This window comes from Anaerovirgula multivorans (assembly GCF_900188145.1).
Lineage (GTDB): Bacteria > Bacillota > Clostridia > Peptostreptococcales > Natronincolaceae > Anaerovirgula > Anaerovirgula multivorans.
This window is the reverse complement of record NZ_FZOJ01000003.1, coordinates 115,343-173,013: the sequence shown is the minus strand read 5'-3', so window position 1 is coordinate 173,013 and position 57,671 is coordinate 115,343. Positions and strand designations below refer to the sequence as shown.

60 protein-coding genes and 2 pseudogenes (2 of these 62 running past the window's edge) are annotated in these 57,671 nt (G+C 34.7%); 57 read left to right on the top strand and 5 right to left on the bottom strand.

Annotated elements, in window-relative coordinates; genetic code table 11:
• The 5 genes from CHB72_RS04535 to CHB72_RS04515 all read left to right on the top strand — a co-directional run.
• Positions 1–261: the 3' end of an ABC transporter substrate-binding protein gene (locus tag CHB72_RS04535; RefSeq protein WP_089281672.1), read on the top strand. It extends 1,350 nt beyond the left edge of the window; the window shows 261 of its 1,611 coding nt (coding positions 1,351–1,611); the start codon falls outside the window, past its left edge; the stop codon is at positions 259–261.
• A 120-nt stretch (positions 262–381) separates the two neighbouring features.
• The gene (locus tag CHB72_RS04530) at positions 382–1,248 is read left to right on the top strand and encodes an ABC transporter permease (RefSeq protein ID WP_330396978.1); all 867 of its coding nucleotides are present in this window, start codon (positions 382–384) and stop codon (positions 1,246–1,248) included.
• Positions 1,249–2,106 carry an ABC transporter permease gene (locus tag CHB72_RS04525; RefSeq protein ID WP_089281671.1) on the top strand — a complete coding sequence of 286 codons (858 nt, stop codon included), beginning with the start codon at positions 1,249–1,251 and terminating at the stop codon, positions 2,104–2,106.
• On the top strand, positions 2,081–3,808 hold the full coding sequence (locus CHB72_RS04520) for an ABC transporter ATP-binding protein (RefSeq protein WP_089281670.1): 1,728 nt from the start codon (positions 2,081–2,083) through the stop codon (positions 3,806–3,808). Before CHB72_RS04525 ends, CHB72_RS04520 begins: the two co-directional genes overlap by 26 nt.
• 125 nt (positions 3,809–3,933) lie before the next feature.
• Positions 3,934–4,629: a 4Fe-4S double cluster binding domain-containing protein gene (locus tag CHB72_RS04515; RefSeq protein WP_089281669.1), complete on the top strand. Its 696-nt coding sequence runs from the start codon at positions 3,934–3,936 to the stop codon at positions 4,627–4,629.
• Positions 4,630–4,646: 17 nt separating this feature from the next.
• Here the strand turns inward: CHB72_RS04515 and CHB72_RS04510 are convergent, their stop codons facing one another.
• Positions 4,647–4,835, bottom strand: a complete 189-nt coding sequence (locus CHB72_RS04510) for a hypothetical protein (RefSeq protein WP_089281668.1) — start codon at positions 4,833–4,835, stop codon at positions 4,647–4,649.
• Between the two features lie 155 nt (positions 4,836–4,990).
• On the opposite strand from CHB72_RS04510, the gene CHB72_RS04505 reads away from it, so the two are divergent.
• From CHB72_RS04505 to CHB72_RS04360, 34 genes and pseudogenes are all read left to right on the top strand, one after another.
• Positions 4,991–6,082: a polysaccharide deacetylase family protein gene (locus tag CHB72_RS04505; protein ID WP_176431196.1), complete on the top strand. Its 1,092-nt coding sequence runs from the start codon at positions 4,991–4,993 to the stop codon at positions 6,080–6,082.
• Between the two features lie 43 nt (positions 6,083–6,125).
• Positions 6,126–6,977, top strand: a complete 852-nt coding sequence (locus CHB72_RS04500) for an ABC transporter permease (RefSeq protein WP_089281666.1) — start codon at positions 6,126–6,128, stop codon at positions 6,975–6,977.
• A complete protein-coding gene (locus tag CHB72_RS04495; protein WP_089281665.1) occupies positions 6,934–7,329 on the top strand; it encodes an ABC transporter permease in 396 nt (131 codons plus the stop codon). The genes CHB72_RS04500 and CHB72_RS04495 overlap by 44 nt, the downstream gene beginning before the upstream one ends.
• A gap of 91 nt (positions 7,330–7,420) precedes the next feature.
• On the top strand, positions 7,421–7,900 hold the full coding sequence (gene msrA, locus CHB72_RS04490; RefSeq protein WP_089281664.1) for a peptide-methionine (S)-S-oxide reductase MsrA: 480 nt from the start codon (positions 7,421–7,423) through the stop codon (positions 7,898–7,900).
• Between the two features lie 1,305 nt (positions 7,901–9,205).
• The gene (locus CHB72_RS04485; protein ID WP_089281663.1) at positions 9,206–10,015 is read left to right on the top strand and encodes a MerR family transcriptional regulator; all 810 of its coding nucleotides are present in this window, start codon (positions 9,206–9,208) and stop codon (positions 10,013–10,015) included.
• 65 nt (positions 10,016–10,080) lie between these two features.
• Complete coding sequence (locus CHB72_RS04480) at positions 10,081–11,421, top strand: MATE family efflux transporter (RefSeq protein ID WP_089281662.1); 1,341 nt, start codon at positions 10,081–10,083, stop codon at positions 11,419–11,421.
• Positions 11,422–12,033: 612 nt separating this feature from the next.
• Positions 12,034–12,177: a hypothetical protein gene (locus CHB72_RS26285; RefSeq protein ID WP_176431195.1), complete on the top strand. Its 144-nt coding sequence runs from the start codon at positions 12,034–12,036 to the stop codon at positions 12,175–12,177.
• A gap of 29 nt (positions 12,178–12,206) precedes the next feature.
• Complete coding sequence (locus tag CHB72_RS04475; RefSeq protein WP_089281661.1) at positions 12,207–12,404, top strand: hypothetical protein; 198 nt, start codon at positions 12,207–12,209, stop codon at positions 12,402–12,404.
• 120 nt (positions 12,405–12,524) lie between these two features.
• On the top strand, positions 12,525–13,070 hold the full coding sequence (locus CHB72_RS04470) for a MerR family transcriptional regulator (protein ID WP_089281660.1): 546 nt from the start codon (positions 12,525–12,527) through the stop codon (positions 13,068–13,070).
• A gap of 505 nt (positions 13,071–13,575) precedes the next feature.
• On the top strand, positions 13,576–15,123 hold the full coding sequence (locus tag CHB72_RS04465) for a glycosyltransferase (protein ID WP_089281659.1): 1,548 nt from the start codon (positions 13,576–13,578) through the stop codon (positions 15,121–15,123).
• Positions 15,120–16,367: a hypothetical protein gene (locus CHB72_RS04460; protein WP_089281658.1), complete on the top strand. Its 1,248-nt coding sequence runs from the start codon at positions 15,120–15,122 to the stop codon at positions 16,365–16,367. Before CHB72_RS04465 ends, CHB72_RS04460 begins: the two co-directional genes overlap by 4 nt.
• Positions 16,368–16,544: 177 nt before the next feature.
• Positions 16,545–16,841 (top strand): hypothetical protein, encoded by a 297-nt coding sequence (locus CHB72_RS04455; protein WP_089281657.1) that lies wholly within the window; start codon positions 16,545–16,547, stop codon positions 16,839–16,841.
• Between the two features lie 195 nt (positions 16,842–17,036).
• Positions 17,037–18,275, top strand: coding sequence for an MFS transporter (locus tag CHB72_RS04450; protein WP_089281656.1), 1,239 nt, complete (start codon positions 17,037–17,039; stop codon positions 18,273–18,275).
• Positions 18,276–18,730: 455 nt separating this feature from the next.
• Positions 18,731–19,057: pseudogene (locus CHB72_RS28210) on the top strand (transposase); the annotation flags it as partial.
• A 53-nt stretch (positions 19,058–19,110) separates the two neighbouring features.
• A complete protein-coding gene (locus CHB72_RS04440; RefSeq protein WP_089281655.1) occupies positions 19,111–19,398 on the top strand; it encodes a DUF3795 domain-containing protein in 288 nt (95 codons plus the stop codon).
• 287 nt (positions 19,399–19,685) lie between these two features.
• A pseudogene (locus CHB72_RS28080) lies at positions 19,686–19,844 on the top strand (undecaprenyl diphosphate synthase family protein); the annotation flags it as partial.
• Between the two features lie 145 nt (positions 19,845–19,989).
• The gene (locus CHB72_RS04430) at positions 19,990–20,604 is read left to right on the top strand and encodes a class I SAM-dependent methyltransferase (protein WP_089281654.1); all 615 of its coding nucleotides are present in this window, start codon (positions 19,990–19,992) and stop codon (positions 20,602–20,604) included.
• 185 nt (positions 20,605–20,789) lie between these two features.
• A complete protein-coding gene (locus CHB72_RS04425) occupies positions 20,790–21,455 on the top strand; it encodes a hypothetical protein (RefSeq protein WP_089281653.1) in 666 nt (221 codons plus the stop codon).
• Positions 21,456–21,903: 448 nt separating this feature from the next.
• Entirely contained in the window at positions 21,904–22,368 is a 465-nt protein-coding gene (locus tag CHB72_RS04420) for a GNAT family N-acetyltransferase (protein WP_089281652.1), read from the top strand.
• 314 nt (positions 22,369–22,682) lie between these two features.
• Positions 22,683–23,015 carry a HepT-like ribonuclease domain-containing protein gene (locus CHB72_RS04415; protein ID WP_242975030.1) on the top strand — a complete coding sequence of 111 codons (333 nt, stop codon included), beginning with the start codon at positions 22,683–22,685 and terminating at the stop codon, positions 23,013–23,015.
• A gap of 59 nt (positions 23,016–23,074) precedes the next feature.
• Positions 23,075–23,254, top strand: a complete 180-nt coding sequence (locus CHB72_RS04410) for a hypothetical protein (RefSeq protein ID WP_089281650.1) — start codon at positions 23,075–23,077, stop codon at positions 23,252–23,254.
• A complete protein-coding gene (locus CHB72_RS04405; RefSeq protein WP_089281649.1) occupies positions 23,251–23,553 on the top strand; it encodes a type II toxin-antitoxin system RelE/ParE family toxin in 303 nt (100 codons plus the stop codon). The genes CHB72_RS04410 and CHB72_RS04405 overlap by 4 nt, the downstream gene beginning before the upstream one ends.
• Before the next feature lie 89 nt (positions 23,554–23,642).
• Positions 23,643–23,777: a short-chain dehydrogenase gene (locus CHB72_RS28205; protein WP_141131318.1), complete on the top strand. Its 135-nt coding sequence runs from the start codon at positions 23,643–23,645 to the stop codon at positions 23,775–23,777.
• 81 nt (positions 23,778–23,858) lie between these two features.
• Positions 23,859–24,215, top strand: coding sequence for a Rossmann-fold NAD(P)-binding domain-containing protein (locus CHB72_RS26980; RefSeq protein WP_089281648.1), 357 nt, complete (start codon positions 23,859–23,861; stop codon positions 24,213–24,215).
• A gap of 50 nt (positions 24,216–24,265) precedes the next feature.
• Positions 24,266–24,421, top strand: a complete 156-nt coding sequence (locus CHB72_RS28075) for a group II intron maturase-specific domain-containing protein (protein WP_242975029.1) — start codon at positions 24,266–24,268, stop codon at positions 24,419–24,421.
• A 103-nt stretch (positions 24,422–24,524) separates the two neighbouring features.
• Positions 24,525–24,671, top strand: coding sequence for a hypothetical protein (locus CHB72_RS26275; RefSeq protein ID WP_176431193.1), 147 nt, complete (start codon positions 24,525–24,527; stop codon positions 24,669–24,671).
• Between the two features lie 415 nt (positions 24,672–25,086).
• A complete protein-coding gene (locus CHB72_RS04390) occupies positions 25,087–25,287 on the top strand; it encodes a hypothetical protein (protein ID WP_089281647.1) in 201 nt (66 codons plus the stop codon).
• Between the two features lie 358 nt (positions 25,288–25,645).
• Positions 25,646–26,194 (top strand): CD3072 family TudS-related putative desulfidase, encoded by a 549-nt coding sequence (locus CHB72_RS04385; RefSeq protein ID WP_089281646.1) that lies wholly within the window; start codon positions 25,646–25,648, stop codon positions 26,192–26,194.
• A gap of 407 nt (positions 26,195–26,601) precedes the next feature.
• Positions 26,602–27,168, top strand: coding sequence for a CDP-alcohol phosphatidyltransferase family protein (locus tag CHB72_RS04380; protein WP_176431192.1), 567 nt, complete (start codon positions 26,602–26,604; stop codon positions 27,166–27,168).
• An 872-nt stretch (positions 27,169–28,040) separates the two neighbouring features.
• Positions 28,041–28,799: an N-acetyltransferase gene (locus CHB72_RS04375; protein WP_089281644.1), complete on the top strand. Its 759-nt coding sequence runs from the start codon at positions 28,041–28,043 to the stop codon at positions 28,797–28,799.
• Position 28,800: 1 nt separating this feature from the next.
• The gene (locus CHB72_RS25835; RefSeq protein WP_330396977.1) at positions 28,801–28,938 is read left to right on the top strand and encodes a hypothetical protein; all 138 of its coding nucleotides are present in this window, start codon (positions 28,801–28,803) and stop codon (positions 28,936–28,938) included.
• A gap of 91 nt (positions 28,939–29,029) precedes the next feature.
• On the top strand, positions 29,030–29,566 hold the full coding sequence (locus CHB72_RS04370; RefSeq protein WP_089281643.1) for a DUF6144 family protein: 537 nt from the start codon (positions 29,030–29,032) through the stop codon (positions 29,564–29,566).
• A gap of 149 nt (positions 29,567–29,715) precedes the next feature.
• Positions 29,716–31,701 carry a beta-propeller domain-containing protein gene (locus CHB72_RS04365; protein ID WP_089281642.1) on the top strand — a complete coding sequence of 662 codons (1,986 nt, stop codon included), beginning with the start codon at positions 29,716–29,718 and terminating at the stop codon, positions 31,699–31,701.
• 168 nt (positions 31,702–31,869) lie between these two features.
• Positions 31,870–32,139: a DUF1361 domain-containing protein gene (locus CHB72_RS04360; RefSeq protein WP_089281641.1), complete on the top strand. Its 270-nt coding sequence runs from the start codon at positions 31,870–31,872 to the stop codon at positions 32,137–32,139.
• Between the two features lie 531 nt (positions 32,140–32,670).
• Here the strand turns inward: CHB72_RS04360 and CHB72_RS04355 are convergent.
• The gene (locus tag CHB72_RS04355; protein ID WP_089281640.1) at positions 32,671–33,600 is read right to left on the bottom strand and encodes a Na/Pi cotransporter family protein; all 930 of its coding nucleotides are present in this window, start codon (positions 33,598–33,600) and stop codon (positions 32,671–32,673) included.
• Positions 33,601–33,764: 164 nt separating this feature from the next.
• Between CHB72_RS04355 and CHB72_RS04350 the strand changes: the two genes are divergently transcribed.
• From CHB72_RS04350 to asrC, 4 genes are all read left to right on the top strand, one after another.
• Positions 33,765–34,463 carry a Crp/Fnr family transcriptional regulator gene (locus tag CHB72_RS04350; RefSeq protein ID WP_330396976.1) on the top strand — a complete coding sequence of 233 codons (699 nt, stop codon included), beginning with the start codon at positions 33,765–33,767 and terminating at the stop codon, positions 34,461–34,463.
• A gap of 174 nt (positions 34,464–34,637) precedes the next feature.
• Complete coding sequence (gene asrA, locus CHB72_RS04345; RefSeq protein WP_089281791.1) at positions 34,638–35,639, top strand: anaerobic sulfite reductase subunit AsrA; 1,002 nt, start codon at positions 34,638–34,640, stop codon at positions 35,637–35,639.
• A gap of 12 nt (positions 35,640–35,651) precedes the next feature.
• Entirely contained in the window at positions 35,652–36,434 is a 783-nt protein-coding gene (gene asrB / locus CHB72_RS04340) for an anaerobic sulfite reductase subunit AsrB (protein WP_089281790.1), read from the top strand.
• A gap of 12 nt (positions 36,435–36,446) precedes the next feature.
• The gene (gene asrC, locus CHB72_RS04335) at positions 36,447–37,394 is read left to right on the top strand and encodes a sulfite reductase subunit C (RefSeq protein ID WP_089281639.1); all 948 of its coding nucleotides are present in this window, start codon (positions 36,447–36,449) and stop codon (positions 37,392–37,394) included.
• Between the two features lie 23 nt (positions 37,395–37,417).
• Here asrC and CHB72_RS04330 read toward each other — a convergent pair whose 3' ends face one another.
• Genes CHB72_RS04330 through CHB72_RS04320 form a run of 3 tightly spaced genes read right to left on the bottom strand, consistent with a single transcriptional unit; the run spans position 37,418 to position 40,442 of the window.
• On the bottom strand, positions 37,418–38,734 hold the full coding sequence (locus CHB72_RS04330; protein WP_242975028.1) for a class I adenylate-forming enzyme family protein: 1,317 nt from the start codon (positions 38,732–38,734) through the stop codon (positions 37,418–37,420).
• Between the two features lie 8 nt (positions 38,735–38,742).
• The gene (locus CHB72_RS04325) at positions 38,743–39,894 is read right to left on the bottom strand and encodes a thiolase family protein (protein ID WP_089281637.1); all 1,152 of its coding nucleotides are present in this window, start codon (positions 39,892–39,894) and stop codon (positions 38,743–38,745) included.
• Entirely contained in the window at positions 39,894–40,442 is a 549-nt protein-coding gene (locus CHB72_RS04320) for a biotin transporter BioY (protein WP_089281636.1), read from the bottom strand. Before CHB72_RS04320 ends, CHB72_RS04325 begins: the two co-directional genes overlap by 1 nt.
• 184 nt (positions 40,443–40,626) lie before the next feature.
• On the opposite strand from CHB72_RS04320, the gene pdaB reads away from it, so the two are divergent.
• The 14 genes from pdaB to CHB72_RS04250 all read left to right on the top strand — a co-directional run.
• Positions 40,627–41,403, top strand: a complete 777-nt coding sequence (gene pdaB / locus CHB72_RS04315) for a polysaccharide deacetylase family sporulation protein PdaB (protein ID WP_089281635.1) — start codon at positions 40,627–40,629, stop codon at positions 41,401–41,403.
• Positions 41,404–41,692: 289 nt separating this feature from the next.
• Positions 41,693–42,289, top strand: a complete 597-nt coding sequence (locus CHB72_RS04310) for a TetR/AcrR family transcriptional regulator (protein ID WP_176431191.1) — start codon at positions 41,693–41,695, stop codon at positions 42,287–42,289.
• Positions 42,290–42,312: 23 nt separating this feature from the next.
• Positions 42,313–42,675, top strand: coding sequence for a response regulator (locus tag CHB72_RS04305; protein WP_089281633.1), 363 nt, complete (start codon positions 42,313–42,315; stop codon positions 42,673–42,675).
• A gap of 22 nt (positions 42,676–42,697) precedes the next feature.
• Entirely contained in the window at positions 42,698–44,785 is a 2,088-nt protein-coding gene (locus CHB72_RS04300; protein ID WP_330396973.1) for a chemotaxis protein CheA, read from the top strand.
• Positions 44,786–44,938: 153 nt separating this feature from the next.
• On the top strand, positions 44,939–45,433 hold the full coding sequence (locus CHB72_RS04295) for a chemotaxis protein CheW (RefSeq protein ID WP_089281632.1): 495 nt from the start codon (positions 44,939–44,941) through the stop codon (positions 45,431–45,433).
• A gap of 137 nt (positions 45,434–45,570) precedes the next feature.
• On the top strand, positions 45,571–46,386 hold the full coding sequence (locus CHB72_RS04290) for a CheR family methyltransferase (protein WP_089281631.1): 816 nt from the start codon (positions 45,571–45,573) through the stop codon (positions 46,384–46,386).
• 14 nt (positions 46,387–46,400) lie between these two features.
• On the top strand, positions 46,401–47,429 hold the full coding sequence (locus CHB72_RS04285) for a protein-glutamate methylesterase/protein-glutamine glutaminase (RefSeq protein ID WP_089281630.1): 1,029 nt from the start codon (positions 46,401–46,403) through the stop codon (positions 47,427–47,429).
• 58 nt (positions 47,430–47,487) lie between these two features.
• Positions 47,488–49,206, top strand: coding sequence for a methyl-accepting chemotaxis protein (locus CHB72_RS04280; protein ID WP_089281629.1), 1,719 nt, complete (start codon positions 47,488–47,490; stop codon positions 49,204–49,206).
• Positions 49,207–49,272: 66 nt separating this feature from the next.
• Positions 49,273–52,737 (top strand): PAS domain-containing hybrid sensor histidine kinase/response regulator, encoded by a 3,465-nt coding sequence (locus CHB72_RS04275; RefSeq protein ID WP_089281628.1) that lies wholly within the window; start codon positions 49,273–49,275, stop codon positions 52,735–52,737.
• 14 nt (positions 52,738–52,751) lie between these two features.
• Complete coding sequence (locus CHB72_RS04270) at positions 52,752–53,156, top strand: response regulator (RefSeq protein ID WP_089281627.1); 405 nt, start codon at positions 52,752–52,754, stop codon at positions 53,154–53,156.
• A 202-nt stretch (positions 53,157–53,358) separates the two neighbouring features.
• Complete coding sequence (locus CHB72_RS04265; RefSeq protein ID WP_089281626.1) at positions 53,359–54,849, top strand: Mur ligase family protein; 1,491 nt, start codon at positions 53,359–53,361, stop codon at positions 54,847–54,849.
• 122 nt (positions 54,850–54,971) lie between these two features.
• A complete protein-coding gene (locus CHB72_RS04260; protein ID WP_089281625.1) occupies positions 54,972–55,607 on the top strand; it encodes a single-stranded DNA-binding protein in 636 nt (211 codons plus the stop codon).
• Positions 55,608–56,084: 477 nt separating this feature from the next.
• Positions 56,085–56,579, top strand: a complete 495-nt coding sequence (locus CHB72_RS04255; protein WP_089281624.1) for a prolyl-tRNA synthetase associated domain-containing protein — start codon at positions 56,085–56,087, stop codon at positions 56,577–56,579.
• A gap of 219 nt (positions 56,580–56,798) precedes the next feature.
• Positions 56,799–57,671: the 5' portion of an MATE family efflux transporter gene (locus CHB72_RS04250; protein WP_207652496.1), read on the top strand. Its footprint extends 474 nt past the window's final position; 873 of the gene's 1,347 nt are visible here — the first part of the coding sequence; its start codon is at positions 56,799–56,801; its stop codon lies beyond the right edge, outside the window.

Below are 57,671 nucleotides of genomic sequence, written 5' to 3'. Positions count from 1 at the left end.
TCAAGTAATATTATTCCAGGTTATGAAAATGAAGAAATAAAGGCTTTAGCACAACAACAATTGGGAGAAACCAATGTGGAAAAGAGAAAAAAAATTATTTTTCAATTACAAGAAATCATTGCAGAGGAAGTATCTTTTCTACCCCTTTACAATACGACTGGTTACACCGTTTATCAACCAAGTAAGTATGATGATTGGATGTATATGTATGATCATCATACTGTTTCCCACAGCAAATTATCTTACTTACAGAGAAAGTAGTTGTTTTTTATGATACAGGAAAGATTTATAAAAATTAGGTCATATATCATTACATTTTTGTGTATCATTACATTAAATTTTTTCATCCCTAGGCTGATGCCTGGGGACCCCTTCACTTTTTTGTCGGCAGAAGAGGGACAAATCCACACCACTTTTTCTTATGAGGACATTCAGCGTTATAAATCCTATTATGGTTTAGAGCAGTCCTTGGGTCGACAATACATCAACTATATTAATAATCTATTTAGGGGAAATCTAGGCTATAGTATCGCCTATAAGGAGGAGGTTGTTACCATTATTAAAAACCGTATGGTATGGACATTATCCCTGGTGGTGGCAGCCATTTTTTTCAGCTCCTTAATAGGGGTAATCCTCGGTAGTTTGTCTGCCTATAAAAGAAATACCTTTTTAGACAAGATTCTATACTTTGACTTAATTGTACTGTCAGAAATTCCAGCTTTTTTAATTGCACTACTCCTATTGTTTTTCTTCTCTGCTCATTTGAAGCTTTTTCCCTTATCAGGAGGAATCAGTCATTTTACAGCCTTTACTTCCTTTGGAGAAAAAGCCTATGATGTATTACATCATGGGACGTTACCTCTTCTTGCTTTAATCCTAACCAGAACAGGAACATTTTATTTACTTACCAGAAATAGTATGATTCATATTTTAGAGAAGGATTATATGAGAACAGCTAGAGGGAAGGGCTTGAAGAAAGGAAGAATTCTTTTTCTCCATGGGTTGAAAAATGCTATCCCCCCTGTTGTTACAAGGATATTTTTAAGTTTGGGGTCTATTTTAGGAGGAGCAGTCTTAGTGGAAAATGTATTTCGCTATCCAGGGGTTGGAAGCTTGATGCGGGAGGCGGTATTTTTAAGGGATTACCCCTTAATACAGGGAATATTTCTAATCATGACACTGCTGGTAATAGTTATGAACTACATAGCAGAAATACTTTATAAAAAAATGGACCCTAGGGTGAGTTAGATGAAAAAGATAATACAAAGGATACTAGAATTTTCTTTAGTAGGAAAAATAGCATTAATAGTTATAGGATTCTTTATAGTACTAGCAATTTTCTCCTCTCAATTGTCTCACTATCCCTATGATCTTCCCTCTGGTGCAGCACTACAGCCTCCTTCTAGAGAGCATTGGATGGGTACAGATGATCTAGGGATAGACATATGGGCACAGCTTTGTTATGGAGCTAGAGTCAGCATCATGGTGGGCTTTACAACCGCCTTTCTTTCGGTGGCAGGCGGGGGGCTAGTGGGGGTTTGTGCAGGTTATTATGGAGGAAAAATTGATGGATGGATGATGCGGTTAACAGATTTGATGATGATTATTCCACAGTTACCTATGATGATTGTACTGGGAGCTTTTTTTGGACCCAGTTTGAAAAATATTATTTTTGTACTGACCTTATTTTCCTGGACAGCACCTGCCAGAATTGTACGATCTAAGGTGTTATCTATTAAGGAAGAAAAGTATATCTTAGTAGCAAAAAGCTATGGTGCAGGATTTTTTTATATGATACAAAAACATTTTTTACCCCAAACTTTTTCTCTAATGATGGTCAGTTTTATTCAATTAATTAGTAGGGCCATTGTAGCTGAAGCAGGCCTTTCCTTTTTAGGCCTTGGGGATCCCACCTCCAAAAGCTGGGGATTGATGTTGAATCATGGAATGGCCTTTCGAGGCATCTATTTTACAGACTTTTGGAAATGGTGGATTCTCTTTCCTCTTGTATGTATCCTTACAATGGTTTTAGCGGTTTCCTTTGTAGGCAAAGAAATAGAAAGAAAAGAGGTGAGTAGCTATGGAAAAACAACTACTAAAGGTTGAGGCTTTATCAGTTTCCTATCATGATGTGAAGACGACAGTAGATGCTGTAAGAAAGGCGGATTTTTCTTTAGAAAAGGGCAGTGTGCTAGGAATTATTGGAGAATCTGGCAGTGGAAAAACCACAATAGCTATGGCTATTATGGGATTACTGAAGAAAAATGCTGCAGTTGAAGGAAACATTTATTATGATGATATGAAAATAAATACATTATCAGAAAAAGAAAAAAATAGCTATCGATGGAAGCATATTGCCATTGTGTATCAAAATCATTTGGACATCTTGAACCCTGTTATGTCCATCTATGACCAGATTACTGAGGGCATCCGTCGACATAGGACTCATTCTGAAAAAGAAATAGAAAAAAGAATGAAAGAACTGTGCAGGATGGTAAAGTTAGATGAAAAATGGCTATGTCACTACCCACATCAGCTTTCTGGAGGGATGCGACAGAAGGTTTTAATTGCCATGGCCTTATGCTGTGAGCCAGATTTATTGATTGTAGATGAACCTACAACCGCTTTGGATGCCGTTACCAGAGAAGAAATCATCGATTTACTAATTCAACTGCAAAAACAAAAGAAAATAACTATGCTACTCATATCCCATGATATGTATGTCATGAAGAGATTAAGCAATAGGGTTTTGGTGATGTATGAAGGAAGGGTATTGGAGGAGGGTTTTACAAAGGACGTACTGGAGAAACCAATGCATACCTATACAAGAGGATTATTAAAGGCTTCTTTAGAGACCAATCCTTACCAGGATTTATGGGGAATACCGGGAGAAGATATAGAAAATAAGGAGAAAGGATGTGTTTTTTATACAAGATGTGTACAAAGTACTCAGTATTGTCAGTCTCATTCCCCCACATTGCAATACATTTCCCTGGAAAGAAAGGTAGCCTGTAATCGAGGTGGGATCATTACTTTATTGGAGGGGAAAAATATCAGTAAAACTTATTCCTATAAAAATCATCTAACCACCGCCTGTAAAAATTGCCATATTAACATTCGCTCGGGTGAAATTATTGCTTTAATTGGACAGTCAGGTTCTGGAAAAACTACTTTGGCGACTATATTAAGTGGACTGTTAAAGTCAGATACAGGGGAGGTGTATTTTGAAGGAAAGGCTGTAGAGGGTAATAATTTTACAAAAATTCAACAGGGGATACAAATAGTCTTTCAAGATCCTTTTTCTGCTAGCAATGAAGGTTTTACAATAGAAGAAGTCATTATGGAACCTTTAGAAATTTTAAAGCTTGGTAGTATAGAAGAACGAATAATGAAGGTAAAAAGAGTTTTGGAAGAGGTACAGCTTCCAACATCTCAAGGGTTTTTAGAACGACAATGCAATTCCTTAAGTGGAGGACAACGACAGCGATTGGCTATCGCTCGCAGCTTGGTGATGGAACCAAAGCTACTTATTGCCGATGAAATTAGTTCTATGTTAGATCCTTCTACAAAAGCAAATGTGTTGAGGCTATTAAAGGGTTTACAAAATACAAGGGGTTTTGCCATGTTATATATCACTCATGATTTGATGCTGGCTAGAAAAATCGCCGATGGGGTATATGTTATGAAGGAAGGAGAAATCATAGAAGAAGGGAGCTCCTCAAAGATTTTTTATCATCCCGAAAGCGATTATGGAAGAGAATTATTGGGAAGAGAAGTAGAGAAAAAAGAAATTGGTTATCAATCATAAAGAAAATCCTTTTTATCGAAGGGTTTTCTTTTTTATTTCCATTATTTTTAAATATTAGTTAGGAAGATTTTCTTCATGCTTTTAAAGACTGCTTTTGATATAATAGGAAGAAGGAGGGGACAACGATGAATAAACAGCAACAAATTGAAAAAATGATTTTAGATTTAGGTGTAGAGAAGGTAGGTTTCTGTCAATTAGACGATTTACTACCTCAAGAATTTAAACATCTTAAAAATGGGATTTCAATAGCCATTCGATTATCTGATCAAGTGATTAGCGATATAGACTTAGAAAAGGGGCCTACCCATACTTATTTCCATCATTATAGAACTGTAAATGCTTTTATTGATCAAGTAAGCTTTAAAATTACTAACCAATTACAGCAATGGGGATATCTTGCTATGGCCATTCCTGCTTCCCAATCGATAAATGATAAAGGTTGGCATTACAAAGGCTTATTTCAGCATAGAACTACCGCAACTCGAGCTGGTATTGGCTGGATAGGTAAAAACTGCTGTCTCGTGACAGAAGAAGTTGGTCCAAGAGTACGGCTAGGCACAATTTTAACCAATATGGAATTTAAATATGATATACCTATTACTGCTTCACAATGTGGAAACTGCAACCTTTGCATAACATCCTGCCCAGTCAAAGCTTTAAAAGGTGAAACATGGACAGCTGGTATGGAAAGGGAAGCTTTTATCAATCCGGAGCTTTGCAGCAGCCATATGAAAAGTCAATATAAGCATATTGGCAGAGGTGCGGTCTGTGGAATATGTGTCAAAGTATGTCCAAGAGGGAAAAAAGTTTTGAAAAAATAGGGTAGTGTTATACTACCCTAAGTTAGTTTCCTTTTCATAGGTGTTTTTACATCTTTCCTAATGCCGTGATCATGCATACTCTCTAATTGAGCTTTTTGAGATTTTGCTTCTCGGTGAAAATGACGTTCTTCGTACTTATAGGTTCTTGCGCTATATTCCCTCATATCACCTTTAATATTTGTCCACTGGCTTTTTCGTATTGACATAAAATCACCTCATTAATAGTCTTAGCTTTTTTATAGAAAAAATGTTAACAATAATTTGATGTTTTGATAGAATTTATAATTTTCATTTTTCAAGGATGCAGTCATTACATAATTTAAAAGAAAGACATAGATATTTTTCAAAGGAGGCGGACAACATGAAAAAGATACTTTTAATTATTTTAGCTATTTTAATATTTGCAATGATGTTTACTGCATGCAGCAATAAGAATAGTCTTTCAACCGTTGGTGAAATAGAGGGGGATCCGCAGGAGGTCCCCCTTGAAGTAGATGAAGAGGGAGAATTAGAAATAGAAGATATTCCAAAGGAAATTGATTTGCAAGCTCTTCGGCCTAATGAAGCAGGAGAAATTATGGTGTTGATGTATCATCATATTCGTGAACCAGAGGCAGAATGGTCTAGAACACCGGATAATTTTAGAAGGGATTTGCAAGAGCTTTATGAAAACGGATATCGACCTATCAGCTTAGTGGACTATGCTACTGGCAGCATCAATACAGAGGTGGGCTATACACCAGTGGTATTAACCCTTGATGATGGCAATCAAAATAATTTTAATATGATACAAAACAATCAAGGAGATTGGGATATCGATCCCGATAGTGCAGTTGGAATATTGGTTGATTTTCATGAGAAGCATCCAGATTTTCCGCTAGAGGCGACCTTCTTTATCAATGGAGGTACACCCTTTGGACAAGCCGAATGGGTGGAGTATAAGCTAAACTATATTGTAGAAAAGGGAATGGACATTGGAAATCATACCTATACACATATCAACTTTACTAATACAACGGCAGAGAAGATCCAAGAGGAGTTAGGCAGACTGAATAATTTTGTTAAACAGTATTTACCAGAATATGAAGTCAACACGTTGGCTTTACCCTTTGGCTCAAAACCAAAGGATACTTCTCTAGCCCCTTTCTTAGTAGAAGGTGAGTATGAAGGAGAAAAGTATCAGCATATAGCTATATTGGAGGTAGGCTGGGATCCCTATAAATCTCCTTTCGATAAAGCCTTTGATCCTTCTCGAATCAGAAGAGTTAGGGCAAGTGAAACTAAGGTAGATGGAGTAGGAATATATGATTGGATGAAGGCGTTGGATCAGGGAGGAAGACTACGCTATATCAGTGATGGTGATGCTAATACCGTTACTGTTCCAGAAAAGTATAGAGATAAGCTATTAGAGGAAATAGAGGATAAAAATATAAGAAACTATACACTAGATTAAGTAACCCATAAGAGTTACTGCATCTTCGCAGCTAGGGCTCACAATGATGAACATCCGACCTGTCATACTGAAGGGAGTGAAGGATCTCCTGCGAAGCAGGTTTGTTTACATAAAGCATCTCTTATCACTATTGAAGAGAGAAAGTTGTATAATAAATTTAAATAGTAAAATTTGGCATAATAATCAATTACTAAATTTCATCAATATATCTGCTTTAAAATATTTAATGGAAAATGGTCGCAGGATTAACAGCTTTGACTACTATGCAGCCGCCATGCTAACCATGTTTTCTTTATACCTTGCTACCATTAAGGGTAGAAGCCTTTTAGAAGAAGGTAATCAAAAAACATTGCAGAGAATGAGGGTTTCAGGTATATCGATGAAAAGCATTTTGCTAGCCAAGTATATAACGATCTTTGTATTGGCTTTGTTTCAAATAATCACCATGATGATCTATTCTGCCATTGTATTGAAGGTAAACTGGGGAGCCTATAGTACTGTTGGGATCCTGATGATGGCCCATGCTTTAGCTGTTGCTGCATTGGCAGCATTTATCGGGGCTATTGTGTTGAAGCTGCAGAAGGCGATGGCAGCGGAATTTTTTGGAACAGCAGTGATTCCTATGATGGCTTTCGTAGGAGGAAGCTTTCTTCATTATGGTGGGTTACCAGAGTTTATACAAAAAATCAGCTATTTTACTATAAATGGATTGGCTTTAAGGACATATATTTACATTATGCTGGGCTATGGATTAAAGGATAACTTAAGCTATATTTTAGGTTTATTTTTGATGACAGCTATACTATTGGCAATAAGTATAGTACTTTTTCAAAAGAAGGGTGTGGATACAAATGTTGACGATCATAAGATTAAAAATCATGAAATTAAAGGATGATTATAAGGTCTTATTATTAATGTCAGCGCTAACCCTTCTATTAATCTATTTTATGAGAGGAGCAGGCAATGGAGGAGGAGCAATACCCATAGCTGTTATTGATCATAGCAACAATATATATTCTAAACAGTTAATAGAGGAGATAGGTAAGTCTAGTTTAATGAAGATAGAAACAACAAGTTTTGAAAAAGGGATAAGAGAGGTACGGGAAGATAAGTATCAAGCAGCATTGATTATTCCCAAGGAATTTGGATATGATATCCAGGTAATCTTTAAGCCAACAATGATCCTGCTGGGAATGGGGATATTGTGGTTTGCAATGGGATTGAAGTTTTTGAGGTTTGAGAATTAGAGAAAGCATTTATTTCTTCTTTAATAAATGCTGAAAGAGTGGGTAATTATATAGAATAAGTACAATATAAAAGGGGAGAAAGGAGATCCCAATGAAAGAAATAGTATTAGCAGGAGGTTGTTTTTGGGGAATAGAAGCTTATCTTTCTCGGATACCAGGGGTAAAAGAAACAAAGGTAGGCTATGCAAACGGTCATACAGAAAACCCAACCTATGAAGAGATATGCTCTGCAACCACAGGACATACAGAGGCGTGCTATGTGAGGTTTGATGAGAAGATCATTGATTTAGAAAACCTGTTGAATCGATTCTGGAAGGTAATTGACCCCACCACAGAAAATCGACAGGGACCAGATATAGGCAGCCAGTATCGGACGGGAATCTACTATATAGATGGAGGAGATTTGAAAGTCATTCTGAAAACCTACAATCAGCAGCAAAAACGATATGAGAGACCTATCGTAACAGAAATTGAGCCTTTACAATATTTTTATCCTGCAGAAGAATATCATCAAAAATATCTAGAAAAGAACCCAGGAGGATATTGTCATATTGATTTAAATAATCTATAAATCTGGTTACCACAGAGAGAAGCAACGATGGTAATATCATGTTTCAAACTACTTTCCAGCCACCATATTATACCATAATTTCACAATTTATTTACAATTAATTTCTAAAACGTGGTAAAATATAGGAAAGTAGAGGTGAAAATTTCCTGACTTATGGGATGTTGGCTAACAATGTATTCTCTACATTGAAACGTCGGGAATACGGGGAACGTTAGTGCGCTAAGCAAAGCTTGGCATTTCTCATAGGGTGTAAGTCCCTGTTGGATAAGGTCTAACCAACCACCCATACCGAGTGTTGCACCAAAACTGGTAACAGTTAGGTGAAGCGTACACAGGGAACCATATAGACCACAGGGGAGACCATAATCCCTGAAGCATATTCAGCCTCGTAAATCGTGTATCTAGAAATAGGACAAAAGCAGAAGTTAAGAACTTAGTAACTCGGGAAAAATAATAGGCATGACCATTAGAGGTTTGATATAACCAACCATTTACATGGAGGGACTCCATGTAAATGAGAAGGTGGGAACATAAAAATCACATAATTAAAAAATCAAATGCGACAGCTAGCTTGACAACCATCGTGAGTGTCAGAAAAGGCAAAGACGTTATATGCCATCCCTACTGAAAAGTAGTGGTAGTATGCAAGATGCAGATGATAAAGATAGTCACATAAGATAGAAAATCCGCAATAGAAATCATTGTTTGATGTTGTAGGGGTGACCTGTGGTCGCCAGGTCTTATCTAGATTCAGGCGACCACAGGTCGCCTCTACATTAATAGATTCTGTACTCATCAAAGATATTCTGAATATCAGCCATATTACTCACCTAGTGTATCTAAAGGACTGATAATATTTAAAATATCCTTACTGGTTAAATGTAGATAAAAGCCATGGTGATATTATACAAATGGTTGAACAGACGAAGCCAGAGGAAAAGTTTCAACTGGAGGAAATTCACTAGATTGATGAAATGGTATGGGATATTAAAACCGAAGATTATTGAGAGTGGCAATCACCAGTTAAAGCTTCAATATTAAATTGACGGATTACGGAACTGAATATTTCTGAAGAGTTCGGTGCGGTAGTTCCGCACGCCGGGTAACCAGCGTGTCTACCGTAACTATGCTATCCCTGTTAAAAAGTGGTGGTAATAGGGAAAAAGAAGATAGTAAAGATAAGTCGTATCATATTAAAATTACCACATAGCAACAAGGCGTACAAGTACGGATGTAGCAATTTGAAAGTGTTTTAGGTAATGTTACTCTGAGGCTTAAAATATTTTATAAGGGTAAGGGTGCAAAATGAAAATTTTAGTTGGAGAAATGGCTCGATTACACAATGTCTCTACACAAACATTACGATATTATGATAAGATTGGTTTGCTTCAACCTAAATATATAGACAAGGAAAATGGATATCGATATTATACCATTGAGCAATTCGCCCACCTAGATTCTATAATTTTATTAAAAAAAATAGGGGTACCACTAAAAAAAATAAAAGAATATTTTGCCAGTAGAGATGTTGAAGGTATGTTGGAACTTTTAAAGACAAAAGAAAGTTTACTACAAAAAGAGATAAAGGTACTGAGAAGAAAATGTAAAGATATACAAAATAAAATAAATAGAATAGAGACTTATAGAAGAAAAGAAGATTTTCATCAATGCAAGGTTAAATACATACCATTCAGACAGATTGCATATTTAGATTTTGGTAAAAAGGGAAATTTAGTAGATTTTGAGTATGGACTAAAGGAATTAAGCAGTTTAGTCGGTGAAGAAGCCTATCACTTTCAGTGTATGATTGCAGGTATTCTTTCTAGAGAACAAGTTCTTAAAGGAGAATACTATTATTGGGAAAACGTTGGGATACTGTTTGAAGAAGAGGTGCTGCAATCGGATGCAAAGGTTTTGCCCAAAGGAGAGTATGCTACAATTACATTTAAAGGAAATGTTGAAAGAGGTGTTAAAGACTACGAGAAACTGATTAAATGGATAAAGGAAAAGGGGTATAAAATTATAGGTGATGGACTTCTTTTAACAATAACTGACAGTTCTTATTCGGAATTTGAAGATGAATTTATTATAGAAATTCAGATTCCTGTTAAATAAACTTGACATTATAGTTGCTATAACCTTTAAAATATTAGATATATATTTTAAAGGGAGAAAAAGGCATGGTGTCGGAACAGCATAATTTATTAGAAGGAAAACTACATATATTATTTATAAGATACTTTATACCCAGCATATCCTCAAGTTTAACTCTATCTCTCTGCATTTTATTTGACACGATATTTATTGGAAGGGGGATAGGAAGTAAGGGGTTAGCAGCATTAAATATTGCTTTACCTATATTTAATATTTTCATTGCATCAGGTTTGCTATTAGGCATTGGTGGGGCGATTGCTTTTTCCATTGATTTAGGGGGAAAAAAAGTAGAAAGGGCTCGAAGTATTTTTACTTATTCTATGATTCTAGCAATTATGATAGGAGCTTTTTATTCACTAGTAGGCTTATTTTTAGTAGAGGAAATAGCTTATTTATTAGGAGCATCCTATGAAAATATTGAGTTGATTACAGGATACTTGGGTGCGGTTATGCCATTTGGTCTATTTTACGTAGTAAATAATACACTAGTGGCTTTTTTAAGAAATGATAAGGCTCCTAAATTAGCAATGACAGGGATGATGGTAGGAAATATGTTAAATATATTTCTTGATGCCCTATTTATCTTCAAGTTTGGTTGGGGAATGAAGGGAGCTGCTCTTGCGACGGGATTATCTACATTACTTATGACTGGCATATTTTGCTTTCACTTTGCCAATCCCTATTGCAATCTTGTTTTTGAGAAGACACCTATGAGGATCGATATCATTAAAAGGATTACTAAAAACGGATTCTCCAGCAGTATAATAGAATTATCATCAGGACTTGTAATTTTTTGCTTCAATCGTGTTTTGCTTAAAGTGGAAGGTGTGGCAGGAGTGGCTGCATACGGGATCATTGCCAATATATCTTTAATCTGCATGGCTATTTTTATAGGAACTTCTCAGGCGGTTCAGCCTATTATAAGTTTCAGTTATGGGGCAGGGAAAATAGAAAGAGTACTGAAAACCATCAAACTCGGGTTATATACTGTTACTGGATTGGGGATTGTATTTTGGGTAACAGGCATACTCTTTCCTCAATGGATTGTTTCTTGGTTTACTAAAGAGATAGCATTGATGGAGTTAACAGTAAGAGGCATTTTAATTTATTTTACTGCCTTTTTAATTATGGGTGTAAATACGATGTTTATTTCGTTTTTTCAAGCGATTGAAAAGCCCATTTATGCAACGAGTCTTTCTTTTTCAAGAGGATTTGTTTTAATAATTTTAGGCCTAGCTCTGTTACCTCTTTTATTTTCTACAGATGGTATATGGTTGACGGTTCCTTTATCAGAACTAATCATATTTGTGATTTCAACTATTTTATATATTAACGTATATGCAAAGCAGAAGGAGCAGTGCTTATAAAAATCTTATTCTTATTAAAAACTAAAATCGTGATTACAGTTTACAGTGTTGTGGAGACAAATGAATTAGATGACATGATGTTTGTTAATCTTAGTTGGTACAGTTAGTCCTAGGAAAGGTAGACAATTATTCTCAAACGAGATGGATCATAATATTACGTTATTTTTTCACCGGGCACAACAGAGAAGACCATTATTATTAAAGCAAAAGATGTCCATAAGATTTTAGACGGTATAGATAACCAAGTCTATTTCTATTGAATTAGAGGTACGACACATCATCTTTTCTATGCACCATAAAAAGTAATTAATTAGCGGAAGTAAAAAACTTAGAGCCAACGGGACAGCATATAACAAAGGCTTAGCAGACATCGGGATGCTATTATTAAGGGAAAATCCGACACCGTTAAGCCCCAGAACGTTGAATTAAACTGCTTTGCGGTGGCAAGGCAAGTGTTTATCCGAGGAGATACTCTTGATTTCAAAAAAAATCATTTATTCATATACTGCTTCTAATTAGTATTGGTGAAAATCACTAAACAACTTTAAAGACGATGACTTCATAAAATCCCTTATAAATAGTGGCTATATCAAGGGAGAAATAAGGGATGATTTGCCAAAGGAATTTGTAGAAAGGTTAATGGGATATTTATTTACCAACTTAGTGGAATTAACTGGTGCTACTAATGTAGAGGACTATGAAGAACAAATAAATTTTTTAATTGAGTTCATGAAGGATGGTTTAAGAAGAAAGTAGTACGATTAGTTTGGTAAGGAGGAAGGATAATGATTAAGTTTAATTTTCCAGTAGGATATCACCATTTGCATAAAACGAAAATCATAGATTTTCAACTTAATAGATGGTATTCCTTTGGCTATGCTAGATTAGAGGATATGATAGAGGCGGGAAAAAGGATTAATACAGTAGATGATTGGAAAGAGAAAATGATAAGGCAAGCAGAGAAAGTCATTCATGTAGGATGACGAAAAAAACAAAGCATATTTAGAACTTACTTTCAGAGGCATTTGCTTTGTTTTTGTCACTGGAAATCCAGTATGTTTAAATTTTCAAAGCATCTTCTTTGGAGAAGGGGAGTAATTACTATGTATACCATTGGTCAAATTTGCAAGAGATTTGGTATTTCAAGAAGTGCACTTCTATATTATGATTCTATTGGACTATTAAAGTCCAGTAGGCGAACAGAGGGAAATTATCGACTATATTCGGAAGAGGATACAACAAGGTTAGAACAAATTTTTCTTTATCGCGAAACAGGGGTATCCTTAGAGGATATTAAAACTCTTCTAGATTCACCTAAAAGCAACTTATCTGATATTCTGGAAAAACGGCTAGAAAGCTTAAATAGTGAAATAAACAAGCTAAAATTTCAACAGCATGTTATTATAAAAATGTTAAAAAATAACGAGTTACCTTTACAAGCAGCAGTTATTTCTAAAGATAATTTTGTTGATATTCTAAAAACGATCGGCCTTAAGGAGGAGGAAATGGATAAGCTGCATGGGGAATTTGAAAGACTTTATCCAGAAGAACATCAGACATTTTTAGAGTTCCTTGGTATTTCCCCTGATGAAGTTCATCTTATACGAGAGTATTCTAAAAAAATATCCCAGCAGCAAAATGATAATTAAATTTAAAAGCCCTTTAAAATACGTAATACCTGTATTTTAAAGGGCTTTTAAATTTATCTGAATTTTTTTCTTTTAAGGTTAAGACCCCACCTCTAAGCGTTAGCGTAGGTGGGGTTTTAAAATCAGGTGGAGTAGACTCTCCATCTGATTCCTCGATGTTTCAGCTTGCTGAAACGAATTCACTCTCAGCCCAGATAGGATCAACGCCTCATAATTTGACAGTATGTTAGAGTTAGTGATATAGTAAGTGTGTTAGCACTCGTCGATGAAGAGTGCTAACAAGATACCGATTAATGGAACTATTAAAAGGCACTTTTTATTAAAGTGTTTTTTAAATAAATTGGATAATATGAATATATCTATAAATTACGTCTGTTTTGAAAAATCAATAAACAAAAAAAGGGGTGATATTAAAGCTGTTTGGTGTTTTTTGAGGGATAACATGTATGAGAATTTTGCACTATAATTGCATATTAAAAATAGGTTTAAGAAGGAGTTAACATAATTGAATAAAAAAAGAGTATTGGTTGGCAGTCCGGTATATCAAAAACCAGAAATATTGAAGGTGTTTTTAAAATCCTTAAAAAAACTCAATAGGCATACTATTTCTATCGATTATATGTTTGTAGATGACAATATTGATGAAAATTCAAGTCAACTGTTAACTGAGTTTGAAAGAGATGAATCAAAGGTTATGATCCTTTGTGGTGAAGAGCAGGGAGTGTATCTGTGCAATGATGAATCCCATCACTGGGACGATGGATTAATGTTAAAGGTAGCAAATTACAAAAATTCTATCATTAATTACGCAATAGAAAATAATTATGATTATCTGTTTTTTGTGGATTCTGATTTGGTTTTGCAACCTAATTTGATTGAGCATCTAAAGACTGCAAATAAGGATATTATCTCTGAAATATTTTGGAGTCAGTGGCATAACGATAGACCTTTCGAACCAAATGTTTGGCTGTTTGACGAATATGATTTAGTTCCTAAAAAATTAGGTGAAAAACTGAGCCAAAAAGAGATGGATATACGACAAATTAAGTTTTTGAATCAACTTAGAATCCCTGGCTTATATGAAGTGGGGGGATTAGGAGCCTGTACATTGATTAGTAGAGCTGCATTGGTAGAAGGTGTTAGCTTTGATCCCATTAAAAACTTAACCATACATGGTGAAGACAGGTTTTTCTGCATACGAGCGGCTGTGCTGGGTATTGACCTTTTCGTTGATACTCATTATCCCGCATATCATATTTATAGAGAGAAAGACTTAGCTGGTGTGCAGAATTATGTAAAAGACTATGAAGCAGACCTTGCTTTTGTACGTCAATATAAAAAACAGGGAAATAAAATTACTCTTTCTATGATAGTGAAAAATGAGGAAGGCCGTTATCTAAATCAGATGTTAAATAGTTTAAAGATGCATATTGATGAAGCTGTTATTATTGATGACGGAAGTTGTGACAACACAGTAAATATGTGTAGAGAAATATTGAAAGATATTCCTTTACATGTTATACAAAATGAGCAATCTATGTTTGCCAGCGAGGTCGGGCTTAGGAAAAAGCAATGGAGTGAAACTATAAAAACAAATCCCGATTGGATCCTAAACCTTGATGCAGATGAAATATTAGAAGATAGTTTTTGGGATAAAGCGCAAAAACTTATTAATAATCAGAATTATGACTTTTATTGCTTTAAGCTATATGATATGTGGAGTGAAACGCACTATCGCGAGGACGAATATTGGAATGCTCACAGTATTTATAGACCTTTTTTAATGAGGTATCAGCCTGATTTCAATTATATATGGCATGAAACACCTCAGCATTGTGGGAGATTTCCTATCAATACTTTCTCTTTTCCAAGGGCTACATCTGAATTTAGAGTGAAGCATTTTGGGTGGGCAACGCAAGAAGATAGAGTAGAAAAGTATAAAAGGTATGGACTTTTGGACCCTGATGCTATATATGGAATTAGGGAGCAATATGATTCAATTATGGATACTAATCCTAATTTAATAAGGTGGGATGTGGACGAAGTTATATGAAAATTAAAAAAAAGAAGATAAACGTTGGTGTTGGCTTTGTTACAGGACGTAAGAACTTCAAAAATGTGACAAAATCATATGTTGATAACTGGAATGAATCTGGACTTGTCGATAACGAAAAAAATGCACTCCATCTATTTGTTGCTTATGATTTGAAGTATAAAAGTACGAAAGTGAGCGATTATAAAATTACGGACGAAGAAATATTGGATAGGGTGGATTCGGCTTATTACTTAGGAAATTCTTTAATAACAAACGAGGCACAATATCTAGTTGAAAAGAAAGTTATTAATCTAAAAGAGGCGAAATTGATATTTGGTGAAGGCTATGCAATGAAAAGAAATGCAGTTTTGTATTTTGCATTAAAAAATAAGATGGACTATCTTATTTTCCTTGATGATGACGAATACCCCATAGCAACTATAAAAATTAATGATACCATTGTTTGGAAAGGTCAAGAGGTTTTATCAACACACATTAACAATATTCAACATGCTGATATGACACATGGGCACCATTGTGGTTATATATCTCCAATACCACATTTGAATTTCAATGATAAGCTTTCTGAAGATGAGTTTAGAATTTTTATAGAATCTATAAGCAATGATATTATTAACTGGGATTCAATTAAAGAAAAAATGAATGATGGTGGAGTTACATTTGCAAATCTTGATATAATTAATAGTAAAATTACTGAAGTTGTTAAAGAAATAAATGGAATGAAATTTATTTCGGGTGCTAATCTGGGCTTTAACCTTAAGAATCTCGATAAATTATTTCCATTTTATAATCCACCAGGAGCAAGAGGCGAAGACACTTTCTTAAGCACCTGTATTGGTGAATGTAATATAAGGAAAATTCCTTGCTATACCTTCCATGATGGCTTTGCTACTTATGAGCATTTACTTTTAGGCGTGCTTCCTAACAAGTTAAAAGCTATGACGGCTGATTCGAGTGCAATTACTAAAAGATTTTTAAGAGCTACCATCGGTTGGATTAGGTACAAGCCACTCTTGCTTTATATCACTCAAAGAGATGATTACGAAACAGAAATAATGAGAATGAAAGAAAACTTATCAAATGTAATTCCAAAGATTTGTAATTATTTTGGAAATAACGAATTTGAAAATATATTGGATGAACTTGAATTCTATCATACACATGTAGAAGAGCATTATAAAGATTTTGAAGATACTAAGTCGGCATGGTTAAAAATAATAAAGTTTTTACAGAATAATTAAATTTCAAACAGAAAAGTTAGTAGTATACTTGCCCAACAAGTATACTATTTGCAGATTTTTCACTTTTATCAGTATACCCATTAAAGATAATGAAAAAAGACAATAGGATAGTAATCATTAAGAATAGCATCATTTTTTTTATTAAGTATAACTATAGCTACCCCTGGACGAATTTCTTTGACTTCAACCATTGAGATGACAGTTGAAGACATAGCATCAACTTTGAAAATTCCTTCAGGCATAGTAAAGATAAGTTCCGGTGCTTTTTATGATACAAGTGCCTTTGATTTCAATTTCCAGAGCGGTGAAATTAGTCCAAATCCTGATTTTCACGGTGTTAACGTGCTTTTCGATTTGCCGCTTGATAAGGCGAAGGCTGATCCGGAAAAAGTCCAACGGTTCTTAGATGAACGATACAACGGAGACTATAAGGAAAATTTTGAACAACCAGTTTTAAGGAAAGAATCAAGATAATCATCAGAAATATCTAACAGCAAGATAATAGTTAAAAATGAAGGCCCTTTAAAATACATAATCTTTTTATTTTAAAGGGCTTTTAGTTTTCTCTATAAAAACTTTCACCTTCTATTTATAAAGTCACTTGACCTGACTATAACTTTATAGTTTATTCTATCAATGTACTTAAAAAATGGAAAGGGTGAAAATAAAATGCTTCATAAACTATTTTTAAATAAAAATTTCTTTTTGCTATGGACAGGACAAATGGTATCTCAAATTGGTGATAAATTCTACGGGATTGCTCTTGCATGGTGGATTTTGCAAGAAACGAATTCTCCCATAATTATGGGCTTCTTTATGGCTGCATCTGTATTACCAGGGTTGGCTTTCGGTGTTTTTGCAGGCGTATTTATAGATAGATGGAATCGTAAAATGCTTATTATTGCCAGTGATATTCTCAGAGGAATTTGTGTAATTGTGATTACTTTTCTTTCTGTCATTGATATCCTAGCACTATGGCATATTTTTACTGCAGCTATCCTGATATCTCTAGCTTCTGCCTTTTTTGATCCTACTATAAAGGCAGTAATCCCTCAAATTGTTGAGCAGGAACAATTACCTCGAGCCAATGCTCTAAGTGAAATGGTGGATGCTGCCAGTATTATTATCGGCCCTGTACTTGGAGCTGCCTTTGTAGGCCTCTTTGGTTTTACCTTAGTATTTCTTATTAATGGGCTCTCCTACCTTATATCAGCATTTTTTGAAGGATTTATAACCATTCCTCCACAGGTTGATTCATCTCCTGGCACCAACACACTACGGCATGAGATAGCAACAGGAATTAAGTATTTACTAAGTAGGAGGAAGCTTGTAATTACTATAGGAGTCATAGGAATAGCGCATCTTTTTGTAGGAGCTCTTATAGTATCTCTGCCATTTCTGGCAAAAGAGTTGTCGGGAGACAGTATCCAAACTTTAGGTAATCTGGAAATGATGATGGGATTTGGGATGTTGTTGGGTGCTCTTTCTATTCATTTACGTGGCAAAAGCGATTTTAAGGACAAGAATTTATTTGTTTTTATTGCTGCTATGGGTGTTTTCTATTTATCTATTGCAATAACCAGGTCTATAACAAGTACCTTTGTTATACCTTATATGCTCCTGTTACTCCTCATTGGTGCAGCTATTGCAAATGCTTCTGTGTATTGGCAGTCAATTCTTCAACTAAATACTTCCAGTGATATGGCTGGACGTGTTTTTAGTATATCCTCAATGGTTGGCAATATATCTCTGCCTATATCCTATGGATTATTTGGCATACTTCTTAAATACACATCAATTTTAAGATTAATGCTTTTTTCTGGGTCAGCTTTAATCTTTATAAGCATGATATTTATGTATTTATATAGTGATGTAGATAAACAAAATCAGAAAGATTTCTTGATGTAAAAGAGGGAAAGGGGTTGGTATACTGAATCTATTGCATATCTTATCAATCTGTTTAATTAAAAACATCTCCAGATTAGATTATAAATCTGGGTTACCACCGAGGGAAGCAACGGTGGTAATATCATGTTCGAAAAGAGCGAAAGTTGGGAGTGAAATCCTGATTTTCTCTTTTGGGTTCCTTTTTCTAAAATTCCAATATTTTTTTTTATCCCAACACTTTTTTAAAAACATTCTATTTTTACAGAACTTTATTTGATGCAAAAAAATGAGGGAAATGAATTGCAAAGAGAGAGGCTGATTTGAGCTATGTTTTCAAATGGAACAACAACTCCTGTTTAGACTGCATTTTTAAGTTTAAACAATGTTTCTGTCATAATATATCGAAATATAGCGGGTAAAAATTGAAGGTAAATAAAGGAAATTGTCGAATGTAATTAAAAGACAATAATAAGAATAAAATTATAAGCTTAGATGCATTAGAATTCATTCGAAGATTTTTTCTTTACATTCTTCCTGATAGGTTTATAAAGATTAGACACTATGGCATCTTAAGCAGTAGGAATAAAAAAACAAAGTTAAAGGAATGTAAAAATATTTTAGGTGTAGTTCTAGAAAATCTACAGGATACAAAGAAGAAAGAGACTTGGGAGGAACTGCTCTTCAAACTAACAGGAGTAGATCATACAATATGCCCCTGTTGTAGCAAAGGGAAAATGATAAGAAAGATAAAACTAGAACCTCGATACTACTCGCCACCCCAGTTAAAAGTACAAATAGCATAGATAAAGAAGCAATATAATGATTACTTATTAATTTTTAAGGAGAGTATTATTGGATGGATAAAATAATAAGTTGTTGTGGGGTAGTATGTACAGAGTGTAAGTCTTTTCCTAAAGATTGTAAAGGCTGTCCGGAAATCAAAGGTAAGGTATTTTGGCTACAATACACAGGTGAAGATATTTGTGATGTATACAATTGCTGTATTAACGAAAAACAAATGGAACATTGTGGTAGGTGTGAGTATCTACCATGTCAAAGCTACTCTAGAGATGACCCGACTAAATCCCCGGAAGAGAATGCTGAAGACCACAGAAAACAAATAGAACAACTAAAATCTATGTAAATAATGGTTATTATTCATTGATGCACTAATACGTAATTTTTAATAAATATTTATAATGGCCTCTATTTTTTAAAATATATAACCGATTACGGAAGCGGGTATACTCGAGGATCCCGGTGCGCCAGGCAACAGGCGTGTCTACCTTGACTATGTTATTTTCAAAGCAGTCTAACTAGGGTCAATGCGTACGGGCAGTATTTTCTATTATTTGTTTTGGGGAATAGATATGAAGAAGGATAAAGAGGACTATAGTAAATCAAGCATAACGAACATTCCTCACTGATCCAGATATACTCATTAGAACAAGCGGAGAGATACGGATAAGCAATTTTCTTATATGGCAGATATCAAAAACTCAGTTATGGACCACATCTGTTTTATGGCCGGATTTTACTCGAGAGTGTTTATGGGAAGCATTTAAAAGATTTGTGCCAATAAAAAACTAAGAATTAGGGTAGCTCACAGGAACTGAGATTAAAACGACATATAACATAGGCTTAGCAGACATCGGAAAGCTAGTATTTATGGAAAGTCCGATGTCGCTAAGCCTAAGGGCGTTGGCCAAAATCTAAACAAAAGGAGCGGATCAAGATGAAAGAAATTGTATTTAATCAAACACCATTATATAGATTTCTCCAGTTGTGTAATGAGGAAGATAATCAAAACTCAAGAAAAATATTGGATTGTGGAGCTGGTGGCAGCAAACCGCCATTGAGCATGTTCTATAATCATGGATATGAAACGACTGGAATTGATTTGGATATAAATCAAGTTGAGAAGGCTGATGAATTTGGGCATAGTAATAATCAAAATTTGGGAATTAGGCTAGGTGATATGACAAAACTAGATTTTACTGATGAAACATTTGGTTTTGTTTATTCGTATAATTCAATTTTCCATATGAAGAAGAGTGAAATTGAGAAATCAATTATAGAAATGAAGAGAGTACTCAAACCCAATGGTCTCATGTTTGTAAATTTTCTTTCTATTGATGATTTTAGATGTGGAGAAGGACCTCATTTAGGTGAAAATCAGTATGAGCAAATGGATGATGACCCAGTTATTCATTCATATTTTGAATATAATGAAGCAGAAAAGTATTTTAGTGATATGAAATTTGTTCTTAAAGAAAGAAGAATTATAGAAAGAATATATGAGGGAGAAAGAATTAGACAAGGATTCATTGATTATATACTAAGAAAATAATTTAACTTCGGCTAACACACGATTCCCAAAATTTCTCTTATATCAATATGCAGCCCGCAAAGGAAACATTATCCGGACTGCAGGAAATAATGCAAACCTCACTGCGCGGATTTTGCTGAGGAAAGGCTTTGTAGCGACTTCATATTGGTATGAAGTACCAATTAATAGAGGAAGGGGTTATCTTTTTGAAAAAAATAACTTGTATAGCGGTTTCAGCTCTTGTGTTAATTTTGTTTCTTTCATCTTACTCTTACCAGAAAACAGTTTCTTCTAACAAACCTGATAAGAATAAAGAAAACTACTCAGATATTCTTGTCCAATCACCTATGACAGTATCGAATAATGATTTATTCCCTGTTAATGGAAAGCATCAATATTTAAGACTAAGAATGGCCAAAGGCAAATATTATGAGGATTGGAATCCAGGAGCATACCAGGGAACACTTTTGGAGGGGTATTTCATTATTGAATTAGCTGATGAATTTGGTAATACTATTGCTAAAACTGATTTGAGTACAATATACAAAGAGCGATTAATTTTTAATTCTTCATTTGAGTTTCAATTTGATGATTATAATGATGATGGCGATTTGGACTTTACAATAGGTCAGTATACATCAAATAATGGTAGGGACTATAAGCTTTTTACTCTAAGAGAGGATGGAAAAATAGAGGTATTGCCTATTAGGGATTATTCTTCACTGTTCATAAGCAAAGCGACAGGCTATTACTCTACAAAGCTTACGAAAATAGACAATGTCACGTTTAATATAGAGTATTACGACAATATAAAGGGGAAGAATTCTGAAGACGTTTATAAGTGGAATGGAAAAGAATTTGTTAAGGATTAGTATAAGGCAATTTGGTATTAAGATCTTTGTAGTTAGTCCAGCAGAGGCTTTAAGGGGTCACCATCCATGGTGGACTCTGAGCAAGAAGCTGTGGCACTGCATATAACAGCGTGTTCCTAAAATATGGTATAATATGTATGTAATAACCAGACTTCGGGAACATGCGGAACGTTAGTGCGCCAAGCAAAGCTTGGCATCTGCTTACAGGGTGAAAGTCCCTGTCAGGTAAGGTCTAACCAAACAGAAGTGAGTATACCTGAGGAGCCCGGTGCGGTAGTTCCGCACGCCGGGATCTGGTGTGCCGGGCAACTGGCGTGTCTACCTTGACAGTGACACCCTAATATCGGAGTAGGGTGCTGCAATCTATTGAATTGTCTGATGTTACTAAATATCAGTAATAAAATGTGAATTAGGAAGCTTCACATATTATAAAAAATGAGGGGAAAACATGTTTGAAGTTAGAAGAATTGAGGCAGAAATGACTTACAGTCTTAGACATAGTGTTCTACGTCCCCACCAGACAGTTGAAGACTGTAAGTATGTTACAGACCATGAAGATAATGCATTTCATGTTGGAGTATTCTACCAAAGAAAGCTGGTAAGTGTTGCATCCTTTTGTGTGGAAAAGCATCCTGATTTTCCTATTAAAAAGCAATATCGGTTAAGAGCAATGGCAACTCTTGAAGATTTTCAAAAGTTAGGAGCTGGAAGGTCAGTGGTTAACTACGCTGAAAATTTAATAAAAGAACAGGGTGTTAATTTTTTATGGTGCAAAGGAAGAACAACTGTGCAAGAATATTATAGTAAATTAGGTTTTAAAGCACACGGTGAAGTATTTGATTATCCGTCTATTGGCCCTCATATCATCATGTATAAAAAATTAGGCTTTATTAAAGAAAACTGTTGGAACTGATATAATTTGTATATAAGTTAGTTCGCTCTCTTCTCATATTGTGTAATAAAAGATTGAGTAGAACAAGGCTTTGGTTGCCACAGCACTTAACACAATATTCGAGTTCGTTCAGGGTGGGTATTCCTCTAGGGACCGTCCTCACATATTCTGCAGGAAGAACATCTGCGAAATATCTCGAATACTATACTGTTATACGACAGAAATTATAAAGTACAGAGGAAATTTGAGTTTAATTTAAGAAAATATATTAATCGTGATATAATGATATTAAGGTGAATATAAAATGAAAACACAAAAATTATTAAAAGAAAATCGTGAGCAAATACTTAGGATTGCAAGAATGCATTCATAATATTGAAACCTATGTAGAACCAGGAAAAGTGGAATTTTTTAAATCAAAGCTTATTCAAGATGCCGTTATTAGAAATCTAGAGGTTATAGGGGAAGCAACAAAAAAGATAGCATATGAGTTAAGGCATAGAGAGCATGATATTCCTTGGAAAGAGATGGCTGGATTGAGAGATGTATTAATTCACGATTACTTTGGAGTAGATTTAGATATTGTGTGGAATGTTGTAAAGAAAGAGTTACCCAAAAAAGAGAGGTATATACATTTAAAAGGTAAAAAATTGAAAAATAATAATTGATAAAGATAGTTTATGGTATAATTGAGTAAGAAAACTATATTCGAAATGGGGTGTTTGATTTGGATTTTGCGAAGGATGATGCTAGAAAAATAATAGAAAATTTACCTGAACAAGCTACTTGGGACGATATAATGTATCAATTTTATGTAAAGAAAAAAATAACGACTTCTATTGAGGCAGCAGAAGAAGGAAGAATTATGACTCATGAAGATGTAAGGAAGAGAGTTATAAAAAAATGAGAATAGAATGGACAGAACCAGCAGTTATAGACTTAGAAGATATTAGAGATTATATATCGAGAGATTCTAAGTATTATGGTTTAGTTGTAGTGGAAAGAATTTTTGATGCTGTTGAAAAACTTTCAAGTTTTCCCAATATTGGGAGAGAAGTTCCAGAGACAAGCAGTTCAAATATTAAGGAAATAATATTTAATAACTATCGTATTATTTATAAACTGGATGGAGAAATTATATTAATTTTAGCTATTATACATGGAGCAAGAGATCTAAAGAACATGAAGCCTTGGGAATTATTATAATAGTTCTTGAGGTTTTTTGTTTCTATTCTAAGCAAGGAGAGACTTGTACAAATATCTAACTTCTCGCAGTTGATAATAGTAATGTTGTATTGGTAACAGGTGCTACAAGAGGTATTGGAGAAGGAATCGCCATATCACTTGACAAGGTAGGAGCAGTTGTTTATTTTACTGGAAGAACTAAAAATGAGTTTCATGGCGCAGTAAATCTTGAGGGCACTTTATAAAAAATAGAATTAGAAATCAAAAATGCAGGTGGCACTGGATATGCTATTAAATGTGACCATACAGATGATGTCCAAACGAAAATGGTCATTGATAACATTATTGCCGAACAAGGGAAAATTGATATTTTAGTTAATAGTGTTTGGGGCGGATATGAATATTATAATGATGGAACTGAATTTTGGAATAAAAAGGGATTTTGGACAGCGCCTCTTAGCCGTTTTGATAAAATGTTTAGTGCAGGAGTAAGGGCATATTATGTAACTACTTCAGAATCGGCAGAATTCATTGGACTTGCAATAGCTGCATTGGCTACAGATGAGAATGTTATTGATAAAAGTGGAACAAAACAGATTGCAGCACAGGTTGCAATAGATTATGGATATACTGACATAGACGGTAAACAACCTAAGCCTTTGAATGTAGCTAATTGTCAGTAGCAGATTAAGGGCATTATGTGTTGTTGTATTAATTCACATCTTTTATATATGTGACGAGTTATAGGGAAAAAGATATCGCCACTTCTTATAACACGACCATTCTCATCTTAAGAGGCTGGATAAATTACTTTGGGAAGTATAATGCATCAGCTATTAAATACACTTTAGATTGTGTTGAAAGAAGAATTGTCAAATGGGCAATGTGAAAATTCAAAAGATTCAGGGGACATAGAAAAAGGGCTGAAAAGTGGCTGGATGAAGTTAGAAAATGTGATGTAATCAATAATACATTATTGGGGGGATAGGTTAATGAATATTCGCAAAGCAACCCTTGAAGATATCGACATCCTTATTAAACTTAGAATTGATTACCTATTAGCTGACAGACATCCTAGCGGCTTTCAAGTTACGGGGCAGCCTACATCATCTAACAAAGCACTTAGCACAGGGGCATAGCAGACGGAACGTCAGACTGAAGTATCATCAAGAGGTCATCCTGCCCACATCCACCAGGCAAAGATAATAGCTATCTGATCCTGACGGACGTCGCAAACACGGGGCGTTCTGTGAAATACGCAAAAAAAGAAGCATATCCTTGCGTTTGGTTATGAAAGAAAGAAACAGAAGTTTGAATCATAAATTATGTAAACTATTACCATTGCAGGGAAGGGTGCAGAAACTAAATCATCAAGGATGTTATATGCCATCCATAACATAATGATGTTAAGGTAGTTGAGAAAAGGAAGAAAAAATATTCATGTTGCACACTTGATATAAAAGGCGAAGGAAGATATTTTATAGACTATGTAGCATCGGTAATATAATGTGGAATGAAGATTATTTATATTTAATGAAGTTGGGGGGAATCAAAATGTTAATAGGACTTATGCAAGGAATTGGAATTTTTTATTATTGGACTTGGTTTATTTGGCCATTTGTATTCGTATTTTCTTTCGCTGTTGGCCTTGCTGAAATTATAAAAGATGAAAATGCTTCTGGAAAAAACATATTGATTGCGGCTGTTTCTCTTTTGATTATTTTAGCTGGAGTCGTTGCACCTGCTTTCAGTTAACAAAGATTATGAGCATTATCTTCGGCGGTTAGTATGGTGCGTTTTTCTTAGATTGCAAAGGGGTTAAATAAATGTTTAGGTCATATCATCTTTTCGATGTGTCATAAAAATCAATGATTTAGTGGGAGTAGAAAGTTTAGAGTAAACGGGATAGCATATAACATAGGGTTAGCAACATTTTGGCTTGAGCGATGAAAATACTGATAGGATGTCGCTAATCCTAGAAACGTTAGTAGTAATGGGCGGCGGCAGCGACATCGTATCGAGGATTATTTCCGACAAGCTAGAAGTAAATTGTTTAACAAATGCTTATTGATATGTTTAAATTTAGTTTGAATAGAATTTGGAGGTAATTTTAATGTTTTCTGATACTAGGAGTAAAAGAATTATATTAGTTTCTCACTGCATTTTGAATCAAAATTCAATTTCTGATGGAACCGCCGATTATCCAGGTACAAACGAAGTTATTATGAAGCAGTTGCTTCAATCTAATGTAGGTATAATCCAAATGCCATGTCCGGAGATACTGTGTTTGGGATTAGACCGCAGGGATATTCATGGTGGAGAACGACCAGTAGTCGTAGAGAATACAAGAATTCGACAAGAACTTAAAAAAGAGGATTCAATTAAAATAATCAATAATTTTGTAGAACAAATTGTATTTCAAATAGAAGAGTATATTAGAAATGGATTTACAGTATTGGGAATTGTAGGTATAAATCGTTCTCCAAGTTGTGGTGTGAATACCACTTCAGAAAATAATCAGGAAATTGCTGGGGAGGGTATTTTTATCAAGATACTCAGAGAAGCGTTAGAAAAGAAACAGATTTACATTAATATGGTAGGTATCAAAGGATTGGAAATGGATAAGGCCTTCATATTAATACAAGAATTATTGGATAGATAGTTTAAAGAGGATGTAAAGGTAATATTTGATTTTGTAATATTAGAAGATTCACTTATGAATTATCTTAGAATGCCGTCATCCGTTACGGCTCTGGCTTCGCGGAGCATGAGCCATCATCTAACAATGCAAGAAGCCCCCACCTCTAAGCGTAGCGTAGGTGGGGGGGGAGTATGTCACATCATGGAAGGGTATGTTCCATGTTTTCACCATATTTCCTAAGCATACCCCTGAAGGGAAAAAATCTCTCAAAGAGGTTACAGCATATATCAGACAGTACTTGTAAAAAGTAGGGACCTAAAAATTACTGTCCATGCCAAATGTTATTGCAAGTAGAATAATAAATATAATCGATTTATCTAAGTAACCGACGTGGCTATCTTGACGGCGAAAGACGATGAAAAAAAATTTTGTATAATCTGCGAAAGGAGGTTGAGGCTATTGACAGGCTCGTCCCAAATATACTTTCTGTATTAAGGATTATATTGTCAGTTTTATTGATTCCATTTTTGTCAGTACGTATTGGATTCATCATTATCTATATTGTAATTGGTATTAGTGATGTACTTGACGGCTATATTGCAAGGAAACTGGGGTGTGAAAGTGATTTAGGTGCCAAATTAGATTCAACTGCTGATTTTGTTTTCTATTGTATATTGGTATTAGTATTTTTCAAACTGTATTCTTCGATCTTGGAAATGAATTACCAATTTGTAGCTATAATAATCGCTATTCGTTTGTTAAATATGTTATTAACTAAATTAAAATATAAGAGAGTTGTTTTTATTCATACACTTGCGAATAAAATTTCTGGTATCATTTTATATCTAATGCCTATGATATTATTGTATATAGAAAATGGTATTCTAGTAGGAATCTTATTGATTATTGTAGTTTTAGCTGCAATTGAAGAATTACTTATTACGATTAAGTTTGAAAAACCAGATTTAAATAGGAGAAGCATTTTTAGGGACTAGGACATAGTCCTTCGCCTAAGTCCTAGTTTTGTAGCAAGGTGGGACTTTAACTGGTTATATTTCTTTGATCTATTTCAAAGAGATATCAGTAGAATTCTATATTGAAACCTATTTGGAAGGTTAAAAACGAAAAATCAAGCTATTTGCAATAATTTAGATCTACATAATAGAACTCGTCTAACACATAGTTCTGAGGTTGTTCACTTATCAAGACAAGTTACTAGAGCATTAAATAAGGCTTTGAGTCATTTTGAAATGTGACCTTAAAAGGGGGACCACATGTATCATTACTACCCAATGAAGCAAGAAAGTATTGTGACCATATAATAATTGGAGAGGCAGAAGAAACTTGGCCCAGTTTCTTGAAGATTTTTATTACGGAGGTGCTAAAAGTGTCTACAAATATAGCTTTATAGTTTATTTATTTTACTACTGTGCTTAAAAAGAGAAAGATTAATTAAATCTATATTAAATTTAGAAATTCAAAGTGGACGAGTACGTGTAGAGGATAGTCTGATTAAAGTATATAAGAAACAGAGATATCGTGAATACAAGCTGGAGGATTTTTTAGGAAAATCCAGAACGATAATCACGTTAATTCGTAAGTTTATCTATGGCAATTCTGCAGAGACTTTAGAGCCAAAACATAGTAGGGAGACTATAAAAAGTAAGTTTCAAGAAGGATAAAAAAAATATTTATAATATGACATGCTGTTGTCAAGTTACGAGTGATATACTGATTTCATCATAAAATGAAAAGAGGTATAAACAATGAATTATGAAATAGTGCATTTAGAAGAAAAAACAGTGGCAGGGCTCCGAATTCGAAGCAGTAATATTGCAGTATAAGGTAGAAGCTGAGGTGAATGATAATGGATATTATAACGATAAATAAGCATAACATTAACACAGAGAATATTTGCTGTGCTATTAGTGATAAAAAAGGAGAATCTTGTGTTTCGTCAAAAAAACAGTGGATGACAGAGCACTTTGATGATGGATTAGTTTTCAAGAAACTGAATGTACGGGGGAAGGTTTTTATCGAGTATATACCAGCTGAAAATGCTTGGTGTCCTGTAAATGCTCCGGGATATATGTTTATAAACTGTTTTTGGGTTTCAGGGCAATATAAAGGGCAGGGCTATGCAAACAAGTTGTTAGGAGAATGCATTAATGACGCAAAGCTGCAGGATAAAAAGGGTCTTGTTATTCTTTCATCAAAAAAGAAAATGCCCTTCTTGTCAGACCCCAAGCATTTGAAATATAAAGGCTTTGAAATTTGTGATATTGTCGAGCCTTATTATGAACTACTATACCTTCCAATTGAAAAGAATGTAGAAAAACCAAAATTCAAGGAATGTTGTACAAAGGGAATAATTGATGATAAGGGGATGGTTTTATACTACTCGAATCAATGTCCGCATACTGAAAAATATGCTCCTTTAGTTGCAGAAATTGCCAAGGCAAGAGGTGTTGACTTTGCTTTGATAAAGTATGAATCAAAAGAGCGAGCACAGAATGCACCTGCGCCTTTTACAACATACAGCCTTTTTTATGATGGAAAATTTGTAACCAATGAAGTGCTGTCGGAAAAGAAGTTTACAAATTTTCTTGCGGACAAGGGGCTATAAAATGAGATTTATTCAGGCGAAAACTATCATTTCAGGTTATTTTGCTGACAACCCTTGGTTTGGGAATAACTACAATATGAATATTTACAAGGGTTGTTGTCATGGTGGTATTTATTTCAAGGCGAATGTGACAGGTTAGGAATTCTTTACAAAATGGATGATATTATTAAAAATTATAAGCAAGGGTATGGAAATAATCAGCTTTCAATTTTTGACTAGGAGGTTCGGGTATGGAGTTTATTAAAAGATTAAAGAAGAGCTTAGATAATTATGTTGGAAAAGAGATAAGAAAAGAAGTATTAGCGAGATATAAGGAAATAAACGGAAGTACTAGTCCAGAGATCAAGGCGAAATTTGCGAAAACTGTAATGGAACGAATGGAAAATTCAATTGATAAAGATATTTGTATTAAGATTCGTGAGGACTGTGCATGCAAACCTCAAAAAGCTTTAGAACAGGCAAAGCGTTTATATGAAAAACATCCTAAATTAGATGAATTTCTCATTGAATTACAGAAAATAGGAATTGCAGGAAAAAGATTAGAACTATTTAATAACAAAATTTATGGTCTATTTGGACTTGGAAAATGTGTATGCAATATGGTAAAGGGAGCAAAAGAAGAGATACCGATTTTATACTGTCATTGTTGTAAAGGTCATATAAAGTGGTTATATGAAGAGGTACTGGAAAAATCATTAGAAGTAGAGTTAACTGAAACAATAATTTCTGGAGGAGAAGAATGTGGATATACAGTGATAATTAAATAAATAGATTACTCCGTCTTTAGTTATGGATAAAATGGAACTTTTTTATTGAAAATTCGTCTAAAAGTATTAGGAAAGAAAAGTAGGTGACCCAAATCTTTGATTTGGTGTTAGTCACTTTCACAGAGTGCAATAATTAAGGAGGGAATAGAATGAAAAGAAGGGGTTATATTTTACCGATAGTTTTTGGTTTCTTTTCTATGTTTTTAGTTGCTTATGGATTCACACATAGTGACATAACCGTGGATCACGTAAATAGTTTACAAACAGTAGATAATGTGAATGATTTGCCAACAATAGGCTCGTTAGAGAACTTTAAATTGCTACTAGAAGAATATGATGAACAGCAAGAGCTATATTTCGCTGATGACTTGATGTTTGGATTATCAGTGGACATCAGTAGAGATTCAGGATCATTTAAAGAATCCACAGCTCTTCAGGATAGTGCTTCTGGTGGAGACTATTCTTCAACAAATGTTCAAGTGCAAGGAGTGGATGAAGCAGATATAGTAAAAACCGACGGTAAATATATTTATCAAATAAATGATAGGGAAATCATCATCATTGATACTCAGACTCCAGCTAAACTAGAAGTTATTAATAAAATTGCAATAGATGATAAAACCTTTCAACCAACGGAAATGTATTTAGGAGATTCTTACCTGGCAGTAATCGGATATTCCTATGATTCTATCAAAATTCCCCAACCAATTATTTATGACTCAGCTGAACCAGCTTCTGAGAGAGCAATGATTGCATCTTATTATCCAACAAATACAGTGCATATGAAACTATATGATATAAAAGATAAAAAGAATGTTAAAAAAGAACGTGAAATTGCACTAGAAGGGTCTTATGTGTCTTCACGATTGATCAATGATAATATTTATGTGGTAACAAATAATAATATTGGCTACCGTATTATGGAAAGTAAAGATTCTGCAGAACTAACACCTCATTATAAGGATTCCTTATTGGGGGATGAAATAGAAAAAGTAGATTTCAAAGATATCCGATATTTTCCTGATGCGATAGAACCTAATTATATTACTATCATGGGTCTGAATTTAGGAAATTTCAAAAATAAAGCCACTATTTATACTTATCTTGGTCGAGGTGAAAATATTTATGCTTCTCTAGAGAATCTATATATTGCTGTTAATAAATATGAGTATACTGATCAGACAACATCTTTACTGGCACCGAGAGAGCGGGTGCCGGCTTATACCAATGATACCGAGATCTACAAGTTTGAATTAAATAAAGGAGAGGTTCAGTATCAAAACAAAGGAAAAGTACCTGGAAGAATATTAAACCAGTTTTCCATGGATGAAAACCAGGGTTATTTCAGAATTGCTACAACTACAGGAAACATATGGCGTACAGATGAATTTACTTCTAAAAATAATGTTTATATTTTAGACCAGCAAATGAAGATAACAGGAAGATTAGAAGACATAGCACCTACTGAAAGAATTTATGCCATGCGTTTTATGGGTAATAGGGGATACATGGTTACTTTTAGAGAGACCGATCCCTTTTACGTAATTGATCTGGAGGATCCTCAGGCGCCTAAAATACTGGGCTATTTAAAAATACCAGGCTATAGCGATTATCTCCATCCTTATGATGAAAATCATATTATAGGATTTGGAAAAGAAGTAGTGGAGACAAAGGGGAATACTCTACAGGCGGGAATGAAAGTGGCTGTATTTGATGTTCAAAATGTGAATCAGCCCATAGAAAAATTTAAAGTTGAAATCGGAGATAGAGGAACAGAATCCCCACTTTTAACGGACCATAAGGCTTTGCTTTTTTCAAAGGAGAAAAATTTACTGGCTTTTCCTGTAACGATCGTAGAAAATAAATCCGGAACACCTAACGAGTGGGGACAGTTCGCCTTTCAGGGAGCTTATATTTATCATCTGGATATGACAGATGGATTTAACCTAAAAGGAGGGATAACCCATTTGGCAGAGGAAGATTATCAAAAGGCGGGATCATACTGGTATGACAGTGAAAAAAATGTAAGCAGGGTATTATATATAGGAGATCAGATTTACACATTATCTAATGCAAAGATAAAAGCTCACCAGCTTAGCACTATGAATTTGACAAGCGAAATTTTATTAAAATAGATTTGGATTAGGCTATGCATAGAATTATGGCTTGAGTATAAAGTGGGTAATAAAGTGTTATGATAGGTATTTTTCAAATACGAGTACAAGTGAATAACTGGCTATTGTGTTTTTTATACACTAAAAGGCTATATTTGAGGCTTTTGACTGATAACGGAGTCAGAGACTATGTACATTGAAAAGAAGAAAGGAAAAAGGGTAGGATGGATGTTTGTAACCGCTGTTCATCTACTTAGTGGATATGCCATCTATTTAGGAAGGTTTATTCGATTTAACTCTTGGGATGTGATTTTTAATCCTTTAGAACTAATAAAATTTCTGCTGTTTAGTATAGATAAACTAGCGATTACCTTTACTCTATACTTCTTTCTATTAAGCTTATTTATCTATGGTACTTTCTATTTATTTATATATCTAGGAAAAGTAGAAAAAGAATGATAAACAGATTAACTAAACCTAAAAAGGTGTAAATTGCACCTTCAAGCACCTTTAAGTAATTGGCATAGTAGATGAAAAATGAGACATGAGTAGGGGCGACCTGTGGTCGCCTAATTCCATATACATTCGAACGACCACAGGTCGTCCCTACAATGACGGATAACGATTTTTGTTGCGTCTTTTCTTTTTTTGGACGATATAAAATGCATTAATGAAGAGAATGAAACTGAAGATTAACTTTTTTTTATAAAGGGGTTTTCTTTTTATGAGTTTATATATGTTTATTGCATCTGATCATTTAATGCAAGTTGTAGATTATAGTAAAACGAAATATTATAAGTTTAAACAAGGGGTTAAGATGACTATTGATAATGAGGAAAAACTTTATTATTACACAAACTAGAAAAAATAGAATCAAAATATTATGACGGTTGATATTTGTTAAGCAGGATGTTCGAACTACAGTGTATTGTACCAGAATACTGTTTGGTATCTATCATGATGGATGAAAAGATTGATCTAACAGTCTTTTCAATCCTTTATAATAAATTCGGATGTCTTTACAAAGAAAGATATAAAAGGAATAAAAAGGATGGTAGTTATGACATTAAATAGACTATGGGCATGAGCAATTTGTCTAGCAGCGTTGTAAGGGGACAATGAAGAAGAAATACTAGCTAAAATATTAACAAAAGGAAAAATAATGATGACACCAAGGAGATTAAAGAGCAGATGAATAAAAGCCGCTCTTTTTCCTATGGCGGTGAGATGAATGCTTGATAGTAGTGTAGTAACACAGGTGCCAACGTTTTGTCCTAGAAGAATAGCTATTGCTGCAGGAAGAGTAATTAAACGATTTGAAGCTAAGGATTGAAGAATGGCTACCCCTGTGCTGCTGCTCTGGATAATAGCAGTAGTACAAAATCCCATAACTACGCCTAAAATAGGGGTTTTTCCAAACTCTGCCAAAACTTCTTGAAATCGTATAAGATTTTGTAGAGGAGAAACACCTTTACTTAACAAATCAATCCCGATGAAGATTAAGCTGAAGCCTAAAAGAGATTCCCCTAGAAAACGAAGCTTCCTGTTTTTTTTATTAAAGGATAAAATAAGCCCTATTAAGAAAGGCACAAAAATATACTTGTTAGGCTGAAAAGCAATAAGCTGTGCCGTAATAGTAGTGCCAATATTGGCTCCCATAATAATAGAGGTAGCCTGATAAAGGTTTAATAGATTTGCTTCAACCAAACCAACTACGATAATGGTTGTTCCACTGCTGGACTGTAAAAGGGTAGTAGTAATGATGCCAATCAAAATCCCTATCAAGGGATGAAGATGTATATTTTTCATTACATCCTTTAGTCTACTAGAGGTAATCTGATGAAGACCCTCAGTCAAAAATCGCATTCCCAGCAAAAATAAACCTAAACCAGTGAAAACTCCTGAAAGAACCATTAGCATAAAAATCGCCCCCCATAAAATATACGTTTAAAAAATAGAGATAAAACTATAAATAATAAAAAAGTCTTTGTTGTCTATTGTTAAAAATTTGGTGAAAACAAAAAACAATAATGTTATAATTACGTTAAAACAATCAGTACATATGATCCAGAGGTGGAACAGGAGTGGTTTTAGTGGAGGAGTCAATCAAGGATTTCATTCAAAAGTTAGAGTTGTTTAAAGATTTAAATAAAGAATGTATTGAACTTTTATCATCATCTTCTTTTAAAACTAAGCTTAAAAAGGGAGAAATATTATTCTCTGAACGAGATATAGTGAATAGCATATACATAATAATTGAGGGAAAATTAACCATATTTAGACTGTCTGAAATAGGACAAAAAAGAGTCATATATATATTGGATAAGGGACAGATCATGAACGAAGTGATATTGGATAGTATGTCGGCATCTGCAAACTGTGAAGCTTTCGAGGATAGTTGGATTTTAGGGATTGATAAAGAAATTTTTCTTAAGGCGATGTCTATGGACTTCAAATTGACTCAAAGAGTGGTTCATTCTATGGACAAAAAAATCAGAAGACTTTATAGACAGCTTAAAAATACGATTCCTATAAAGATTGATAAAAAATTGGCAGCAAAACTTTGGAAACTAAGCAAAGATTATGGAGTAGAAATAGAAGAGGGGATATTAATAAATTTAGATATAAGTATCACTTATTTAGCAGATATGTTAGGTAGTACTAGAGAAACTGTTTCCAAATGTCTTAAAAGCTTAAACCGACAAGGTCTTATCGAATATAAAAATAAAAAAATCGTGGTAAAGGATAGAGAACAATTATCTGTATATTTTAGAGGAGTGTGATGATCATCACGGTCCTTTTTCTTTTTTCGTGTTATTTTATAAACAACATAACATAAGGGGGTTTTCTTATTGCATATAGTCATAAAATTAACAATGTAGTCATAGGAAATTCTATAGGATGGACTTACTGGCATATAGCTAACAAAAAAGAAAAAACAAAGGAGGTAACAAATGATGGGATTTTCTCTAAATTTAACTGAATTCAAAAACATATTTGAAGAACTAAAAAAAGAATATACAGTATATGCTCCAAAGCTTTTCAAAAACAAAGGAACTTATTCAGATACCAATATGGTAAGATACGATGAAATACATGATATAGAGGACATTGAATTTGATCAAAAGTCACATTATTCTCCCAAGGAAGTAATACTTCCGATCACTCAGACACTCTTTTATTTTACAGAAGATGAGGTGATAGAACCTAAGTTTAATGATAAAAAGATATTAATATTTCTAAGAAGCTGTGATATACATGCTGTTAAGAGGCTTGATGAAATATACTTAAAAAATGGTGGAGAGGATTATTATTATAGAAGATTGAGGGAAAAAGTAAAATTTGTCCTTATGCAGTGTGAAAAAAGCTTTGAAAACTGTTTTTGTGTAAGTATGAATACGAATGAAACCAAGGATTATTCTTTATTTATAAAAAGAAAGGGAGATATCCTATTCATTGAGGTGAAGGAGGAGGAATTTTTATCCTATCTTCATAATGGAAAATCAGAGGAAGTATCTCCAAGTTTTATAGAAAAAAATGAAGTAACAGCTAATGTTCCAAAGGATTTAGATATATCCATATTTAAATCGCCTATATGGGAGGAATATGCTTCTCGCTGTATTGCCTGTGGCAGATGCAATACAGTATGTGGAACATGTGGTTGTTTCACCATGCAAGACATTTTCTATAAAGACAATGTTAATACCGGAGAAAGAAGGCGAGTATGGGCATCCTGTCAGGTAGATGGATTTACAACAATGGCAGGAGGACATGAGTTTAGAAAAGATAAGGGAGATAGAATGAGATTCAAAGTGATGCATAAAATCTATGATTTCAATAAGAGGTTTGGATACCATATGTGTGTAGGCTGTGGACGTTGTGATGATGCATGTCCTGAATATATTTCATTTTCTAATTGTGTAAATAAGTTAAATAAAGTAGTGAAGGGGGAAATATAAGTGGAAAATAACATGTATCTGCCTTTTAGATCCAAGATAATAAATATAAAACCTCATACAGATATTGATTATACTTTTAGAATGGAATTTACGGGAGATGTCAAGCCGGGACAATTCTTTGAAGTATCTATTCCCAAATATGGGGAAGCTCCTATTTCAGTTAACGAAATCGGAACAGACTATGTAGATCTTACAATCAGAAAAGTGGGTAAGGTTACAGATGTCATCCATACGTTCTATCCTGGACAATATCTTTTTATGAGAGGACCTTATGGAAATGGGTTTGATGTAAATATTTACAAAGATAAAGAGTTGATCGTAGCGGCAGGAGGTACTGGACTTGCTCCAGTAAAAGGAATCATTGATTATTTTTCAAATCATATCGATAGCATCAAGAAATTTTCATTGATTTGTGGTTTTAAATCCTCCAGTGATATATTGTTTAAAGAAAGCTTTAAACAATGGAACCCCAAAATAGAAACCACTGTAACCGTAGACAAGGAAGAAGAAGGCTATGATGGGAATGTAGGATTGATCACTGAATATGTAAAAAAATTGGAGATTGAAAACATTCGTGAAGCAAATGTTATTGTGGTAGGGCCTCCTATTATGATGAAATTTACTGTTCAAGAATTTATAAACAAAGGCATAAAAGAAGAAAATATTTGGGTTTCTTATGAAAGAAAAATGTGTTGTGGGATTGGTAAGTGTGGACACTGTAAAATTAATGATACTTACATTTGTTTAGAGGGACCTGTTTTCAACTATATTAAAGCAAAAGAATTACTGGACTAGGAGGTGGAGAAAATGGATATTAATACGAAGAAGTTAAAAAAAAACGCCTTTAGAGTGACGAAGGAAAGAGGAAAAACTGCTGCAAGAATTAGGGTTCCTGGAGGACATATAGATGCAAAATATTTAATCATGCTACAAGAAATAGCTGAAAAGTATGGAAATGGAACATTACACATTACTACTAGACAGGGATTTGAGATCCCTGGTATTTCTATGAAACATATACCAGAAGTAAATAAGGCACTACAACCTGTCATTGAAGGACTCGATATCAATCAAATTAGTCCAAATACTGGATATCCTGCAGCAGGAACAAGAAACGTAGCAGCCTGTATAGGAAATAATGTTTGCCCTTTTGCTAATTATAATACCACTAGTTTTGCTAAAAAAATAGAGGAGGTAATCTTTCCGAATGATTATCATGTAAAAATAGCCCTCACAGGATGTCCAAATGACTGTATTAAATCAAGAATGCATGATTTTGGAATAATAGGAATGACAAAACCCCAGTACGAAGCCTATAGATGTATAGGATGTCAAGCCTGTGTTGACAACTGTAAAAAAAGAGCTACAGGAGCCCTTAGCTTTGAGAATTATAAAGCTGTAAGAGATCATGAAAGGTGTATTGGATGCGGTGAATGTGTAGGAAAGTGTCCTACTTCTGCATGGACTAGAAGTCATGAAAAATATTATAAGCTTGTCATAATGGGTAGGACAGGAAAGAAAAACCCAAGGATTGCAAGGGAATTTATTATTTGGGTTGATGAAGAAAGCATCATTAAAATCATACAGAACACCTATGGTTATATTGAAGAATATATAGATAAAAATGCATCTGGAGGAAAAGAACATATAGGATATATTGTAGATAGAACAGGATTTCAGGAATATAAAAAATGGGTGTTAAAAAATGTAAAGTTAGGGGCAAAGGCGGTAATGGTAGAAAACATATACTGGTAGTAGAATCAGTCAAAGGTTGTTTGCTAGATAAAAAATTTTAACTGCTCTCTATCAATCTTCCCACTGGTGTTTCTTGGGAGTTTCTCTATAAAATAGATTTTTTGAGGTCTTTCATGTTTCAAAAGATGATTTCTACAATATTCCTTTAGTTGATGAGAAGTGAGCTTAGTATCTTTCTTCACAATATAAGCTACTAGGATTTCTCCTTTAGAAGCATGCTTTTTCCCTATAATTGCTACTTCTTCAATTCCTTCACAATCGATTAACACTTTTTCGATATGACTTGGAATGATTTTAGTACCGCCTTTATTGATCATGTCATTTTTTCTGCCAAATAGGTACAGGTAACCTTCTACATCGATTTTCCCAATGTCTCCTACAGTAGGATGGTTTCTATATGCTGGTGCAGTATAGGGGCTATCTACCCATATCTCATCCTCTTTTAAATGGAAATTAACCATTGGAAAAGTTCTGCCTACCGAATCAGGTTTGGACAAAAGCTCTTTAGCCGTAATGAAGGTAATATGACCAAGTTCACTGGTACCATAGTATTCAGTAATGTGAGCATTAGGAAAATAGACCATTAGATCTTTTACTGTGGGTACTTGGATTTTAGCTCCTGCACTTACAATAGATTTGATAGTATGACTTGGCTTTTTCAGCACTTTTAACAACAATTGATAGTGACTTGGAACCATGAAAATAGAAGTAATACCAAAGGCTTCTATTTCATTGACCCAGGTTTTAGGGGTTTTTCTTTTAGCAAAATAAATAGTACCTCCCTCATAAAGCATGTGAAGGCAGCTGTTTAAATTTGCAGTATAAACTAGAGATCCTGCTAAATAGAGATTGTCGTTAGGTCCAATATGAAAAACTTCACTTTGATGAGAAAATGCAGCTGACCAGCTTTCATGATCCCGCCATATTACCTTAGGAATCCCTGTTGTCCCTGAGGTTAAGGCACCTAAAAAAACATCTTCCTTTTTCACTTGTGGCAGAGCAGAGGTAAGGGGAGCGGAAAAAAAGAATGCTTCATCAATAAAAAGCGTTGGTTTGATTAACTGAGATATTTGTTCCCTTACACCCTCTGGTGTCTCAATATCTATTAATACAGGGATAACCCCAGCCATAGCGGCACCCAAAAACCATAGCATTTGCTGCAGAGGATTTTTCTTGATGAGTACAATTTTGTCTCCCTTTTTCAAAGTAGCTGCAAAGGAACGGGCGATAGCAGAACTTTTCTCATACAATTCTCTATAGGAAACCATAGTATCAGCATATGCTAAAGCCAATTTATCAGGCTGGGTTTCTTTCCACTTAAATAGATTTTCGTATATCAACAATAGGATCACCTACACATTTCTATTATTGCTGCAACTCCTTGGCCACCACCGATGCCTAAAGCTGCTAAGCCTCTATTTTTCTTTGTTAACTCTAAGACCTTCATTAAATGCAGTAGAATCATGGCGCCGGAGGCTCCGTAGGGATGACCATAGGCAAGGGCTCCGCCTAATATATTCACTTTATTTAAGGATATATTTAATTCTTGACAGCAGGCCAATATTTTCACTGCAAAGGCCTCGTTGATTTCTACAGCATCTATGTCCTCTATAGATAATGTAAGCTGTGTCAGCAGGCTTTTAATTGTTTCAATTGGAGCAAGGGGAGGATAGTTTGGATCGCCACCCCTATGAAGGCCTTTTATGAATTGAGCCTTTGGTTGTAATCCGTAGTTTTTCACGGCTGTTTCTGAAGCCAGCAACACTACTGCAGCACCATCATGGGTCAAACATGCATTTCCTGCAGTGATGTTACCTTTTTCTAAAAGGGAAGGCATCCTATCTAGAAGTTTGATAGACATTTTAGATCTTATACCTTCATCCCTATTAATAACGCCTTTGGAGGTTTCTACAGGTAAAATATATTCCTTTAATACACCTGATACAGTGGCCTCGAAGGCTCTCCTATGGCTTTCTAAGGTCCATCGATCCATTTCTTCTCTTGAAATCTTCATTAACTTAGCTGTGGCTTCAGCCCCTTCTATCATACCAGGATCACCTATTTTTTCAGGTGAGAAAGGAGCTCTCTCAAAATATTTATCTTCTCCTTCAAAACGAGGATCCATAGGATGAAACTGCTTTTTAGGAGCTAAGCTAGTACTTTCCATACCTCCCGCTACAATCATATGACATTGTTGAGATTCAATGAGTGAGGCAGCTAGATTGATGGAGGATAACCCACCACCACATTGATTGTCTATGGTAATAGCAGGTATAGATACTGGAAAATTTGCCTCCAATAAAGAAAGACGGGCCAGATTTCCACCTGGTCCGACTGCATTTGCCATGATAAGCATATCTATAGTTTTAGTGGGAAGTGATTGTTTTTTAAGTAAACCTTTTAAAACCATTCCCCCTAATTCCTCTGGTAAAAAGCTTTTCAGGGCACCCTTTGTCTTACCTACCGGTGTTCTTAGGCCATCAACAATAAAGACCTTCATTAGGCTGTCACCATTTTTCCAACCCGCTCATTAATTACTAGAGCTAAAGGAGTAGCTATAACAACTTTAGCGATATCACCAGGTATAAAAGGTAGAGCACCAGCGACAATAGCTTCATTTAATCCCATTCCTGTAACAACACTTAACCATATAACACCTAAGGTATAAACAGCAACAATTCCTCCCACTACATTAGCAATAGCTAACAAGCTCAATCGATTACCTTTACCCTTTAATAAACTAATAACGATTGCTCCTGCTAAGAAACCTATTAAATAACCGCCTCTAGGTCCAAGAATAACGCCGATACCGGCAGTTCCCCCAGCAAAGACTGGAACTCCAACAATGCCAAGAAAAAGAAAGGTTAGTACACTTAAGGAAGCTTGTCTTGTAGTTAAAATGCTACCTGCCAGCATGATAGCTAAGCTCTGACCAGTAACTGGAACTGGTGAAAAAGGTAAAGGTACAGAAACATATCCTAAAACGATAATGAGAGCTGCAAACAGACCAGAGTATGTAAGGTCTCTAATACTAAGTTTTTTAAACATAATAATGTCCCCTCCAATGAGATAGTTTTTCTATGATATATACAAAATTATTATAATCATTTACAAAATAAAAGTCAACCTAAAACAATAAATAGGTTAACGAATATAGATTACAATAATTCATCATATTTCTATTTTTACAGAATAAACTTTAATAGAATACTTTTGCCATAGGGGGATTTATATGAGAATTTATGTTTTTTCTAAAAGAGTTATAGCCATCATCTTGGTTGTGATATTGGTAGCTGTGGGACTTGTTTTTTATTTCAGTGGTTTGAGTAAAGGACTCACAGGAATTGCAGCAGTATTTTCGCCCCAGAGAAGACTGCCAATTTATAGTGTTGAAACCGAAGAGAAAAAAATAGCCATCAGTTTCGATGCTGCTTGGGGAGATGAATTTACTGATGATATTCTAGATACCTTAGATAAATATAATGTGAAAACTACTTTCTTCTTGGTTGGGTTTTGGGTTGATAAATATCCTGATATGGTAAAGAAAATACATGATCGTGGTCATGAAGTAGGAAACCATTCTTCTACTCATCCTCATATGTCACAACTGAGTCGGGAACAAATAATCACAGAACTAAGGACAACAGAGAAGAAGATAGAGGAGATTACTGGAGTGAGGCCAACTGTATTTAGACCTCCTTTTGGTGATTATAACAATTTATTAATAGAGACCGCAGATGAAATAGGTTATTACACTATACAGTGGGATGTTGATTCTTTGGATTGGAAGGAAATGGGAGTCAATCCTGTTGTGGATAGGGTCACTAGAAATATTAAAAAGGGCTCAATTGTACTGTTTCATAATAATGCAAAGTATGTTTCTGAATATCTACCATTGGTATTAGAAAAATTGCAGGAACAGGGATATGAAATTGTACCAATATCAGAGTTGATTATTAAAGAAAATTACACAATGGATTCTTCAGGAAGGCAAAAGAAGATCAATTGACTATTTAGCTAGATAAGGTATGGATAGCAGATTGTGTGGCAATTTTCACATAGTCTGACAGTCTCTCAAGCCTACTGGAAAGCGTTATAAATGATATTCTTTTTCTTTGAAATTAAAAAATCACCTAAAAATTCCTCGTACTATTTATGAGTGAGCTTTGGGTGATTTTGTTTTTAAGCTTATTTTGTATTGATATTTCCTAATAAAACATGTTTATACAAATATTGACATGAAATATTCTATCACTTACAATGAAGTAGTAAGCGATCACTTAGGGAGATGGAAATGTATGGATAATAATGCACTGCATAGAAAAGAAAGATTTATTATAACAACAATTGAAATTATAGACGAACTTGGCATACAGAGGTTATCTACTAGGGAAATCGCTAGAAGACAAGATGTTTCAGAGGCTACTCTTTTTCGACATTTTAAAAGCAAAAACCAGCTGTTAGTTGCTGTATTGGATTATTTTTCTAAGTTTGATAATGACATCTTTCAATCAACCAAACTAAAAAAATTAATGCCCAAGGAAGCAATTATATATTTTATTAACTCATATACAGAATACTACGAGAACTATCCAGCTATCACATCAATTATGCAGGTATTTGATGTTTTAAGATGTGAGCCTGAACTTACAGATAAAGTAAAGAGTATATTAAGGAATCGTACCCTTTTTATAAAGCAATTGGTTGAAGACGCACAAAAGGCTGGGGAAATACATCCTGATGTAGATAGTGAAAATGTAGCAGATATGATATCTGGTTTTTGTCGGGAGATATGTCTTAATTGGAGACTGGATGATCAGAAATTTTCCTTGAGGGAGAGAACTCTCTCAACCTTAGAAATGGTTTTAGATGCTTTAAGTCAGATTCAAAAATAATTTTATTAGGAGCGTGAAACAAAATGAAAAAGGTACTTATCATTGATGATGCAGCCTTTATGAGAATGTCTATTAAAATGATGCTAGAAAAAAATGGGTTTGAAGTTGTCGGAGAGGCCGAAGACGGTATTGAAGGTGTAAAAAAATATAAAAAATTAAAACCCGATATTGTTACTATGGACATAACAATGCCTACTATGACAGGTTTAGAAGCTTTAATTAATATTAAAGAGTTTGACCCTCAAGCAAAAATTGTAATGGTTTCTGCAATGGGACAAGAAAACATGGTGAGGGAAGCTATTATGCAGGGGGCAAACACCTTTATTGTAAAACCCTTCAAGGAAGAACATATAGTGGAAATTTTAAATAAAATATTAGCAATATAAAGTTAGGGAGGCTAAGGGGGGGATGGTTAAAGTGTCTGGGCGGAATACAAATGAACCGATGCTCGATATGTTTATATTTGAAACATCGCAGCTGATTGAACAGCTGGAACAATCTATTTTAAGTAGTGAAAAGTCAAGCTGTTATACACCCACTGCCATCAATGAAATATTTCGCATTATGCATACCATAAAAGGCTCATCTGCCATGATGATCTTCAATAATATATCGACTCTTGCCCACCATATTGAAGATTTATTTTATTTTTTACGTGAAGAAAAACCAAATAATATTGATTGTTCTACTCTTTCTGACTTAGTGTTAGAAGGTGTTGATTTCATAAAAATAGAAATGGAGAAGATCAAAAACGGTGATGAGGCTGACGGAGAAGTGTCACAGCTAATAGAGAGAATAAAAGGTTATTTGTCTATTTTAAAACGGACAAATATCTCTACTGGTCCTGTAAAAGATCCAGAAAAAGTTGATACAAAGGGACAACGATACTATATAAGTCAAGATAAGGCGAAAACTTCTATCTATGCCAATGCATTCAAAGCAGTTATATATTTTGAAGAAGGGTGTGAGATGGAGAACATACGGGCTTATACAATTATTCATAACCTTAAAGACATAACTGAACAGATTTTCTATATGCCGGAAGATATAATTGACAATGATGATAGTGTTGAGATCATAAGACGAGAAGGTTTTAAGGTATACATTAAAACAGACTACTCCTACGAGGAAATGCATAAATTTTTCATGCAAGCTATATTTCTCAAAGATTTGGAATTGATTCAATTGGAAAATGTTGATGAGTTAAAGCAGTTTTCTACGGTGAAGGAAGCTGTGGTCCAGAAAAATCCCATTAAGGTACCTAGTCTGCATGAGCCGGACAAAAGGAAAAAGGAAGCTAGTGATAAAGAAATTAATTCTACATCAATGCATCAGAGCATAATCAGTGTTAGCGTGCCTAAGTTGGACAAACTGATGGACTTAGTGGGGGAGATGGTTATAGCAGAGGCTATGGTTATACAAAACCCTGATTTGAAAGGGCTGGAATTGGACAACTTTCAGAAGGCTGCTCGACAGCTAAATAAAATTACCAGTGATATACAGGACATGGTAATGTCTATCAGAATGGTTCCACTGTCAACTACTTTTCATAAAATGCACCGAATTGTGCGAGATATGTGTAAGAAGCTAGACAAGGAAGTACAGCTTGAGATTATTGGTGAGGAGACTGAGGTTGACAAGAATATAATTGAACATATCTCTGATCCGTTGATGCATCTAGTACGGAATGCTATTGATCATGGAATTGAATCTACTGAAGATAGGGAAATGAGAGGTAAATCTCCTTCAGGAAGGATTACGCTAGAAGCAAAAAATGCTGGAAGTGACGTCCTTATTATTTTGAAGGATGATGGTAAGGGGTTAAGTAGAGAAAAGATTCTTATGAAGGCAAGAGAACAGGGTCTGCTCTATAGATCAGAAGATGATATGTCTGATAAGGAAGTTCTAAATCTTATCTTAATTCCAGGTTTCTCAACTAAAGATGGTATATCTGAATTCTCTGGACGGGGCGTGGGAATGGATGTAGTTACAAGAAATATTGAGGCTGTTGGTGGCTCGGTTTCTGTAGACAGCATCTTAAACAATGGAACCACAATCACGTTAAAAATACCGTTGACACTGGCAATAATAGATGGAATGAATATAAGAGTTGGAAACTCCTGTTATACCCTACCCACTATTTCTATCAAGGAGTCCTTCAGACCCAAAGAAGGTGATATTATCACGGATCCTGACGGAAATGAAATGATTATGGTAAGAGGCCAGTGTTATTCCATACTGCGGCTGCATGAAGTGTATAAGATAAAGAACAGTAGTACAAGTATTTTTAACGGAATAATTATTATGGTAGAACATGATGATAAAACGCTATGCATCTTTGCGGACGAACTTTTGGGGCAGCAGCAAGTGGTGGTAAAGGCATTACCAAAGTATATTCAAAACTTTAAAAAAATAAAGGGACTTGCAGGGTGCACATTGTTAGGGGATGGAAGTATCAGCTTAATCCTAGATATCACAGGTTTAATCAATAATTAACAGGTGTAGGAGCAGGTTTTCATGCTCAAAGTAGAGTCGATTTCAAGTGGCAAAGAATGAATTCTGCCCTATGAAGAACCTCAGAATTGGTATGCAAAGTCTATCTAAGGTCTTTTAATATAAATCGTAGTACAAAGGAAAGGAGATGAAAATATGACAGATGTAAATAAAAATACTATGGAAATGGAGGAAGACACCCAAAAAGGTAGATTTCTGACCTTTTCACTAGGAAAGGAAAGTTACGGCATAGAAATCAAATATGTTATTGAAATTATAGGACTTCAAGCTATCACAGAGATACCTGAACTGCCAGAGTATGTGAAGGGTATCATCAATCTGAGGGGAAAGATCATCCCTGTAATGGATGTGAGACTTCGTTTCAAAAAAGAGCCAAGAGAGTATAATGATAGAACCTGTGTGATTGTGATAGATATCAAGGATGTATCTATAGGACTTATTATTGATAGTGTTTCTGAAGTGCTTACAATTCCAGAGGAGGACATCGTGGAACCACCGAAAATGAATAAGGGTTTTAACAATAGATACATAAAAAAAATCGGTAAGGTCGGAAATGATGTAAAGCTGCTGCTTGATTGTGAAAAGTTACTCTCGGAAGATGAATTAGAAGATTTAAGTGAGGTATTGTAAAAACTAAACCAACTGAGACTGCCACCTCGAAGCCCAAAATTGCATTAGGTGACAAAGCGTTTGGTAAGTACTAGAAAAATAGAAGGCAGAGTGAATCGAAAGGTTCCCTTCTTCTTTTAAGAAGGAAGGTGTGGTCTGTGTTTACGATTACAAATAAAGAATTCAAGCAGTTAGCAGACTATATAAAAATTAATTATGGTATTCACTTAAAAGAGGAGAAGCGTACTTTAGTAGCTGGTAGACTTCATAATGTACTTATACAAAATAATTTTAAAAACTTCTCTGAATATTATAAGCATATTCTTTCTGATAAAACTGGAGATGCCACAGCTACTCTGATCAATAAGATTACTACGAATCATACTTTTTTTATGAGAGAAGCTGAGCATTTTGTCTATTTCAAAGATAAAGTGCTACCATACCTTAAAAACATGTTGAAGGATAAGGATTTGAGAGTATGGAGTGCAGGATGTTCCTCTGGGGAAGAACCATATACCCTAGCAATGATTATAGATGAATTCTTCGGTAAAGAAAAAATGTGGTGGGATGCAAAGGTACTGGCTACTGATATTTCAACGAAAGTGCTTGAAGAAGCTACAAAAGGAGTATACAGTAATGAGGAAATATCTACTCTTCCTTGCAATTGGCGACTCAATTATTTTAAAAAAATTGGCAACGGGAAATCTGTTCCTGTTGATAGGATAAGGAATGAAGTGATCTATAGGAAATTTAATCTCATGGATGCAGTCTTTCCTTTTAAACGCAAGTTCCATGTGATATTTTGCAGGAATGTAATGATTTACTTTGATGCCCAAACAAAACGTGAACTGGTTAATAAATTTTATGACTCAATGGAGTATGGAGGTTATCTATTTATCGGTCATTCAGAATCTCTTAACCGGCAAGAGACAAGGTATAGGTATGTTATGCCTGCAGTCTATAGGAAGGAATAGAGAGAGGTGATACTATGCAGTTTAGGAGAAAAATAAGGGTACTAGTGGTAGATGACAGCATTGTATTCAGAGAAGTATTATCAAGAGGAATTTCCTCTGATTTAAATATAGAGGTTGTGGCTACAGCCAATGACCCTTTTGATGCAAGAGATAAAATAATTCAGTATAGGCCTGATGTTATGACCTGTGATGTGGAAATGCCTAAGATGAATGGTATAGAATTTGTCCGAAGACTCATGCCTCAATATCCTTTACCTATTATTATGGTAAGTACGGTTAGTGGGGCGGTGTTTGATGGTATGAATGCCGGAGCCGTTGATTTTGTGGCCAAGCCTGATGTACAGTCGGTAAAGGGTGTTGAAAACTTTATTAATGAGATGATTTCAAAAATAAAAATTGCTTCCACAGCTAAAACATCCCATTTGAAGAAAGAGAGCGTTCTCTATAAAATCCATGACAATTTCAATATAGATACTAATAGTAGAATCATTGCAATCGGAGCTTCAACTGGAGGTACAGAGGCTATTTATAGTGTTCTAAAATCATTACCTAAAAGTACTCCGGGAATTGTTATTGTGCAGCATATACCTCCTGTTTTTTCCAGGATGTTTGCTGAAAGACTGAACAATTCAACTCAATTAGAGGTTAAAGAAGCTCAAACAGGTGATTGGGTTGAGAAGGGGCGAGTATTGATAGCCCCTGGGAATCAGCATATGAAAATCAAAAAAATTAGTGATAAATACAAAATCCAATGTCTTGAGGGTGATAAAGTGAGTGGACATTGTCCTTCAGTCGATATCTTGTTTGAATCGGTAGCAAAAGAAGCTGGTAGCAATGCCATTGGAGTGATTCTCACGGGCATGGGTTATGATGGAGCCAAGGGACTTCTTTCAATGAAACGGAAAGAGGCAAGAACCATAGGGCAGGATGAGAAATCTTCTGTGGTTTATGGTATGCCAAAAGTTGCTTTTAATATTGGAGCAGTGGAAAAGCAAGCTTCCTTGAGTAATATTCCACAACTTATCTATAAGATGTTGGGTTAAGCATGGGTATATAAAAAGAAGTAAGCCAAAATTCAATTTATAAAAGGGGAGTTCAAGAATGCAATGGTTTAATAATCTTAAAACAAGAATAAAACTTATAGCGTGCTTTATAATTGTTGCTATTTTCACAGGTATTGTAGGTTTCCTTGGAATTAGTAATATGCGTATTATAAATACAAGCAGTGTTGATATGTATAATAACGATTTTTTGCCAAGTTTAGATCTTGCTACAATTCAAACTGCTTTACAGGACGTACGTGCTAATCAACTCCTAGTAGTCTATGAACAAGACCCAAATAGATTTAATACAAGAACAGAGCAAATTAACAGACAAGTAGCACAAAGTAATGAGCTACTGCAAAGCTATGAAAAAACTATTAAAAATGAAGAAGAGCGTACTTTATATAACAAATTAATGAATAGTATGGTAGTCTATCGAGAAGTCCGAGATGAAAATCTAGGGATGGTTAGAGAACAGAGATATGATGATGCCTTAGCTGTACTTCATCTAGTTACAGAGGCAAGAATCCAGGTTGATGAAAACTTACAAGCGCTAATTGACTATAAAACAAATCGTGCAACAGCGACAGTAAATAATAATGCTGATAATTATAAATCTCAAACTTTTATTATGATAATAGTGATAATAGTAGGAGTAGTACTTGCTATTATGCTTGGCTTATTAGTGGCAAATCTAATAAGTAAGCCTCTTAACAAACTTGTTAGGGTTGCAGATGATATTGCAGAAGGTAACCTTGATGTAGATATAGATATTGATTCTAAAGATGAAGTAGGTATGTTAGCTAAATCCTTTGCAATGATGGCTGACAACTTAAATGAAATTATGAGTAACATGAGTTTGGCAGCAGAGCAGGTGGCATCGGGATCAAAACAGGTATCTGATTCAAGTATAGATCTTTCTCAAGGTGCCACTGAACAGGCAAGCTCAATTGAGGAGCTGACAGCTTCCCTTGAGGAAATATCTTCCCAGACAAAACTAAATGCGCAGAACGCTAATCAGGCCAATGAATTGGCTGAAAATGCCAAATTAAATGCTGTGCAGGGTGATGCCCAGATGAAGGGGATGCTTAAGGCTATGGAAGAAATTAATGAGTCTTCTGCCAATATCTCCAAGATTATCAAAGTTATTGATGAAATTGCATTTCAAACCAACATTCTTGCATTAAATGCAGCGGTTGAGGCTGCACGAGCTGGACAACATGGTAAAGGTTTTGCAGTTGTGGCAGAAGAAGTAAGAAATCTAGCTGAACGTTCAGCAAATGCAGCAAAAGAAACAACAGATATGATTGAAGGTTCAATCAAGAAGACTGAAGATGGCACAAAGATTGCAGAAGAAACTGCTGAAGCTCTTAATAAAATTGTAAACGGCATTGAAAAAGTAGCAAATCTTGTTGATGATATTGCAATTGCTTCTAATGAACAGGCTACAGGTATTGGACAGATTAATGAGGGAATCATGCAGGTATCAGAGGTGGTTCAGACTAACTCCGCTACTTCAGAAGAAAGTGCTGCTGCAAGTGAAGAACTTTCAGGCCAGGCAGAACTCTTAAAAGAAATGGTCAGTAGATTTAAACTGAAGCAAAATGCTAGGATGTATAATAAATTAGATGAAATCAGTCCGGAAGTATTAAAAATGCTGGAAGGTATGTCGAAAAACAAAAAAGCAAATGCAAGCTCTATGGAGGAGGTTCATAATGAAACTGCTGCCCCAAAGCTAAACATTGCATTAAGTGACAGAGAATTTGGGAAATACTAGAAAAGACTAAACCTATATCATAACGTGAATTCTGATTAGAATCTAGAAGGTAAAGGTGTGTTAACAATGCTGAATAGAAAATGCTCTGGAAAAGAATATAACTTTACAACTGCGATTCTGTCTTCTATGGGTGACGGTGTCATCTCAACTGACCTTTTAGGCAAAATTATATATATGAATATAACGGCAGAAGAGATTACAGGTTGGAAGGCAAATGACGCTTATAAACAAGATTTTGATAGGGTGTTTCCAATTTTTGAGGTGGATACAAGGGAAGAATTAGAAGGCCCAATTTTCAGAGCCCTTAAAGCTGATATGACGATAGGTCTTAAAAACAAGTCTATAATTATAACTAAGAGTGGAGAACAGAAATTTATTTCTGCCAGCTGTTCTCCAATTAGAGATTCAGATGGAGTTGCTACTGGCGTTGTCGTAGTATTTCGTGATATTACTAGGCTAAAGACTTTGGAAATGGAGAGTTTAAATGAAGGAAATAATTTAAAAGCCATATTTAATAACGCACCTGTAGGTATGGTGATTTTAGATGAAATAGCTGTGATTAGTCAAGTCAATGATGCTGCTTTAATCTTAACCAACAAGAAAAGAGAGCAGGTGATTGGAAGCCATTTTGGTGATAGCTTTAATTGTGCGGAAAGTACCGAGGATGAAGGAGGCTGTGGTTATGGATCCAAATGTTCCGATTGTGAAATTAGAAAAGCAATTGTTTTAGCTTTTGACCATAGTCAATCCACAAGCAACATCGAATTCAATAAGATATTTACAAAGGATGGCAAGAAAAGGGAGTTTTGGTTTAGAGCAAGCGTTACACCTATAATAACAAATGGAAGAAGAAATTCTATTGTGACATTGATGGATATTACTGAAAGAAAAAATCAAGAGCTTACTGTTTTAAAATCTAGAGACTATTGCAATAATCTTTTGAATCAGATTCCTTCTTTGGTCTGGAAGACAGACAAAGGAGTGGAATGTAATTACGTCAGTAGATCATGGAAGGATTTTACGGGAAGTGCCCTTGAAGAATTATCAGGTTATGGCTGGACCAATGTTATTCATCCAAAAGACCTGGATAGATATGTAGAAGTCAGTACTGAAGCCATGAGTAAAGAAGATTCATTTCAATTAGAGATTCGTTTTCGTCGATATGACGGTGAGTATAGATGGTGCCTAGTTGCAGGAGCTCCTTATTATGACCTGGAGGGAAAATTTGATGGTTACATAGGTTCAATTTATGATATCACTAAAAGTAAAGAAGCTAAAGAAAATCTACAGCGTTATCAGTTGCTTTCAGAAAATGCCCGGGATATTATCCTATTTATAGATATGGATGGCAGAATTGTTGAAGCAAATAAGGCGGCAGTAAAAGCTTATGGCTATAGTTATGAAGAGCTACTTACATTAAAGATTTTCGACATTCGTGGAGGTATAGAATATACAAAGGGGCAAACGAAACAAGTCGTTGAAAAGGGAATTTTCTTTGAAACTGTCCATCGACGGAAGGATGGAAGCTGTTTTGAGGTAGAGGTAAGTACTCAAAGTACTACTTTAAACAATGGAAGAGTGCTGTTAAGTATTATTAGAGATATTTCAGAACGGAAAAAATCACAAAAGAGAATACTTGAAAGTCAGGCAAAATATCGATCTCTTTTCATGAATATGAACAATGGTTATGCTTATTGTAAAGTGATTTACAATGATGAAGAAGTTCCTAGTGATTTGAAATTTATTGAAGTAAATGAGGCCTTTGAGAAAATGTCTGGTATGACAAAAAAATACATTATTAGTAGACGCTATACCGAACTGTTTCCTCAGGATAAAGCTGTGCTTATAGAAAACATACAAAAATATGTAAACACACTGGAACGTGGGAAAAGTGTGCATATTAATGAAATTTACTTGGATTCTTTTGGTAGATGGTATTCAGTTTCAATATACAGTCCTGAGGGAAAGCATATAGCCATGCTTATCACGGATATCACACATATAAAACAGTCAGAAATTCAACTAGTAACAGCAAAAGAAGAGGCAGTAGCCGCAAATAAGTCCAAGAGTGAGTTTTTGGCTAACATGAGCCATGAAATCCGCACCCCTATCAACGGCATTGTTGGAATGGTAGATCTTACTTTGCTTACTAATTTAGATGATGAACAAAAAGATAATCTGGCTACTGCAAAATCCTGTGCAAATTCACTTCTAGAAATCATTAATGATATTCTAGACTTTTCTAAAATGGAAGCGGGCAAACTATCTATTGAGAATGTTAACTTTAATATAAAGGAACTTGTGGAGGAGATTATTAAAATGCACTCTTCTCGTGTAGAAGAAAAGGGACTTGAGTTAAATTACAGCTTTTCTTCTACTATACCTAAATTCCTTGTAGGTGATCCAAACAGACTTCGACAGGTGCTGAATAATCTAATAAGTAATGCAATAAAGTTTACTAACTGTGGCGACATTACTGTAACAATAAAAAAAACAATGAATCTTGATAATGAAGTAGAATTGAAATTTATTGTATCAGATACAGGAATAGGGATTGCCTCTGAGGATTTAGGAAGGCTCTTTAAGAGTTTTAGTCAGATTGATGAATCCTTCACAAAAAGATTTGAAGGTACAGGACTTGGGCTTGCTATATCAAAGCAACTTCTTGAAGCTATGGGAGGAAGAATATGGGTTGAGAGCAAAAAAGGAAAAGGCAGCACTTTTCACTTTATATTGAAATTCAAGGTTGGTAGTCAGGTGGTGGAAAAGACCGAACAACTACCGCAACAGGTATCTAAGACAACAAAATCTATGAATATCCTCCTCGTTGAAGATGATGCTATTAATCAAAAGGTCATTATGAAAATGCTCAAAAAAAAGGGTCATAGGGTTGAAACTGCAAACAATGGTAAAGAGGCGGTGGTATTATTTCAACCAGGAAAATATGATGTGATTTTGATGGATATCCAGATGCCAGAAATGGACGGCGTTGAAGCAACTAGGAGGATAAAGGAGAGAGAAGTTATGGGCAAGCAAATTCCCATCATCGCTATGACAGCCTACGCTTTACAGGGGGATAGAGAAAGATTTTTAACTTTAGGAATGGATGGATATGTTTCAAAACCTATACAGATGAGGGAGCTGTTTTATATACTTGATAACATTGTAACAGTCCAAGGCAAGTGGAGAGATTTCATGCCAGATAACGTGGTACTTACAGAGAATGGAGAAGTCACATTTACAAGCAAAAATCTACCCTCATCAAATAAGCAGATCATCTCAGCACTTTCTGAGATTGCTGAATATATTAAGAAAATTGATATAGCTATGGAGAGTAATAATATTATGCTTATTGAAAATATAGCCCATAATATTAAAATTATATCCAACGAGATTGATGCTATTGGCATAAAAGACGGAGCATTTAAAATAGAACTGGCGGCAAGGCGTGGGAGTTTGGAGGAAGCTGTCAAATACATTGAAAGAATTAAAGATGAATTTAAAATATATAGAGAATCTATTGTTTGGTGAAAGGAGGTAGAGAAGTGAGAATACTTATAGCAGAAGATGATTTAGCAAGTAGAAAATTTTTATTCAAATTTCTTTCAAAGTATGGGGAATGTGATTTAGTGGTAGATGGTTTGGAAGCTTTGGATGCTTTTTTGATGGCCTTTAAAGAGAAAAAACCATATGATCTTATCTGTCTGGATATTATGATGCCTAAGGTAGATGGGGTAAAGGCTTTGAAGGCAATTAGGGATTTGGAAACTCAACAGGGAATCCTTCCTGAAAGACGTTCTAAAGTTATTATGACCACAGCTCTAGCAGAAACACAATTTGTACAGAATGCATTTGAGATCGGTAGCGAAGCCTATGCTGCTAAGCCTATAAATACAGCCAAGTTTGTCGAGGTTTTGAAAAGGCTAGGATTAATCTCGGAAGAAGAATAAAGTGTATACAAAGGTGATCATATGAAGATAGAAGAGATAGCTGTATCTGAATGTAAGATATGAATATTAATATTACTACACAATGAATTCTTCAGGAAGACAAAAGAAAGTAAACTAACTATCAATCCAAAATACATAATTTACTCATCAACTACAAAATATATTACTACTGTGAAGAAGCGGATATAGAGGAGATGAGTAAATGATTATTGATAATATAGAGATTAAAGGTGTTACTTGTGATTCTCGAAAAGTTAAGAAGGGCTATGTATTTGTGGCATTAAAAGGAGAAGAAAAAGATGGTAATGATTTTATTGATGAGGCCATAGATAAAGGTGCCTCTATTATTTTTACTGAAAGTGACATAGTCAAGGAGAACGTACTTGTAAAAAAAGTGGAGAACTCTAGACAAATATTAGGGGATTTATGTAATGCTTTCTACGATTACCCTTCTGAAAAACTGAAGGTTATTGGTGTAACTGGAACTAATGGCAAAACAACTACAACTCATTTGATCTATCATATGCTAAAAAGCTATGGCATTTCTACCGGACTAATAGGCACTTTAAATGTAAAGATTAATGATAAAGAATATAAAACAAAGCTCACAACCCCCGATGCTGAAGTAATCTACGCTTATCTAAACAAAATGGTGAAGGAAAAGGTAGAGGTTGTAGTAATGGAGGTATCCTCTCATGGTTTGAAAAATGACAGGGTGTGGGGGATTAAATATGATATTGCTATTCATACCAATATTGAAAGAGACCATATGAACTTTCATAAGACATTAGAAGATTATATCGCTTCAAAGAAAAAGCTGTTTGATTATTTACCTCAGGGAAAGATAGCAATAATTAATTTGGACGATGATCATAGTTTGAGACTATTAGATAATAACAATCATATTCTTGTGGTTACTTACGGATTAGGTGCTAAGGCTACCATTACTGCATCCAGTATCGACACAGATTTTACAACCTCCTTTACTTTTTGTTTGCAAAGAGGGTTAACCACTATGGCTGGTGTAGATATAGAAGCCTTTGAATATCCAATCAAAACCAGCCTTTTAGGAAAACATAATATTTATAACATATTAGCAGCTGTAACCTGTGGTTTGATTTTGGACGTGCCTATAAATCAGATAGCGAATTCCATAAAAAACTTTGCTGGTGTACCCAGGAGAATGGAGATTATTTATAAGGGAGCGTACACCATTATTGATGATTTCTCCCATAATCCAGCCAGCTATGAGGCAGTATTTGAGAGCATTCAAAGTATGCAGTACCGTAATTTGTATATTGTCAATGCCATTAGAGGCAGTAGAGGGATAGATATAAATTATGAAATAGCAGAAGTATTAAAGCAGTGGCATCCAATACTTAAAATAGAGGATATGATTATAACCTCTAGCTCCGATTATACGGATTTCATGGATGTTGTTAGTAAAGAAGAAAGGGATATCTTTATTAAGGTTTTGAGTAGAAATAATATCTTTTTTAAGTATCAAGATAATCTAAAAGACAGCATCAAAAAAGCAGTTAACATGTTAGAAAAGGGAGATATGCTAATGCTCTTGGGAGCTCAAGGAATGAATCATGGTGCTGAAGTATGTATGAGTATAATAAAAGCAAGCAAGTATGTGGAAAAAATAAATGAAAAAAGAAAATTTCCAGACATAATACCTAGACATTAATATATTTTAAAAATTTTCATAAAAGATGCTGTTAAAAGACATAATCTCCTTAGTTTATGAATAATAATGTTTATAGATTCGTCCAAAAATAAACATAAGAATAGAAAGGGGATTTGGGTGTTATGTCAGACCATGTGATGGAGAGTAATACTGTAACGTTAGTTGGGAAAATACTGGGAGAGAGAGAATTTAGCCATGAAATCTACGGAGAAGGTTTTTACTTATATACAATAGAAATACCTCGACTGAGTGATTCCAGCGATCATTTGCCTTTAACTGTTTCCGAAAGACTTCTAGTGGATCTGCAATTAAAGGATGGAGATTATGTTAATGTTGAGGGTCAGTTGAGGTCTTACAATAAATTTATTAATGGTAATAATAAATTAGTTTTAACAATATTTGTTCGAGATATTGTTAAAACAGATGAAGAGGAAGTAAAAAATCCTAATCAGATCTATTTGGACGGATTTATCTGTAAACAACCAATATATAGGGAAACACCTTTCGGAAGAGAGATTACAGATTTATTAGTAGCTGTCAATAGGTCCTATAATAAGTCTGACTATATTCCCTGTATCGCTTGGGGTAGAAATGCTAGATTTTCATCAAAGCTAGATGTGGGAAATCGCATTAGAATATGGGGACGAATACAAAGCAGGCAGTATCAAAAGAAATTAGGTGATGGCACAGCTATCAATAGAGTAGCCTACGAAGTGTCCATTTCCAAAATGGAAAAGGTTGATGAAGAAGAAGAATAGAAATATATTCATAAATTGATTGAGAAAATCATAGCCGAGGATTGCAAATGTAACCTTTAGTAAGTATATTAAAATTTAGGGGCGTACACCTGTATAGATAAATATTTAGGGTTTAATCAAATAATATAAGGTTTAAATAGTGTTGATTTTTTAACATCTATATTTAACCTCGCTTTTCTTGTATGTTGTTAGGCTCAAAATACAGGAGGAGAGGGGTTTTGTGTTTTTTGTTTCAATACAAGGTCTCTTATTGAAATAGCAAATAAGTGTTAGTTGCATAAAGAATTTCGTAGTTATTAAATTACCTAAACCAATTAAATGGAAGGTTAGTGAAGAAGAGGGTTTACTAAAAATGATAACAAAGAAATAATCATGCTTTTTCTGTATTGTATAAGATTTATTGTATAATAAAGAGAAGGTATAGTTTTATTTTTTGTATAATAGAAAAAAACAAAAGAGGAAGGGAATGAAAGGGTTATGGTGGATAGAGAAAAAAAGGTTTTTGATCATTTAGAGTTATTAAATATTTCTTATAAACTGCATCGGCATCCTGCAGTTTATACTGTGCCAGAGGCAGAACGGCTATGTGGAGATATTGAAGGCATTCATTGTAAAAACTTATTTTTGAAAAATAGTAAAGGCAACCTTCATTATCTTGTGGTTATGAAGAACTCTAAACGGCTAGATATCAATAGGCTATCTGGGGAGATTGGGGTTGGGAAACTCAGCTTTGCCTCAGAACAAAGATTAGAAAAATATCTAGGTCTAGAAGCAGGTTCTGTTTCACCCTTTGGTATTATTAACGATACCAATAAGGAGGTAGAGGTAATTATAGATGAGGACCTGATAAAGAAGGGAGAACTCATTAACTTTCACCCTAATGTAAATACTGCTACTTTGACAATCACTACAGAGGATTTTCAATATTTTCTTGATAAATCCGGAAACAAAGTACGGTATCTAGAGGTCTAGAAATCCGAGAAATTTAGCAGCACCATTGTAGCGCTTAAACCCATACATTACTCTTTATAATGATAACTAACATAAATAAATATTTGGTAAAGCTATTGAAAGATAGTGACGCAAAGCTAAAGGGGCTAGTCATAGTCTGGGTGGAAAGTGCTATTTATTTATGATATATTTAATCATAGATTTATAGTAGATATTTATTGAGGCAGGAGGATACTTGTATTGAAAAATAAAAATATATCAAAACAAATACTGTTATTAGCCTGGCCTGCCATTATGGAAATGATGATGCATACTCTAGTGTGGACAGCAGATACCGCTATGGTAGGAAGATTGACTCCAGCTGCTATTTCTTCGGTAAATCTAGGAGCTCACATCATGTTTACAATAGGTAATATTTTTGGAGCATTGGGAATCGGAGCCACTGCTATGGTGGCGAGGTATATTGGTGCAAAGGAGAAGGATAAGGCTGAATACATAGGAGCACAGGCATTATTAATAGGCGTTCTTATAAGCTGTGTCTTAGGAATCTTGGGGATTATCCATGCAAGAAATATTTTCACCACCATCATAGAGGATCCCGAGGTTATTATCCTTGGATCAGACTATCTAAGAATTGTTTTTATAGGTCTTTTTTTCTATATACCATTGGTGATTGGAAATGGCATTTTAAGAGGAACTGGCAATACTGTTATTCCCTTAATTTCTGCCATTGTTGCCAATGTCTTTAATATTGTTGGAGATTATGTCTTGATCTTTGGTAAGTTTGGTTTCCCTGAAATGGGGGTGAGGGGAGCAGCTATTGCAACAAGCGCTGCACAGGCACTAGGAGCTTGTATTACCATATTTTTTCTTCTAAGGGGAAAGTCAGGAATAAAGTTGAGGCACGACTACTTTTTTAAATGGGATTGTAAGACAATAAAAAGTATTGTAAATCTTAGTGTTCCAGCGGGACTGGAAATGCTTATGAATGAAGGTAGTAGGTTGATTTCTGCTTTTTGGATAGCGCAATTGGGAACTGTGGCTTTTGCAGCTCACTCTCTTGCGGTAGCAGCAGAGTCTATATCCTTTATGCCAGGCTATGGGTTTGCCATA

Bases quoted from the DNA above. Each gene is read 5' to 3' on its own strand.
- pdaB (WP_089281635.1), top strand. From the start codon at position 40,627: ATGAGAATTTATGTTTTTTCTAAAAGAGTTATAGCCATCATCTTGGTT.
- CHB72_RS04520 (WP_089281670.1), top strand. From the start codon at position 2,081: ATGGAAAAACAACTACTAAAGGTTGAGGCTTTATCAGTTTCCTATCAT.
- asrA (WP_089281791.1), top strand. From the start codon at position 34,638: ATGGGATTTTCTCTAAATTTAACTGAATTCAAAAACATATTTGAAGAA.
- CHB72_RS04265 (WP_089281626.1), top strand. From the start codon at position 53,359: ATGATTATTGATAATATAGAGATTAAAGGTGTTACTTGTGATTCTCGA.
- CHB72_RS04275 (WP_089281628.1), top strand. From the start codon at position 49,273: ATGCTGAATAGAAAATGCTCTGGAAAAGAATATAACTTTACAACTGCG.
- CHB72_RS04460 (WP_089281658.1), top strand. From the start codon at position 15,120: ATGAAAATTAAAAAAAAGAAGATAAACGTTGGTGTTGGCTTTGTTACA.
- CHB72_RS04365 (WP_089281642.1), top strand. From the start codon at position 29,716: ATGAAAAGAAGGGGTTATATTTTACCGATAGTTTTTGGTTTCTTTTCT.
- CHB72_RS04525 (WP_089281671.1), top strand. From the start codon at position 1,249: ATGAAAAAGATAATACAAAGGATACTAGAATTTTCTTTAGTAGGAAAA.
- CHB72_RS04320 (WP_089281636.1), bottom strand. From the start codon at position 40,442: ATGTTTAAAAAACTTAGTATTAGAGACCTTACATACTCTGGTCTGTTT.
- asrC (WP_089281639.1), top strand. From the start codon at position 36,447: ATGGATATTAATACGAAGAAGTTAAAAAAAAACGCCTTTAGAGTGACG.
- CHB72_RS04515 (WP_089281669.1), top strand. From the start codon at position 3,934: ATGAATAAACAGCAACAAATTGAAAAAATGATTTTAGATTTAGGTGTA.
- CHB72_RS04440 (WP_089281655.1), top strand. From the start codon at position 19,111: ATGGATAAAATAATAAGTTGTTGTGGGGTAGTATGTACAGAGTGTAAG.
- CHB72_RS04450 (WP_089281656.1), top strand. From the start codon at position 17,037: ATGCTTCATAAACTATTTTTAAATAAAAATTTCTTTTTGCTATGGACA.
- CHB72_RS26980 (WP_089281648.1), top strand. From the start codon at position 23,859: ATGGTCATTGATAACATTATTGCCGAACAAGGGAAAATTGATATTTTA.
- CHB72_RS04295 (WP_089281632.1), top strand. From the start codon at position 44,939: ATGACAGATGTAAATAAAAATACTATGGAAATGGAGGAAGACACCCAA.
- CHB72_RS04260 (WP_089281625.1), top strand. From the start codon at position 54,972: ATGTCAGACCATGTGATGGAGAGTAATACTGTAACGTTAGTTGGGAAA.
- CHB72_RS04325 (WP_089281637.1), bottom strand. From the start codon at position 39,894: ATGAAGGTCTTTATTGTTGATGGCCTAAGAACACCGGTAGGTAAGACA.
- CHB72_RS04420 (WP_089281652.1), top strand. From the start codon at position 21,904: ATGTTTGAAGTTAGAAGAATTGAGGCAGAAATGACTTACAGTCTTAGA.
- CHB72_RS04280 (WP_089281629.1), top strand. From the start codon at position 47,488: ATGCAATGGTTTAATAATCTTAAAACAAGAATAAAACTTATAGCGTGC.
- CHB72_RS04485 (WP_089281663.1), top strand. From the start codon at position 9,206: ATGAAAATTTTAGTTGGAGAAATGGCTCGATTACACAATGTCTCTACA.
- CHB72_RS04430 (WP_089281654.1), top strand. From the start codon at position 19,990: ATGAAAGAAATTGTATTTAATCAAACACCATTATATAGATTTCTCCAG.
- CHB72_RS04310 (WP_176431191.1), top strand. From the start codon at position 41,693: ATGGATAATAATGCACTGCATAGAAAAGAAAGATTTATTATAACAACA.
- CHB72_RS04360 (WP_089281641.1), top strand. From the start codon at position 31,870: ATGTACATTGAAAAGAAGAAAGGAAAAAGGGTAGGATGGATGTTTGTA.
- CHB72_RS04355 (WP_089281640.1), bottom strand. From the start codon at position 33,600: ATGCTAATGGTTCTTTCAGGAGTTTTCACTGGTTTAGGTTTATTTTTG.
- CHB72_RS04495 (WP_089281665.1), top strand. From the start codon at position 6,934: ATGTTGACGATCATAAGATTAAAAATCATGAAATTAAAGGATGATTAT.
- CHB72_RS25835 (WP_330396977.1), top strand. From the start codon at position 28,801: ATGAGATTTATTCAGGCGAAAACTATCATTTCAGGTTATTTTGCTGAC.
- CHB72_RS04375 (WP_089281644.1), top strand. From the start codon at position 28,041: ATGGATATTATAACGATAAATAAGCATAACATTAACACAGAGAATATT.
- CHB72_RS04300 (WP_330396973.1), top strand. From the start codon at position 42,698: ATGGTTAAAGTGTCTGGGCGGAATACAAATGAACCGATGCTCGATATG.
- CHB72_RS04285 (WP_089281630.1), top strand. From the start codon at position 46,401: ATGCAGTTTAGGAGAAAAATAAGGGTACTAGTGGTAGATGACAGCATT.
- CHB72_RS04505 (WP_176431196.1), top strand. From the start codon at position 4,991: ATGAAAAAGATACTTTTAATTATTTTAGCTATTTTAATATTTGCAATG.
- CHB72_RS04390 (WP_089281647.1), top strand. From the start codon at position 25,087: ATGTTAATAGGACTTATGCAAGGAATTGGAATTTTTTATTATTGGACT.
- msrA (WP_089281664.1), top strand. From the start codon at position 7,421: ATGAAAGAAATAGTATTAGCAGGAGGTTGTTTTTGGGGAATAGAAGCT.
- CHB72_RS04500 (WP_089281666.1), top strand. From the start codon at position 6,126: ATGATGAACATCCGACCTGTCATACTGAAGGGAGTGAAGGATCTCCTG.
- asrB (WP_089281790.1), top strand. From the start codon at position 35,652: ATGTATCTGCCTTTTAGATCCAAGATAATAAATATAAAACCTCATACA.
- CHB72_RS04470 (WP_089281660.1), top strand. From the start codon at position 12,525: ATGTATACCATTGGTCAAATTTGCAAGAGATTTGGTATTTCAAGAAGT.
- CHB72_RS04370 (WP_089281643.1), top strand. From the start codon at position 29,030: ATGGAGTTTATTAAAAGATTAAAGAAGAGCTTAGATAATTATGTTGGA.
- CHB72_RS04385 (WP_089281646.1), top strand. From the start codon at position 25,646: ATGTTTTCTGATACTAGGAGTAAAAGAATTATATTAGTTTCTCACTGC.
- CHB72_RS04255 (WP_089281624.1), top strand. From the start codon at position 56,085: ATGGTGGATAGAGAAAAAAAGGTTTTTGATCATTTAGAGTTATTAAAT.
- CHB72_RS26275 (WP_176431193.1), top strand. From the start codon at position 24,525: ATGAATATTCGCAAAGCAACCCTTGAAGATATCGACATCCTTATTAAA.
- CHB72_RS04510 (WP_089281668.1), bottom strand. From the start codon at position 4,835: ATGTCAATACGAAAAAGCCAGTGGACAAATATTAAAGGTGATATGAGG.
- CHB72_RS04475 (WP_089281661.1), top strand. From the start codon at position 12,207: ATGATTAAGTTTAATTTTCCAGTAGGATATCACCATTTGCATAAAACG.
- CHB72_RS04405 (WP_089281649.1), top strand. From the start codon at position 23,251: ATGAGAATAGAATGGACAGAACCAGCAGTTATAGACTTAGAAGATATT.
- CHB72_RS04480 (WP_089281662.1), top strand. From the start codon at position 10,081: ATGGTGTCGGAACAGCATAATTTATTAGAAGGAAAACTACATATATTA.
- CHB72_RS04305 (WP_089281633.1), top strand. From the start codon at position 42,313: ATGAAAAAGGTACTTATCATTGATGATGCAGCCTTTATGAGAATGTCT.